This is a genomic window from Flavobacterium sp. N2550, assembly GCF_025947265.1.
Taxonomy (GTDB): domain Bacteria; phylum Bacteroidota; class Bacteroidia; order Flavobacteriales; family Flavobacteriaceae; genus Flavobacterium; species Flavobacterium endophyticum.
Genome location: NZ_CP110007.1, coordinates 2711628 through 2769298 on the forward strand (window position 1 = coordinate 2711628; position 57671 = coordinate 2769298).

Consider the following 57671-nt stretch of genomic DNA (forward strand, 5'->3'; position numbering starts at 1 on the left):
ACTTCAGTTGGTTCTATTGTAGCTTTGGGGCCAATCGCCATTAGTTTGGCCGACAAAAGCGGAGCTTCCATGCCTTTAATTGCTGGTTCCTTATTAGGAGGTTCTATGCTTGGCGATAATCTTTCTATAATTTCCGATACTACAATTGCCGCAACGCAATCGTTGGGATGTGAAATGCGAGACAAGTTTAAAGTCAATCTCTTTATTGCTTTACCCGCTTCAATCATCACTATTGCTTTGCTGTTTTATTTGGGATTGAATACTGAGGTAAATTCAGTTGCTATGCAAAAAGAAAACTACGAATTGATTGCCATTCTGCCTTACATTCTTGTGATTGTTCTTGCAGTCACAGGAGTAAACGTCTTTGTGACATTGTTGATTGGAATTTTAGTTGCTGGAGTTATAGGTTTTGAAGGAAACGATTTTACTCTTTTGGGCTTTACGCAAAAAATCTACGAAGGTTTTCTCAGTATGACAGACATTTTTCTCTTGTCAATGCTAACAGGAGGTCTTGCGGCTCTGGTCGAAAAAGCGGGCGGTATCGATTACGTATTACGAAAAATCAAATCTAAGATTAAAAGCAAGAAATCAGCCCAAATGGGAATCGGAGCTTTAGTTAGCATTACTAATTTAGCTATAGCAAACAACACCGTTTCTATAGTAATTACAGGAGCTGTTGCTAAAGAAATCAATGACGAATATGAATTAAGTCCAAAAAAAACCGCCGCAATCCTAGATATTTTCTGTTGTATTGTTCAAGGAATCCTTCCCTATGGAGCACAAGTCTTGCTTATTTTAAACTTTGCAAAAGGAAAATTAAATGTAATCGAACTAATTTCAAATGCATGGTACATTTACATTTTGCTGCTATTTACGATAATCGCAATTTATAGCACCGCTTGGGATAAAAGGATTAATAAATTCCTGAAAGTTTAAAGAGATACCTTACGTCATTGCAATTGAATTCTTATATTTGTCAACCTAACAAGAGCAAACTAAATTAAAATAGAATGAAATTATTAGAAGGAAAAACAGCGATTATTACAGGCGCTAGCCGAGGAATTGGTAGAGGAATTGCCGAAGTTTTTGCAAAACACGGAGCAAACGTAGCATTTACATACAGTTCATCTGCAGAAGCTGCAAAAGTTCTTGAAGACGAATTGATTGCACTTGGCGTGAAAGCAAAAGGCTACCAGTCAAATGCGGCTGATTTCAACGAAGCGCAAAAATTAGTTGACGATGTTATCGCAACTTTTGGAAACATCGATATCTTGATCAACAATGCCGGAATTACAAAAGACAACCTTTTGATGCGTATTTCTGAAGAAGATTTCGACAAAGTAATCGAAGTAAACCTGAAATCTGTTTTCAACATGACGAAAGCAGTTCAAAAAACAATGCTAAAAAACCGTGCTGGTTCCATCATAAACATGAGTTCTGTTGTTGGAGTAAAAGGAAATGCTGGACAAACTAACTATGCGGCATCAAAAGCTGGAGTTATCGGATTTACGAAATCAGTTGCTTTAGAGCTTGGTTCCAGAAATATCCGTTGCAATGCTATCGCACCAGGATTCATTGAAACAGAAATGACAGGAAAACTGAATGAAGATGTTGTTCAAGGATGGAGAGATGCTATTCCGTTGAAACGTGGCGGAACAACTGAAGACGTTGCAAATGCTTGCCTTTTCTTAGCTTCTGACATGAGTGCGTATGTGACAGGACAAGTGATGAACGTTGACGGAGGAATGCTGACATAGTCAATTATAAATTTTAAATTAGGAATTACGAATTTTGATATGCGTAATTCCTAATTTTTTTAAGGGATGTCTCCTCGTTAATTTCAAAATAGAGCATCTCAATTTTTCTAAACCTTGTAATCTAAAAAATGACAACAAACACAATCCTATTAATCTTACTTTCAGTACTAATAGCAGGAGGTCTGTCGTTTTTTCAATACTATTTCAGAGCCAAAAATAAATCAAGAACAAATATGTTGTTGGCTTTTTTGCGCTTCTTTTCCATCTTCGGAATTTTATTACTTCTGATAAATCCAAAAATTACAACCAATACTTTTGAGATAGCAAAAACACCTTTGCCAATTGTTGTCGATAATTCAAGTTCTATTGCAGAGCTAAAAGCCAACGAAACTGCCTTGGAAGTTTACAAAAAGCTAATTTCAAGTAAGGAGCTACAAGATAAATTCGAAGTCCAGTCGTATCAATTTTCTAACGAATTTGAGCTTTCAGATAATTTCAGTTTTAAAGGTACGCAGACCAATCTGGATGAAGTTGCAAAGAATCTCAAAAGCATCAACAAAAACACTGCTTTTCCAACCATAATCTTAACAGACGGAAACCAAACCACGGGTAACGATTATGTTTTCAGCTTCAATCCTAACAACAAAGTATTCCCAGTAGTTCTTGGAGATACGACTACTTTTTTAGATTTAAAAATCAATCAGCTGAATGTCAATAAATATGCGTTTCACAAAAATAAATTCCCAGTAGAAGTATTTCTTCAATATTCTGGAAACAAAAATATTGCTGCTGATTTTAGTATATCTCAAGGAAATTCTGTCCTGAGCAAGCAAAGCGTTTCTTTTTCTTCTTCTAAAAAAGCAACCGTGCTCAATCTTTTACTTCCGGCCGATAAAGTAGGGGTACAAGTTTTTAAAGCTTCTCTGACTTCTAAAGAAGCTGAAAAAAACACGTATAATAATATCAAGAATTTTGCAGTAGAAGTCATTGACCAAAAGTCAGAAGTTGCAATCGTTTCCACAATTAATCACCCAGATATTGGTGCGTTAAAAAGAGCCATAGAAACTAATCTTCAACGTAAGGTAACTATAGTCAATCCGAATAAAATCAATTCATTACAAGATTATAATGTTTTGATTTTATACCAGCCTACCGGAGAATTTAAATCTGTTTTTGAAGCTAATAAAACAGCCAATCTGAATACTTGGATTGTTACCGGAACCAATACCGATTTCAATTTTCTAAACCAGCAACAAGATATAATACAGTTCAAGATGAGTAATCAAAAAGAAGATTATTTATCAGATTTTAGTTCTCAGTTTAATCTATTTGCGATTGATAATATCGGTTTTGAAAATCTTCCTCCGCTGCAAAATGCTTTCGGTAATCTAACGGTAAAAGGAAATATAGATGTATTGCTTTCTTCGCGAATCCGAAATGTCAATACCAATATGCCTTTGCTGGCTTATTCTGAAAATCAAGGAAAGAGAAATGCTTTTCTTTTTGGAGAAAATATCTGGAAATGGAGACTGCAGAGTCATATCGACAACCAATCGTATGAAAAATTTGATGTGTTTATCGACAAGACAATTCAATTTTTAGCATCTAGCAATGCGAGAAAATCACTTGTTGTCAACCATGAAAGCTTTTATAATTCTGGCGAAGCAATTGAAATTACCGCACAATATTTCAACAAAAACTATGAGTTTGATGAAAACGCAAGACTGACAATTTCGCTTACGAATAAAAAAACAAAACAGACGAAGAATTACGACCTACTTAAAAGTAATAATTCCTATAAAGTCAATCTCGACGGGCTATCTGAAGGAGAGTATAGCTTTAAAGTTGTAGAGGCCAAGTCAAAAAATACTTATAATGGCTTCTTTGAAGTTCTTGATTTTGATATTGAGAAGCAATTCGTAAATCCCGACTTGAGCAAGCTGACACAATTAGCTTCGCAGACACAGGGCAAAGTGTTTCATCCCAATCAAGTTGATGAGCTCATAAAATCGCTAGTCCAAAACGAAGATTACAAAGCTGTGCAAAAGGCAATTGTCAAAAAAACACCTTTAGTGGATTGGATATGGCTACTGATTTTTATAGCAATTACTTTAGCTGCTGAATGGTTTATCAGGAAATACCACGGACTACTGTAATAATTTACTCTTTAATTATTACAAAATCTTCTCAATTTCATATGTTTTTTTGGCTGAAATGACTAAATTTATGCTTCAACCAAATAAAAACAAATTATGAAAACTAAGTTTTTAACTGTAATCTGTGCTATAATTTTAGTGGGATTACAATCTTGTAGCTGTAAAAAAGGAGCGGAAGCCGTTGCCGAACTTTCTACTGGTGGCTGGGAATTGGAACAAATGAACGGAGAATCACTTGATCCTGGGGAATTTGCTAAAATTCCGGCACTCAACTTTGATAAGGCAGAAAGCCGTATCTCAGGAAATTCAGGATGTAATTCTATGTCAGGAAGCTATACTATTAATGAAGATAAAATTACTTTTGGACCTATTGCACAGACAAAAATGGCTTGTCAAGGAGCTGGAGAAGGTAAGTTTATGACATTGTTCAATTCTGTACAAAAGTTTAAACTGCAAGGAGATAAGCTTAATTTATATGACGGGAACGGAAGCAAGGTACTTTGTTTCAAGAAAAAATAGTTAGATGAAAAAACAGTTTATAATCGCTTTAACGACTTTGTCTTTTCTATGTATCAACTGCAAGCCAAAATCAGCTGAAAAAGAGATTTCTAGTATAGATTCTCTTTCTATAGCAAAAGATACAGCGGTTTCTATTAAAAAGGCAGGCAGTATTTTTTTCAAAGCGACAGGAACGGAACCTTTCTGGGGAATCGAAATTTCAGATGATTCTATCCGTTTTACGACTCCGGAAACGGAAAAGAATTTTACGTTAGCTTACGGCAAGCCTAATAAGGCGATGGATTCTAATGTTATTTCTTATGAAGCAAAATCCGATAGTATTCATTTAAAATTCACGATCCAGCAGGGTGCTTGTTCTGATGGCATGTCTGATAATCAATATGCTTACAAAGTAAAAGCGTCTTTAAAAAGAGGAAGCGATAAAGATTTCAAGCTTTTAGAAGGCTGCGGCAATTATATCGTTGATCAAAAATTGCAGGGTACTTGGATTTTAGAAGAATTAGAGGGCAAAACAATTGATGCTAAAGATTTTGAGAAAGAGCTTCCAAATGTAGAAATAAATACAAGCGAGGCTAAATTTACAGGTTTTGCCGGCTGTAATAGGATGGGAGGGAAGTTGTTTTATGAAAGAGAAATATTACGCTTTTCTGATATTTTTACAACTGAAATGATGTGTCCCAACTATGATAAAGAAAAACTGCTTGTGAAAGCTTTGCAGGGCACGACACGTTACGAGATTAAAGACAACAAGCTTTATCTTTTCAATCCGGAAGGAACAAAGGCTATATTTCGAAAAAAAGAATAATATTCTATACAAAAAAAGAGGCAAATGCCTCTTTTTTTATTCTTGCATCTCAAAAAGCTGTACTTGATTTTTTAGCCTTTCAATCAGCATATTCATCATTCTTTTGTTGAGAGAAGAGGAGTTCTTTATGTATTCGTTGTATTCGGCAATTGTAAACAATCCTATGACGATTCCTTTTAGCGAATTCCTGAACTTGATATCTTTTTGGACCGAGTTTTCGATATAGGCTAATTTCTTTTCGACAGAATAGGCATAAAAATCATTTTTGTACTTTGATATGTAATTTCTAAAAACGTCGATGAAAAGATCATTCTGCAGTTTTAAGATGGGACGTAAGACCTGGTTTTGAAAAATTTCATCTGATGAAGACTGACTTGTGACTGTTCCTAAAGTTTCACCTCTGAATTCAGAAATGAAAGCGTCTCTATTTTCCATGGTTTTTCTTTTAAAGATAAAAAAAAACCGCCGTATTGCTACAGCGGTTTTAAAATATTTATGAAGAAATTATTTTACTCTAAAAGTAACTCTTCTTACGATTTGACGTGCTTCTTTAGAATTTTTATTCACAGAAGCATCTTCACCATTTCCGATAACGGTCAATCTTGAAGCATCAATTCCTGAGTTGGTAACAATTGCTTTTACAGCATCAGCTCTTCTTTGAGAAAGATCTTTGTTGTAGTCTGAATTACCAATTTCGTCAGCATATCCAACAATCTCAGCGTTAGCCGATGGATTTGCTTTCAAATATTTCACTAAGAAATCAACACCTGAAAGAGAAGAATTTGTTGGTTTTGCAGAATTAAAGTCAAAATACACGTTTACATAACCGCCATTGATTAGTTCTTCAATTGTGCTGTTAGATGCTGTTGCTTTACCATTTTGTCCGTAAGTCTTGTCTAAATAGCTTTCTAGCTCATCTGGAACACCATTTTGGTTTCTATCGATTGATTGGCCTTTTGTATTTACAGCAACACCAGCAATAGAATTAGGCTCAAGATCGTACATGTCTGGCACGCCATCTTTATCAGAATCAGCTAATCCAGTTTCGATCATTCCAACTCTGTCTTCAAGTGCTTTCAGCTCATCGCTTTTATCTTCAGAATACCAGTCAGCATGCTTCTCGTTTTTACCTAGATAGAAAGTGAAACCTACAGAAGCATTAAGCAGTGTGCCGTCAAAAGCTCCAGTAGTTGTATTTCCTTGGCCATCAAAATTATAGTTTTGCTTTCCATTAACGATTCCCGTAAGGTCACCTGTTAATACGATACTGTTACTTAATTTAATTTGTCCAGTAAGACCCAAGATACCATGTCCCATGTAGTCTTCGCCATCAAAACCATCTTTAGAAGTCAGCTGAGATGCACCAAATCCACCATGCGCCAATAAGCCGAAAGTATCTGTCCAGTCTTCAAAGTTTAGGACTCTTCCTAAGTTGACAACTCCTTGCAAGCTGGTTCTTAGGTAAGTGCTTTCAAATGGAGCGCTGTCATCATGCTCTTGGAATTTATCATACCCGAAATCCAGTTTCAAACCAAACTTTGGATTAAACATATACCTTACGCCTAAATCAGCATGGAAAAGGTTTAATGTTGATGTATAATAACCATCGGTCATTGTTCTAGTTGGCTTATTCACCCCTCCGTTCACCTCAATAGACCATTTGTTGTAGTCATCTGCTGGTGCTTTTTCCACAACGGCTGCAGATTCTTGTGCATTTGCCGAAGCAAAAGCCAGCAATAAAAACGATAGTAATGGTAAATTCTTTTTCATAATTCTTAATGGATTTTATTTAAGTTTTAATTTAAATTGTTCTTTACAACTTTAAAATTATGAGGCAAAGATAGACCATAAGATTTTAACATTTCCGGCTTTTTGTTATATAATTCCCATATTTATATTTTTTTTAATAATTCCATAACTTTTTTTTATGACGGTTATAAATCTCTTTTTTAATCGTTGATACTCTTGTATTTCCTAGAAAACACTATGTATTTCAGAGAGTTACAAATTAAATAAAATTAACAGTTAAGTTTGAGTTTTGGCTTTTTTATAGTAGGAACTATAAAATTGAGAAAGGACCATTAAGAGGGAATTTCTAAGAAAAAAATTAACACTTATTAAGAATTGGACGTGTTTCCAGCTTGTTTTTGCAAGATTAACTTAAGATTTTAGGCTAAATGATTGGCAAGAATTGTCTTCGGATGACAGAGAAATCGTTAATTTTGCCTTACAAATTAAGACTATGAGATTTCATACAAGAAAATGGGTCAAACCAGAAGATTTAAATCCTAACCAAACGCTATTTGGAGGAAAACTTTTATCGTGGATCGACGAAGAAGCCGCTTTATATTCCATAATTCAATTAGAAAACGAACGTGTTGTTACGAAACACATGTCCGAAATTAACTTTATAAGTTCGGCCAAGCAAGGAGATATTGTTGAAATTGGTATCGATGTGGTAAAGTTTGGAAAGACTTCTATAACGTTGAAATGCGAAGTGCGAAATATCATGACCAAAGAAACCATCATTACTGTTAACTCTATAACAATGGTAAACCTAGATAGCTTTGGACGTCCTTCTATGCATGGAAAAACTTCCATTGAATTTATCCGCGACCGGATGAAGAAATAGTTTTCTTATTCTGAAAAGACTCCTTTTTCTGAAGGAAGCTCATATATTTCCAAATCAAAATAAGGCACGGCTGCTATGATATGGTCAAAAATATCGGCCATAATATATTCGTAGTTAATCCATCTCTTGTCATTTGAGAAGGCATAAATCTCAATAGGAATACCCTTTTCTGTCGGCTGTAGGTGGCGGCACATCATGGTCATGTCTTTATTTATTCCAGGATGGTTTGACAGATATTGGTTGATATACTTTCTGAACAATCCTAAATTAGTCATGTTTCTGCCATTGATTGTCAGGCTTTTATCGATGTTGTTATTTGTATTGTACTTTTCGATATCCTGTTGCCTGTGTTCGATATAAGACGAAACAAGCTGTATTTTTTTCAAGCCTTCTAGCTCGTCATTATGTAAAAAGCGAACACTATTAGCTTTAATCAAAATGTATCTTTTTATGCGCCTTCCTCCTGAATTTTGCATTCCACGCCAGTTTCGGAAAGAATCGGAAATCAAGCTGTACGTCGGAATCGTAGTTGTAGTATTATCAAAATTTCGCACTTTTACTGTAGCCAGATTTATTTCGATTACATCACCGTCGGCACCAAATTTTTCAAAAGTGACCCAGTCGCCAATCCTCACCAAATCATTTACAGAGACTTGTATGCTGGCTACAAATCCTAGAATCGTATCCTTGAAAATCAAGATAACGATAGCGGAAATGGCTCCGAAAGTTGCAAATAATTTTATAAACGAAGTTTCGAAAAGAATCATGACAATAGTCGTAATTCCGAAAATCCAAAGCACAATCATGAATACCTGGATATAGCTGTCAATCGGCTTGTCGTTAAAATCAGGCAGTCTTTTTAGATAATCTTTTACGGCATTGAGGATGCTTCGTATAATCCAAAGGACTAAAAAGACGATATAAATTTCCAATCCTTTTCTGAAGAATCCTTCCCAATAGGCAAAATCCTTCAGAATGATCGGAACGGTTACGTTTACAAAAAGAAGCGGAATCAGATAGGCAATATATTTTGTGGTTTTATTAGTAACCAACAAATCATCAAACTGAGTTTTTGTCCTTTCTGCTACGCTGCTAAAGACCTCAATCAATATTTTCTTGAATATATAATGTATGATGTATACAGAAATGGCAAGCAATACAAAGTTAACGGCAACATTCACGTAAGAAGATACCGTTTCACTGTAGCCCCAGCCTTTCAGAAGCTTATATGTCCAATTAAATATTTTTTCGATCATGTCTTAATTTGTGCTTGTGCTTAAATATTTCTTTTCAACATAAAAAGTTCCGAAAGGAATTACAGAAGCAATGGCGATGATACCGAATTTTTTCCAGTTCCAGCTTAATTCGATCTTAAGCATAATAGATAAGATGATATAGCCGATAAATAAAAGTCCGTGTGCCATTCCAATAGGGAATAAAAGTGTTTTGTAAAGTTCAGGATTGCTATTTTTAACGAATAGCATATTTGCAAATAATACCAGATAGGACACTCCTTCTAGTATGGCGACGATTTTAAAAAGTTTAAGCATTGTAAAAGTTATAGAATTTATGAATTAGTAATTGAAATTTTCTTGACAAGAAGGACATAACCTAATATTCCACCAATCAAAGACGCCGCAAAGATGCCTAACTTGGCCTGTAGCTCATACTCAGGATTATGGAAGGCAAGATTGGTCACAAAAAGCGACATCGTAAACCCGATAGAAGCAAGAAATCCTACGCCAAATAGGCTTTTGCTCGTAAGGCCATCTGGAAGGCTTGCCAGTTTCATTTTTATCAGGAGCGCAGATACGCCATATACACCTATTACTTTTCCTGCTAGAAGTCCAAAGACAACACCTAATGTCACATTACTTGCTGCACTTTCAATAATTCCGCTAGAAAAAGTTACTCCTGCGTTAGCCAGTGCAAAAACAGGCATGATAATAAAACTTACAAAAGGATGCAGTCCGTGTTCCAGTCGGTGTAGTGGCGACATGGCATCTTTTGACAGTTTACGCATATCTTGCAGCACGTGCAACTGATCTTCTGATAAGACAGGAGAATTTGTAGGATCAAGTTCTTTGAATTGGTTCAGCCTAGTCTTGATTTTTGAAATAAATAAATTTTCGTCTATTCTTGAACCGGCCGGAATGACAAAGGCGACCAATACTGCTGCGATTGTGGCATGAACGCCAGAAAGGAGGAAAGGAAGCCAAACGCCAGCAATTCCGATAATAGCATAAAACAGAATATTTCTAATGCCAAATCTACTGCAGACAAATAAAAATAGAAGGACTCCCAGTCCGATACCTAATGCGATAAAATTAATAGAAGCAGTATAAAAAAAGGCGATGACCAAAACAGCGCCAAGATCATCGACGATAGCCAAGGCGGTCAAAAATATTTTAAGAGTTGCAGGGATCCTATCGCCCAAAAGATATAAAACGCCCAAAGCAAAGGCAATGTCTGTTGCCATTGGAATTCCCCAGCCATGTGCTGAATCAGTTCCAAAATTAAATAAAGTATAAATCAGGGCAGGGAAGACCATTCCTCCAATTGCTGCTACAATAGGCAGCATTGCTTTTTTAGGCTGCGACAATTCGCCTCCGATGATTTCTCTTTTTAATTCCAAGCCAACGACAAAAAAGAAAATAGCCATCAAGCCATCGTTTACCCAATGATGGATGGTATAATTTAGATACAATTCATCATTAATCGTCAAGCCAATTTTATGTTCCCAAATATGATGATACCAGTCTTTCCATGGAGAATTTGCCAAAAAGACAGCCACGACAGCGGCCAGAAAAAGAATAATCCCTCCTGTTGTAGATTTGCTTATAAAATTATTTAGAGGGTTGATAATCCATTTCTCTGCTGGGGTTGCTTTTAGCTGATCATCCATCGAGTCTTTTTTGAGATTTGTCAAATTTAAGCAATATTGACGAGGATTAAAAACTTGAACGTGACGATCTAATAAATTTAATATAGTCTCTTAAATTATCGCATAATACTATCTTTGTAAAAAGAGAATTCTAAAATGAGCAAGAGAGATCTAAAAAAATATCTTAAAGAATTAGATAAAGAACAGCTGGAAGAACAGCTGTTGGAGCTATATGAGAAATTCTCTGACGTAAAAGTATATTACGATTTTGTATTTAATCCTAAAGAAGAAAAACTACTTCAGGAAGCCAAGCTCAAGATTTCAAACGAATATTTCCCTTTAAAAGGCAAGCGCCCAAAATTGAGACGTTCTGTAGCCCAAAAATACATCAAGCATTTTTTGAGTTTGGGTGTAGATCCTTTTGTCGTGGCCGATCTGATGCTTTATAATATTGAAGTAGCACAAAAATATTCAGCGCGACGAGAAATGCGCTATACTTCTTTTTACAAAAGCATGCTGAATTCTTTCGAGCAGGTTGTAAAGTTTAGTATTGAAAATGGAATGATTTCTGAATATAAAAACAGAATTTTTGAGATAAAAGATGTTGCTTTTAAACAAAATTGGGAAAACAAAAAAGAATTTGAAAGACCGCTGGACCTGATAGATTAGGCTTTAAAATAAAGGAAGCTGGTTATTGAATTCATGAAAACCAGCTTGGCGCTGACCGGTCCTGAAAAGATTGACCATCAAATGAGCATGTCTCGTAGGCTCCGGAATCCGATATTTCTGTATCGTATTAGTCATGATTTCAAGGCTGTCATCAACAGACATATGGTGTCCAGGTGAAATAAAGACAGGCTTGACATTTGTTTTTGTACGCAGGGCGAATCCCAGTTTTTCTTGATTTTTAAAAATAGCACTGTAACTGAATTTTTCATCTTCCAAGACGCTGTATTCTCCATGAAGCATATTTTTCGCACAACCGATTGTTGGATGGTCAGCTAGGAGTCCGAAGTGAGACGCAATTCCCATTCTTCTAGGATGTGTGATTCCTTGTCCGTCTAAAATCAGCAGGTCTGGTTTTATCGGAATTTGTTCCCAGGCTTTGATTAACGTCGGAACTTCCCTAAAAGCCAAATATTCAGCCTTATATTCAAAATTAGAATTTCCTTCTGCTAAAGAATAGGATAGTGGTATCATGTCAGGATAACTTAAAATCACAATTCCCGCAAATAATCTAGAACTGCCGACATCATGCGAAATATCAGCACCGGCAACGGTTCTGATGTTTTTGTTACGCGTATTTAAAGAAATATCCTCCTTCATCTTATTTTGAAGAAGGGTTGCCATTTCAATAGTAAAATCGTCGTAACTCAGCATGGAAAATTGTATTATGGATGAGATGATGCGCTTGTTTCTCAAAATTAGAGTATTTAAAATCGAACAGCGTTATATCTTTTGCTAATATTTATATAAAGTTTTTCAAATTAAACCGCTAAAACCTCGATTTAACCCTTTTTAGTACGTACTTTTGCAAATTATTCAAAACCGCAATGTCCCAAAAGAACCTAGAATTAGAGATCGAAGAAAAAAAAGAACTTTATGCCTATCAGCAAGGGGATATTGATGCCATTTTTGAACGAATCAATAATGCTCCTTACAACCATCATCTGCTTTATCAGCTTCCGACAGGAGGAGGAAAGACCGTAATATTTTCTGAAATCGTAAGAAGATATCTTTCTTATAATGATAAAAAAGTATTGGTTCTGACGCATAGAATTGAGCTTTGCAAGCAAACTTCTAAGATGCTCAAAGGCTTTAATGTTAAGAATAAGATCATCAACAGCAAAATTAAGGAACTGCCTGATCAGGACGAATATTCTTGTTTTGTAGCTATGGTTGAAACGCTTAAAAACAGGCTAAATGACGAGAAGCTTCAGATTGAAAACATAGGACTTGTGATTATTGACGAAGCGCATTACAATTCTTTCAGAAAATTGCTTTCGTCTTTCAAAAATTCATTCATACTCGGCGTTACAGCTACACCTTTAAGTTCGAACATTAAGCTTCCGATGAATGAAAATTATGATGAATTGATAGTGGGCGACCCGATCAACAAATTAATAGAAAACGGTTTTTTAGCCAAAGCAATAACCTATAGCTATGATGTCGGACTGACTTCGCTTAAGGTGGGAATCAATGGCGATTATACCGTTAAATCTTCGGACGACTTGTATACAAATATGGCCATGCAGGAAAAACTTTTGCATGCTTATACTGAAAAATCACTCGGAAAAAAAACCTTGATTTTTAATAACGGAATCAATACATCCTTATACGTTTTCGAAACTTTTAAAGAAGCCGGATATCCTATAAAACATTTAGATAATACTACTTCTAACGAAGAACGAAAAGATATTTTGACTTGGTTCAAACATACGCCAGACGCCATTCTGACATCCGTAGGAATTTTAACTACAGGATTTGACGAACCAACGGTAGAAAGCATCATCTTGAATAGAGCAACCAAATCGCTTACGCTGTATTTTCAGATGATTGGGCGCGGCTCTAGAAAATTGCCTCACAAAGACAATTTTACAGTGATTGATTTAGGGAATAATGCCGCGCGATTCGGTTTATGGAGCGAGCCTATAGATTGGCAGCACATTTTCAAATCGCCTGAATTCTATCTCGAAAATCTCCGAAATGATGCCGAAATCGAGATGCATTTCAAATACCAGATGCCGCCAGATGTCCGAGCAAAATTCAGCAAAACGGCTGTTGTTGAATTCGATGTAGAAGAAGAGCACAGGCTTGCCATTTCGCAAAACCTTCGTTCTAAAGTAGTTTTAGACAAATCGTTAGACCAGCATGCTTCTATGTGCGTTGATAATACGGAAACTTTAAACGAAGCAAAAAATCTTTCTAAATTACTTCAGGAAGATGTTGAATGTCGTATCCGCTACTACACCAACTGCTTGAGCAAGAGCAGTAAAAACTACCGCGAATGGCTTGTAGAAGATTACAAGACCAAACTGCTTTTGTTGATCGGTAAAAAATACCGTGAAAAAATCATGAACGAAGACTAACAAATTATCTGCCTTTCAAAATATAAAATTATGGCTAGCACATTTTCAGACTTTGGCTTTTCAGCCGCTATTACCAAAGGAATACAAAAATTAGGATTTTCTATTCCGACGGAAATCCAGCAAAAAGCAATTCCAGTTTTACTAGATACAACAGAAGATTTTGTTGGTCTTGCCAAGACAGGAACAGGAAAAACAGCCGCTTTCGGATTGCCTTTGCTTCAATTGATTGATATAAAAACTCCAAGCATACAAGCTATAATTCTAGTGCCTACGAGAGAATTAGGGCATCAGATTTTTGATAATTTAACTGCTTTTGCCCAGTTTCTACCTGAAGTTTCAATTGCTTCAGTTTGTGGAGGAATCCCTATCAAACCTCAAATCGAACGTCTTTCTCAAGGGGCCCACATTGTTGTAGCTACGCCTGGAAGATTGATTGATTTGATAAAAAGACAAGCTGCGGATATTAGAAGCTGTAAATTTTTAATTTTAGACGAAGCTGACGAAATGATGGCTGCCCTAAAAGAAGGCTTGGATGAAATTGTGCACGAACTTCCAAAAAATAGAAGAACCTGGCTGTTTTCAGCTACGATGCCTGGTCCGATGAAACAATTGGTACAGCAATATATGTCCAAAAATATCGTCCAAGTGAGCGCCGATATGACCACTTCCGGAAATCAAGGAATCGACCATCATTACATTGTCGTGGAGCCTGAAGAAAAGTTAGACGTTCTTATGCACTTCTTGAATTCAAAAGAAGGACAGCGCGGTATTATTTTCTGCAAGACAAAAGCGGCAGTAAACAAACTGGCTAAAAATTTAGCAATCAATCGTTTTTCTTCTGGAGCGTTGCATGGAAGCCTGACGCAGCCGATACGCGATCGAATTATGGAACAGTTCCGAGAAGGGCATATTTCAATACTGGTCGCTACTGATTTAGCAGCAAGGGGAATTGATGTGAAAGAAATTGCTTATGTTGTAAACTACCATCTTCCTGATACATATGAAACCTATGTGCATAGAAGCGGAAGAACGGCAAGGGCAGGAGCCAAGGGACTTTCATTGACAGTTTTGCAACCCGAAGAAGTTGCCGAAATGGCTAATTTTGAAAAAGAATTAGGAATTACATTCAGTGAGTTCAAAAAACCCTCAGCCGAAAGTCTTGAAGAAAATACAGCTTTTTTATGGGCGAAACAGATTTTCAAGACCAAACCAAACCATGAGGTTTCAAAAGAATTTAAAGATAAGATCAAGACTGTTTTTCATCACTTAACCAAAGATGAGCTGATCGAAAAATTATTGGCCCATCAGCTTTTACAGACTAAAAACCCGACTGTTGCAAAAACAGATGAGCCAAAGAAAAAGTTCAAAAAGAAATAATCTAAGATAACAAGAAAGCTTTCAAATCTTCGTAGCTGCTGATTTTTAAGCTTTTTTTCTCTTTATCCAAAACATTTTTAATTTGCTCAGGAATTGGAATCGTAAGTGAAAGTATTTCTTCCACAGTATCTGAAAATTTTATAGGATGGGCTGTTTCTAAAAAGACTCCAATAGCATCCGGTTTATTCTCCAGCTCTTTTTTTAATCCCAAATAACCAATGGCTCCGTGCGGTTCAGTAATGTATTTTGAGGTCTTGTGAAGGCTTGCGATGGCTGTTTTAGTTTCTTCATCTGTAAAACTGTAGGAGGAGAAGTCCTTTTCAAAATTATCCAAATCATTTCCGTAAAGTTCTTGAATTCGTGTAAAATTACTTGGGTTTCCAACATCCATTGCATTTGAAATTGTCGCTTTTGAAGGTTTTGAAATGTATTTACCTGTTTTTAAAAATTCCGGAACCGTGTCGTTTGCGTTAGTTGAAGCCACAAAATGATGAATCGGCAATCCTAATTTCTTGGCTAGGATTCCGGCGCATATATTCCCGAAATTGCCACTCGGACACGAAATTACCAGCGGCTTATTGTATTTTTTTAATTCCTTGTAAGCAAAAAAGAAATAAAACATCTGCGGAAGCCATCTGGCGACATTAATAGAATTAGCCGAAGTCAGGTTTTTAGACTTTAAATCGACATCAAGGAAAGCTCTTTTGACCATGTCTTGGCAGTCGTCAAAAACGCCGTCAACTTCTAATGCTTTGATATTCTGACCTAAAGTTGTCAGTTGTTTTTCTTGAATATCACTCACTTTTCCACTTGGATAAAGTATTACCACTTCAACACTTTCTACACCTATAAAGCCACTCGCTACCGCTCCACCCGTATCACCTGAAGTGGCGACTAAAACTGTATTCTTTTGATTTTTACCACGATTAAAATAAGCCAAACATCTTGACATAAATCGGGCACCTACATCTTTAAAAGCCATCGTCGGACCGTGAAAAAGTTCTAACGAAAAGCTGTTTTCATCCACCTGAATTAAAGGAAAATCAAAAGACAATGTTTCCTCGATTATTCTCTTTAATTCATTTTCTGAAATGTCTTTTCCGACAAATTGCTTGATGGCTTCAAAGGCGATTTCTTGATTGGAAAGTTTTTCGATCGAATCAAAAAAATCTTGAGACAGCGGTATAATTTTTTCTGGAAAATACAATCCTTTATCGGGAGCTAGTCCTTGAATGACCGCTTCTCGAAAGCTTACTTTTGGAGCATTTTTATTGAGGCTGTAATAGTTCATTTCTTTTAATTTAGAGTGTTCTTATAATTTTTATCCCTCCAGCATTTATTTTAGAAACATGTATTTCATATTTCAAATTCATTTCGTCATACACTTTGCTCATCGCTGTGGCCACTTTTTCAGCGGTGTGCTTTCCTTTACTCAAAGCAAAAATCGACGGACCGGAACCTGAAATACCGCCGCCTAAAGCACCCGCTTCCAAAGCTTTTGTTTTTACGCTATCAAATCCAGGAATCAGCATGCTTCGTAAAGGCTCCACAATTTCATCTTGTAATGATCTTCCGATCAAATCATAATCTTCTGTGTAAAGTCCGCTGATTAGTCCTCCAAGATTGCCACACTGTATTACCGCTTGCTTTAAGGTCACATTTTGTTTTAAAATTGACCTTGCATCAGATGTTTTCAATTCAATCTGCGGATGGATTACGGTTGCATATAATTCATCAGGACTTTCAATTCGTATAATATCTAAAGGATTATAGCTTCGAATCAGGACAAAGCCGCCGAGAAGGGCGGGAGCGACATTATCTGCATGAGCACTTCCGCTTGCTAATTTTTCTCCTTCCATTGCAAAAGGAACTAAATCTTTCATACTAAAAGGCTTTCCCAATAATTCATTAATCCCAAAAACAACACCCGAGGCACTGGCGGCACTGCTTCCGATTCCGCTGCCGGCTTTTATATTTTTGTAAATTTCGATCTCAAATCCGAAATCTAAGTTCAATCCCGAAACCATTGTCATGGCAGCGACTCCGGCTACGTTTTTCTCTGTTTCTAAAGGCAGGTCAGCTCCAACAATTTTAGTAATTCTGATTCCTTTTTCAACGATTTTCCGAATAACCATCTCATCTCCGATAGTATCCAAGCACAGGCCCAATACATCAAAACCGCAAGAAAGATTAGCAATTGTAGCAGGGCAAAAGAGTCTAATTTCTTTCATACGATTAATTATTTCCGATTCTGATTACATCTGCAAAAATTCCCGAAGCCGTTACCGCAGCGCCAGCGCCAGCACCTTTTATGAGCAAAGGCTGGTCTACATAGCGGTCTGTGTAAAATAAGACGATATTGTCTTTTCCTTCCAGATTATAAAAAGGATGGTCTTTCGAAATAAATTGCAAGCTTACATTTGCTTTTCCATTTTCAAATTCAGCAACATATTTCAGTCGGCAATCTTTTACTTTTGCTTCCTGAAGAATATCTTCAAAGTGAGAACTGTATGTTTTCAATGACTCAAAAAAATCATCCACTGAAACTGTTTCTAGGCATTCTTTAGGCAAGAAAGACTTGTTTTCAATTGCATCAATTTCCATCTCGTAATTGCTTTCACGAATCAGTATCAAGATCTTGCGCATGACATCAACGCCGCTCAAATCAATTTTAGGATCGGGTTCAGTATAGCCTTCAGCTTGTGCTTGTTTTACAACATCATAGAACGAGTTTTCTTCGCTGAAATTATTAAAAATAAAGTTTAAGCTGCCTGATAAAACAGCTTGGATTTTATTGACTTTATCTCCTGACGCTACTAGATTTTTTAGCGTGTCAATAATTGGCAATCCCGCTCCAACATTGGTTTCAAATAAAAAAGGAGCGTTAAATTTTCGTGAGAGTTTTTTTAGATTTTTATAATTCTCAAACGCAGAAGAACAAGCTATTTTATTGCAGGTAACAACCGAAATATTTTGTTTTAAATATTGATCATACGTCTGCGATATTGCTTCATTCGCCGTAACATCAACAAAAACACTATTGCGTAAATTCAATGATTTGACTCTGGCAATGAAAGCTTCTTTGTCGGCAGTTTCTCCTGAGTCTAGAATCGTTTTCCAATCTTTTAGAGCAATTCCTTCTTCATCAAAATACATTTTCCTTGAATTAGAAAGTGCTACAACACGTGGATTTAGCTGCAAATTTTCTTTTAAATATTTTTGCTGCTGATGAATTTGATCAATGAACTTTTCTCCGACATTCCCAACTCCCATGACAAAGAGATTGAGCTGTTTTATATCGTCTTCAAAGAACTTTTCATGAAGAGAATTCAGCGCCTTCTTGACGTCTTTTTGAGCGATCACGGCAGAAATATTTCTTTCGGAAGCGCCTTGTGCTATAGCACGAATATTCACGTTGTTTTTCCCTAGGGTGCTGAACATTTTGCCACTCAAACCTTGATGGTTTTTCATATTTTCTCCAACAACAGCAATAATAGACAGATTGTTCTCAACAAGACAAGGATCAATTTTCTTTTGAGAAATTTCAAATTCAAAAGCTGTATCAATAGCAATTTTGGCATTTTCTGCATCAGCATCTTGGATTCCGAAACAGATGGAATGTTCAGAAGAAGCTTGCGTAATAAAAATTACGCTGATATTTTCTTTTGAAAGCACTTCAAATAAACGTTTGGAATAGCCCGCAACACCTATAATTCCAGAGCCTTCTACTGTCAAAAGCGAAATGTTATCAATATTACTGATTCCTTTAATAGGGTTTCCATTGCCAGCATTGGCTTCAGAAGAAATGTAAGTTCCGTCAAGCGCAGGCTCAAAAGTATTTTTGATACGTATGGGTATGTTTTTATTCAGCACGGGCTGGATGGTTGGCGGGTAGAGCACTTTTGCTCCAAAATGTGATAATTCCATGGCTTCCTGATAGCTTATCTTTTCGATAGATTGGGCTTGGCTCACAATGTGCGGATTAGCTGTAAACATTCCGTTTACGTCGGTCCATATTTCTAGAATTGAAGCATCAATAGCTCCAGCTATAATAGCGGCTGTATAATCGGAACCTCCGCGACCTAGCGTCGTTACATGTCCGTCATTAGAAGTAGCAATAAATCCTGGTAGAATTACAATTTCAGATTTAGTTTCTTTGAAGAAATCAGCTATTAGAGCATTCGTTAAGGAAAAATCGACAGTAGCTTTTCCAAAATGCTTATTCGTAATAATCAGTTCTCGACTGTCTTTGAATGCAGCATTTTTGTTTTTTTGCTTTACGGCTTCGGAAATAATGTAGGACGATAGCAATTCTCCAAAACTTAAGATAGCATCAGAAGAACGATTCGATACTTCTCCAAGCAAGAAACAACCGTCTAGCAAAGTTTCTAGGTGATTGAGCATTCGTTTGACTTGGCTTAAGATCGCACTTTGATCATTAATTAAAATCAGTTCTTTTATGGCTAGAATATGCCTGTCTTCGATCGTTTTTAAAATTTCTTTATATTGAATATCTTTTGAAGCGGCGAGAAGTGAGGTCTCTAATAACAAATCGGTTACTTTGCCAAAGGCAGAAACGACAACGGCCAAAGGTTCTTTTTCGTTTTCTAAAATAGTAATGACTTTTTGTATGTTTTCGGCATTATTTACGGATGAACCTCCGAATTTTAATACTTTCATCTTGATGTATGTTGAGAATGAATAAATAGTTGGAGTTTTTATTTTGAAAAAATAAAAACAGGTCGCGATGGTATGTAGATAGAAAACCCCTAAGGGGTTGTTGTAGTTGTAGCAACAGTCATTACTGCCGAAGAAGAGGCAGTAAATTGTGAAGTGATTGTGTTGCTGTTAACTAACATATAAGAATTTATTCAAAACAAATATAATACTTTGATTTATTACTTTTAAATTAACATATATTTTTAGTAATATATTTGTTTTTAGCTGTTTATTTTACGGTATTGTGATTTTAAATATTGAAATTAAATCATAATACTAAAATCTCCTCCCTAAATAACCATAATCTTATCCACAATAGTTGCTTTTTTGATAGTATTTGCGGAATTTTGAGGCATCAATAATCAAATAAAATGGACAATACACATTATATAAGCGCAGAGTTACTTTCTATAGAAAATTTAGACGAGATTATTAACCATAATAAGACATTGGCCTTGTCTGAAGAAGCAAAAGTCAATATCCAGAAATGCCGCGAATATCTTGACAAAAAGATGGAATCTCATGAAGAGCCGATTTATGGAATCAATACCGGTTTCGGTTCCTTATACAACATAAAAATTTCAAACGAAAATCTTACCAAACTACAGGAAAACCTAATGAAATCTCATGCCTGCGGGACAGGAGAGGAGGTTCCAAGAGAAATCGTAAAAATGATGCTCTTACTAAAAATCCAATCATTGAGTTACGGTTATTCTGGCGTACAATTGGAAACTGTGGAACGCTTGATTGATTTTTACAACAATAATGTTTTTCCTATTGTTTACGAATTAGGCTCGCTAGGAGCTTCGGGAGATTTAGCGCCTTTGGCTCATCTTTCTCTGCCTTTGATAGGGGAAGGGGAAGTGTATTTTAATGATAAAAAGCACAATGCTATCGATGTCTTGAATCATTTTGGATGGAGCCCGATTCAGTTGAAATCGAAAGAAGGTCTGGCATTGCTAAACGGAACACAGTTTATGAATGCGTATGGTGCGCATATTTTGATCAAAGCAGCAAAGTATTCCTATCTGGCAGATTTAATAGGAACCATTTCTCTAGAAGGTTTTGATGGAAGAATAGAGCCTTTTAATGAATTGATTCATTTTATTCGTCCGCACAAAGGACAAATTGTTACTGCCAAAAGAGTGGCTGATTTTCTAGAAGGAAGCGAAATCATTACCCAAAAGAAACAGCACGTACAAGACCCGTATTCTTTCCGTTGTATTCCGCAAGTACATGGTGCTTCGAAAGATGCGATTGATTATGTGAAGAAAGTATTTAAGACAGAAATCAATTCGGTTACTGATAATCCGAATGTTTTTATAGAAAGCGACCAGATTATTTCAGGAGGTAATTTCCACGGACAGCCTTTAGCTTTAGCTTTAGATTTCTTGTCTATTGCTTTGGCTGAATTAGGAAGCATTTCCGAAAGAAGAACCTATCAATTGATTTCTGGCTTGAGAGGTTTGCCAGCCTTTTTAGTTGATAACCCAGGCTTGAATTCAGGATTTATGATTCCGCAATATACTGCGGCCAGTATCGTAAGCCAAAACAAGCAGCTAGCGACTCCTGCAAGCATTGATAGTATTGTTTCTTCAAACGGGCAGGAAGATCATGTGAGCATGGGAGCCAACGGAGCAACAAAAGCATTACGAATCATGGACAATCTGGAGCGAATTTTAGCTATAGAATTGATGAATGCTTCGCAGGCAATCCACTTCAGAGAGCCTTTAAAATCAAGCGATTTTATCGAAATGTTCCTGAAAACCTACAGAGAGGAAGTGCCTTTGGTAAGTGAAGACCGTATCTTGCATTATGATATCGAAAAAACTATCGCATTTTTGAAAAGCTTCCAGATAGATGAAAGCGCTCAAAACTAAAAATATAGCATTATAAAAAAGTTGGCCTAAGCCAACTTTTTTATTTTTAATCTATTCCGTTTAAGGATTTATGGTTTCTTTTTCTCTTGTAATGCGTCTGTTTCAAATTCTCATTACCAGAGATAATACTGATGTTTCCGTTAATTTCTAAAATCGCCAGCTTTACATCTTTATAATATTCAACTCCGTGTTCGTGCATCGCTTCGGTCAATTCTTCAGAAGTAATATCTAATCGAGCTAAAGTTTTAAAATCAATCTTTCCGTTGTGGACTAATATTTCTGGTTTTTGTTGCAATAAATTATTTAATCCTTTGTAGCGGAACATCAACTTTTTCAGTATAAAATTTACTAGGAATAAAGCACCTGCGGCTATAAGTCCGCCCCAAAGTGAAGTATCGCTTCCGACCATTGCATTTTGAACGGAGTTGCTGATGAGCAAAATCAAAATGACATCAGCTGTATTTAACTGCGATAATTCTTTTTTCCCGAAAACCCTCAAGGCGATAACCATAAAAAAATATACGGCGATGCTTCTCAGGATTATGTCAAGATAGGGATTCATTATTTCCACTTGAAGTTTTTCTCAATCGCTTTGATCATTTCTCCGGCAATATCTTTATTGGTAGCTCCTTCAATACCTTCTAATCCTGGAGAGGAATTTACTTCCAACAAAAGCGGACCTTTTGAAGAACGAATAATATCGACGCCAGCAACTTTTAGGTTCATTGACTTAGCAGCTTTGATAGCGATTCTTTTCTCTTCTGAAGTTACTTTTATAATCGAAGCAGTACCTCCAAGGTGGATATTTGCTCTAAATTCTCCTGGCAAAGCTTCTCTTTGGATGGCAGCCACTACTTTTCCGTCAATTACGAAGCAACGAATGTCTTTACCGTTGGCTTCTTTGATGAATTCTTGAACTAATATATTTGCGTTTAAGCTTTTAAAAGCATTGATAACACTTTCTGCCGCTTTTTTTGTTTCTGCCAAAACGACACCTTTTCCTTGTGTTCCTTCCAATAATTTTACGATTAGGGGAGAACCGCCAACCATTTTAATCAAATCGTCGGTATCTAAAGGCGAATTAGCAAATCCTGTGGTCGGAATATCAACACCATGATTGAGTAATAATTGCAACGAATATAACTTGTCCCGCGATTGCGTAATTGCGGAAGCGGAATTTAAACAGAAGACTTTCATCGCTTCAAATTGGCGTGTCAGAGCACAACCATAGAAAGTAATGCTTGGACGAATCCTAGGAATTACGGCATCAAAATCGCTTAATATTTTTCCGCCGCGATAATGAATTTCAGGTTTTGTCGCATCTAATTTCATGTAACATTCCTTAATGTTTAAGAAATGCATTTCATGGCCTCTCATTTCTCCGGCTTCCATGATTCTTTTATTCGAATATAATTCTGGGTTGCTAGCGAGAAGCCCTATTTTAAGCCCTGTCTTTGCTTTTTCAGAATTGTGATAGAGCTCTTTTAATGTTTCGCTGGAAGGCTGTCCCAATAAATATTTTTGTTCCGGATCGACCAAAACTCGTCCGCTCATGGCCTCACGACCCAAAAGCATACGGAAACCCATGGAGTCTCTGTTGGTCAAAGTCATTTCAATAGGCCATTTATTCTCTCCAAAATCTAAGGTAGTGCGGATGACATAGCGCTGTTCGCGGAATCCGCTGGAGCTTTTTACAATTCGTTTGTCAACCAAAGGTGCCTCGCAATGGATAATCGTCTTCAGATTGTTCTGGATCGGGTTGATATCAAACTTTACCCAGTTTTCGCCATCTTTAACAAAAGGAGCGATGTTAACTGCATGAAGGGCAGAAGTTTTTGCGCCAGAATCAACGCGGGCTTTAATGGTAGGAATTCCTAGTTCTGGAAACGAGCACCATTCTTCGCTTCCAAGGATAACTTTATTTGCGGACATAGTAAATATTGATTGAAACAATAAACTAAAGTACTACTTATTTTAGAATGAAATAATAAATTTTCGTAATTATTATAAAAAGAAAAACCTACTTAATTAGTAGGTTTTTCAGCTTTTTTGACTTCAACTGTAAGTTCTTGAGAAGTGTCGTCCAAATCCATAAAGATCAGGTCGCCGCTGCTTATTTTAGAAGTGATAATTTCTTCTGCAAGCGCATCTTCAACATATTTCTGAATCGCTCTTTTCAAAGGTCTAGCTCCAAATTGTTTGTCGAAACCTTTCTCAGCAATAAACGCCTTGGCTTTGTCAGACAATTCTAGGTTATAGCCTAATTCAGCGATTCTTGCATATAGTTTTTTCAATTCGATTTCGATAATCAAATCGATGTGTTCCTTTTCAAGAGCATTGAATACGATAACGTCGTCAATTCTATTCAAGAATTCTGGAGCAAAAGCTTTTTTCAAAGCATTTTCAATAATACTCTTAGAATTCTCATCAGTTTGAGAAATTTTAGCGGCGGTTCCAAAACCAACGCCTTGTCCGAAATCCTTTAATTGACGCGCACCGACATTTGATGTCATGATGATGATCGTATTTTTAAAATCGATTTTGCGACCTAAGCTGTCCGTTAAGAATCCATCGTCTAAAACTTGAAGCATCATGTTGAAAACATCAGGATGTGCTTTTTCGATCTCATCTAAAAGTACAACACAATAAGGCTTTCTACGCACTTTTTCTGTCAATTGACCACCTTCTTCATAACCAACGTATCCCGGAGGCGCTCCAACTAATCTAGAGATAGCGAATTTCTCCATGTATTCACTCATGTCGATACGAACCAAAGCATCTTCAGAATCAAACAATTCTTTAGCCAAGACTTTAGCTAATTGTGTTTTACCGACACCTGTCTGTCCTAAGAAAATAAAAGAACCAATCGGACGGTTAGGGTCTTTCAACCCTGCACGATTTCTTTGGATAGAACGAGCTATTTTTAATACCGCTTCTTTTTGTCCAATTACTTTATTTTCAATAAGTTCTGGTAATTTAGCTAACTTATTACTTTCAGTCTGAGCAATTCGGTTTACAGGAATTCCAGACATCATAGAAACAACATCAGCAACATTATCTTCGGTTACTTGGATGCGGTTATTTTTAGAATCTTCCTCCCATTGTTCTTGTGCGATTGCCAAGTCTTTTTCGATACGCTTTTCATCATCGCGAAGCTTGGCAGCTTCTTCATATTTCTGCTTTTTGACAACAGTATTTTTCAATTCGCGCACTTCTTCCAACTGACGTTCTAAATCCAAAATTTGTTTTGGAACATCGATATTTGTAATGTGAACACGAGAGCCCGCTTCGTCCAACGCATCAATCGCTTTGTCCGGAAGAAAACGCTCTGACATATATCTGTCAGTCAACTTCACACAAGCTTCAATAGCTTCATCAGTATAAGTCACGTTGTGATGATCTTCGTATTTGTTTTTGATGTTGTTCAAAATCGTAATCGTTTCTGCAACCGAAGTCGGTTCTACGATAACTTTTTGAAAACGTCTTTCTAAAGCGCCATCTTTCTCGATATATTGACGGTACTCATCAAGCGTAGTCGCTCCAATACATTGGATTTCGCCTCTTGCCAAAGCCGGCTTGAACATGTTAGAGGCATCAAGCGATCCTGTAGCACCGCCAGCGCCAACAATAGTATGAATCTCATCAATAAAAAGAATAATATCGTCATTCTTTTCTAATTCATTCATCACGGCTTTCATACGTTCTTCAAACTGACCGCGGTATTTTGTTCCGGCAACTAAGCTTGCCAGGTCAAGTGTTACGACGCGTTTGTTGAATAATATACGAGATACTTTCTTTTGGATGATTCTCAAAGCAAGTCCTTCTGCAATTGCAGATTTACCAACTCCAGGCTCTCCAATCAAAAGAGGGTTGTTCTTTTTTCTACGGCTTAAAATCTGCGAAACACGCTCGATTTCTTTCTCACGTCCAACAACAGGATCTAGTTTTCCTTCTTCTGCCATTTCAGTCAAATCACGTCCAAAATTATCAAGAACCGGAGTTTTTGATTTTTTGTTGGATTTGCTCGCCGGCGTATTGAAAGCACCTTCTTTTAAGCTGTCATCTTGTCCTGAATCATCATTATAAGATTCGTTTTTTGGCAAGTCATTCAAAAATTCTTCTTCGCTGTTTGGTGTCATATTCAAGTATTGTTCTTTAGCTACATCATAGTCGATTTTCATCTTATTTAGTAGCTTGGTTGTGGGATCATTTTCGTTTCTCAAAATGCACAATAATAGGTGTGCGGTACTAATAGAAGGGCTCTGGAAAACTTTAGCTTCAAGATAAGTCGTCTTCAAGGCTCTTTCCGCCTGACGGGTCAAATGAAGGTTCTTTTTTTCATTACTGGCTTCAACATTAGGGTTTGCAGGGCTTAATATTTCGACTTTTCTGCGCAAATGCTCTAAATCTATTGATAAATTATTCAGTATATTTATTGCTTTACCGTTACCATCTCTTAATATCCCCAACATTAGATGTTCCGTTCCAATAAAGTCATGGCCCAAACGGAGCGCCTCTTCTTTACTGTAAGTGATTACATCTTTTACTCTTGGTGAAAAATTATCATCCATAATATAAAATATTGGTCTTGTAAATTTAGTGAATTTGTTGAGTAAATACAAAAATCATACCCTGACATAAGTACTGACAGCTAAGTGACAAAAAAATACTCAGAAATAAAAAAATATCTGAAAATTTATTTATCAACTACAAAGTGGCTTTTTTATGTTGATAAATCACTGAAATTAGTGTTAAAAAATGCGATGAAAAAGTTCTGAAATGCGTATATTGGCACGTTTTGAAACAAATTTAATTTTTTAATATAAATACTTATGTCTGAAGGAGAAAAGTTGATTCCTATTAACATTGAAGACGAAATGAAATCATCTTACATCGATTATTCGATGTCGGTAATTGTTTCCAGAGCGCTTCCTGATGTTAGAGATGGTTTGAAACCCGTACATAGAAGAGTACTTTATGGTATGTATGAATTAGGAGTTTTTTCTAATAGAGCACACAAAAAATCCGCAAGAATTGTTGGAGAAGTTTTAGGAAAATATCACCCACACGGCGATACATCGGTTTATGATGCGATGGTCCGTATGGCTCAAGAATGGAGTTTGCGCTACCTTTTAGTAGACGGCCAAGGTAACTTTGGTTCTGTAGATGGCGACAGTCCTGCAGCGATGCGTTATACGGAAGCTAGAATGCGCAAGATTGCAGAGGAAATAATGGCAGATATTGACAAAGAGACAGTTGATTTTCAATTGAACTTTGATGATACTTTGGAAGAACCAAAGGTCATGCCTACAAAAGTCCCTACTTTATTAATAAATGGTGCTTCTGGTATTGCTGTAGGTATGGCAACCAATATGGCACCGCACAACCTGACAGAAGTTGTTGATGGAACTTTAGCGTACATCGACAATAATGATATCGAGATTGACGAACTGATGAATCATATCAAAGCTCCGGATTTTCCAACTGGAGGGATTATTTATGGATATGAAGGCGTTCGTGAAGCATTCAAGACAGGAAGAGGAAGAATCGTGATGCGTGCTAAAGTCGGCTTCGAAGAAGTTGATGGAAGAGAATGTATCGTTGTGACTGAAATTCCGTACCAAGTCAATAAGGCAGACATGATCAAAAAGACAGCTGACTTGGTGAATGAAAAGAAAATTGAAGGTATTTCCAATATCCGTGACGAATCGGATAGAAACGGAATGCGTATCGTTTATATCTTAAAACGTGATGCAGTACCGAACGTGGTATTGAATACGCTTTATAAATTCACGCAATTGCAGTCTTCTTTCAGCGTAAATAATATTGCGCTAGTAAATGGAAGGCCGCAGATGCTGAACTTAAAAGATTTGATCCATCATTTCGTAGAGCACCGTCACGAAGTTGTAGTCCGCAGAGCTCAATATGAATTGCGTAAAGCAGAAGAAAGAGCGCACATTTTAGAAGGATTGATTATTGCTTCTGACAATATTGACGAAGTAATCCAATTGATTCGTTCTTCAAGCAATACTGACCAGGCTAAGGAAAAATTAATCGAAAGATTCAATCTTTCTGAAATCCAGGCGAAAGCAATTGTCGAAATGCGTTTGAGACAGCTTACCGGTCTTGAGCAAGACAAATTGCGTGCAGAATACGAAGAAATTATGAAGTTGATTACGCATTTGAAAGAATTATTAGCAAGCAAAGACTTGAGAATGGCTCTTATCAAAGAAGAATTAACTGAAATCAAAGAGAAATACGGCGATGCTCGTCGTTCTACAATTGAATACGCAGGAGGTGATGTTAGTATTGAAGATTTGATTGCTGATGAAAACGTAGTAATTACGATTTCTCATGCTGGTTATATCAAAAGAACCAATCTTTCTGAATACAAGACACAAAATAGAGGAGGAGTAGGCCAAAAAGGAGTGGCAACAAGAGATCAAGATTTCTTAGAGCATCTTTTCGTAGCTACTAACCACCAATATATGATGTTCTTTACTCAAAAAGGAAAATGTTTCTGGATGAGAGTCTATGAAATTCCTGAAGGAACAAAAACATCTAAAGGAAGAGCAATCCAAAACCTTATCAATATTGAGAATGATGATAAAGTAAAAGCTTTTATCTGTACACAAGATTTGAAAAACCAAGACTACATCAATTCACATTATGTAATCATGGCTACGAAACAAGGTCAGGTCAAGAAAACTTTATTAGAGCAATATTCTCGCCCGAGAGTAAACGGTATTGCCGCAATTACGATTAAAGAAGACGATGAGTTGCTAGAAGCAAAATTGACGAATGGTGAAAGCCAAATCTTGATTGCTGTGAAGTCTGGTAAGTTGGTCCGTTTCGAAGAAGGAAAAACACGTCCGATGGGAAGAAGTGCTTCTGGAGTTCGAGGAATTACATTAAGAGACGACAAAGATGAAGTTATTGGTATGGTTTCTGTAAATGATATGGAAAGCGAAATCTTGGTGGTTTCTGAAAACGGTTACGGAAAACGTTCTTCTTTAGATGACTATAGAATTACGAATAGAGGTGGTAAAGGTGTAAAAACACTAAGTATTACTGATAAGACGGGAGAACTGATTTCTATAAACAACGTTACTGATGCTGATGATTTGATGATCATTAATAAATCTGGATTAACTATTCGTATGGAGGTTTCTGACCTGCGTGTTATGGGTAGAGCGACTCAAGGTGTTAGATTAATCAATATTAAAGGGAATGACTCTATCGCTGCAGTAACAAAAGTTATTCGTGAAGAAGAAGCTATAGAAGAAATAGTAGACGATGTAGAAGGAGATAGTACTCTTGAAGCATCTGCTGACGGAGATGTAGCCGAAGAAACAGAAAACACTGAAGAATAAACCATAACCTAAAAATTGAAAAATATGAAAAGTAAATATCTATTGCTGGCATCAGCTTTTCTAATTTCGGGCATGTCCTTTGCTCAAAAAGACGAGATGAAGGCTGCAGAAAAAGCCTTGAAAAATGGAAATCCTGCTGAAGCAAAAACCTCATTAGAGAAAGCAGAAAGTCTTATTTCTAATGCTGACGAATCTCAAAAAGCGCAATTTTATTTCTTAAAAGGAAATGCTTATCTAGGCCTTGCTGAGAAAAGAGTCGATGAAGGCAATAATCTTGTACAAGCAGCAAAATCATACAATCAACTGATTGCTACAGAACAGGCTTCTAAAAAGTCAAAATATACAAAAGAAGCTGAAGCGTCACTTGCAAAAGTGAAAAATCAATTAATCAATATGGCAATTGACGATAATAAGCAAAAAAGATTTAAAGAAGGAGCTGAGAAGCTATATGAAACTTATTTGTTAGACAAAAAAGATACGCTTTATCTTTATTATGCTGCGTCAAGTGCCGTAAACGGTCAAGAGTATGACACTGCTCTTAAATACTATGACGAGCTAAAAAAAATAAACTACTCTGGAAAAGCAACAATCTATTCAGCTAAAAGTAAAGCTAATGGTGAATACCAAAACTTTAAGACTGCGGCTGAAAGAGACAAGATGGTAAAACTTGGAACGCATGAAGCGCCAAAAACAGAAAAAGAACCATCAAAAAGAGGAGAGATTTACAGAAATATCGCCTTGATCTACAACAACAAAGGTGATGTTGATGCAGCTAAAAAGGCTCTTACTGATGCAAGAGCAGCGAATCCTGATGATATTTCCCTTACAATGACTCAAGCGGATTTATATTTAAAAAGTAATGATGTTGCTAACTATAAAAAGTTAGTTGGAGAAATTATTGAAAAAAAACCAACCGATCCAGTTTTGTTTTACAATCTTGGTGTTCTTTCGGCTCAAGCTAAAGAAAATGCTGAAGCTGAAAAATATTACAAAAAAACCATTGAGTTAGATCCGAATTATGTCGATGCTTATTTAAATCTTTCTGTACTCAAATTAGAAAGCGACACTGCAATTGTTGAAGAAATAAACAAATTAGGCACTTCGCAAAAAGACAATAAAAGATATGAAGTATTAAAAGCAAAAAGAGAGGAAATTTTTAAAAGCACCTTGCCATACTTGGAAAAAGCAAATAAGCTAAATCCAAAGAATGAGGATGTTTATAAAACATTACTTAACGTATACAATTATCTTGAAATGACTTCAGAAGCTAAAGCACTGAAAGCAGCGAAAAATAATTAATTTGAGATAGCAACAAGAATAAAAAAACCGAAGTTTAATACTTCGGTTTTTTTTATATTATTTTTTTGATGACTCTCAGTTTGTGAGTATGTCTATTAGTTTCCGCATTATAAATTCCTAGATGATCCAGCCTGTCAATCCTGACTTTGCCGCTAGCGTGGATGATATAATTATCATCCATTATGATTCCTACATGAATAATTTTCCCTTCTTCATTATCAAAAAAGGCCAAATCTCCAGGTTCGCTTTCTTCAATAAAGCTTAGAGCTTCTCCTTGAGTTGCTTGTTGAGAGGCATCCCGCATGAGCTTATATCCGTTTAATTTATAAACCATCTGCGTTAGTCCAGAACAGTCAATTCCAAAAGGTGTCTTTCCGCCCCAAAGATAGGGAGCGTTGAGATACATGAATGCTGTATTGATCAGGTTGTTTTTCGGCTTGATACCGCTAATTTTCATTCCTTCAAAATCAAGATTGCCTTTGTTAATTCCTGCATTGCTGAGAAAGGAAAGTGATGCTCCAAGTGGAATCGGCATCAATAAATTATTAGGAGAATTTACATATTCAATCAGGTCAGCATTGAGTATTATGGCATCATTACATAACAGATTGTAGTCGGATTCAGAAATAGCCTGGAATTGTTTTTCGTCTACCCAGCCTTCATAATCATCATAATGTAGCTGAATTTTTGACCATTGCTTGTTTTTTTCCAAAATCCTAAAATGTTCGCCAAAAAGCACTTGGGATACAATTTCGCTTCTGTCGCTAGGTTCAAATCTTAAAGGTATAATGGCTAAATTACAAATTCCAAACATTAGGGTTTGCTTTAAATTAAATGATGAATTTCGGATTTTAAAGATACGAAATCATTTAAATCCAAAATCCATCATTATAGAATATAATTGTGCTTTTTTCTTAAGCTCTCTCAATCACTATTGCAGAAGCACCGCCGCCGCCATTGCAGATTGCAGCAGCACCAATCTTAGCATTATTTTGCTCTAATACATTTAGCAACGTAATGATAATTCTAACGCCAGAACATCCTAGAGGATGCCCAAGGGAAACAGCACCACCATTAACGTTTACTTTATCGTTCTCTAATCCAAGGATTTTAGCATTTGCCAGTCCTACAACAGAAAAAGCTTCATTAAATTCGAAAAAATCTACATCTTGGATCGTAATTCCTGCTTTGTCTAATGCTTTAGGCAATGCTTTTGCCGGTGCAGTTGTAAACCATTTTGGTTCTTGTGCCGCATCAGCATAACTTTTAATATAAGCCAATGGCGTTAATCCTAAAGATTTCGCTTTTTCTTCACTCATCAAGACAACAGCTCCAGCACCATCATTGATCGTAGAGGCATTGGCTGCAGTTACAGTTCCGTCTTTTGTGAAAACAGCATTTAGGGTTGGGATTTTATCTAGCTTAACATTAGTATATTCTTCATCTTTGGTAACCATGATCGGGTCACCTTTTCTTTGAGGCACAGGAACCGGAACAACTTCATTGTCAAATTTCCCTGCTTCCCAAGCTTTTGCAGAACGCTCATACGATTGGATTGCAAAATTATCTTGTTCTTCTCTTGAAATTTTATACTCAGTAGCACATAAATCGGCACAAACACCCATGGCATTATTGTCATAAGCATCTGTCAAACCGTCTTTCTGCATCCCATCAACCATTGAAGCTGGACCAAATTTGTATCCGTTTCTCAAGTGAACATAATGTGGAATCAAGCTCATGTTTTCCATTCCACCAGCTACAATAATTTCTGCATCACCGCTAATAATAGCTTGAGCGCCCATCATAACTGCTTTCATTCCTGAAGCACATACTTTATTTACAGTTGTAGCAATAACTGTATTAGGCAATCCCGCAAATAGTGCCGCCTGGCGCGCTGGAGCTTGTCCAACACCCGCTTGTACAACGTTACCCATATAAACTTCATCAACAAGTTTTGGGTCTAGATTTATTTTGTCTAAAGCGCCTTTGATTGCAACAGCTCCAAGTTGAGGAGCACTAACAGTTGAAAGAGCTCCCATAAAACTTCCAATCGGGGTTCTGGCAGCAGATACGATTACAACTTTTTTATTCATAATTGTTTAGTTCTTTGTTTATTTTGCGAATTTAATTATTTTTTGAATAATCAGAAATGCATTTTTGAATTAAATTCAAAATTAACTAAAGCAGGAAAGAAGAAAAGTGGATAAAAACAAAAAAGCCTTGCTAAATGAATAACAAGGCTTTTTGTGAACGCAGAAGGATTCGAACCTTCGACCGCCTGCTTAGAAGGCAGGTGCTCTATCCAGCTGAGCTATGCGTCCATTATTTCAATAACTTTCTGAGAAAGTTCTGTCGGGGTGGCAGGATTCGAACCTGCGGCCTCCTGCTCCCAAAGCAGGCGCGATAACCGGGCTACGCTACACCCCGAAAACAAAAAAAGCGGAGAGACAGGGACTCGAACCCTGGCGACGATTGCTCGTCGACAGATTAGCAATCTGCTCCATTACCACTCTGGCACCTCTCCTGAAATTACAAAGAACTTATCCTTTTTTGCGGTTGCAAATGTAACTTATCATTCTATAAATACCAACTATTTCGTCAGTTTTTTTATCTTTTTTTTGCATAAAAAATTAAAAACATTAACAGTCAGTCATATAGAAAAACGATTTTTGGATGGCTTTTGCTACTTATTGAAACTTTTCCAGTGTTATTTTCTTAAAATGTATCGCTTCAGTATTTGTATCTTTACTCTACAAAAGCTGGATTGCTATCAAAAAAATCTAATGGACACAATTTTTATAAATAAAAAAGAAATTCTTGAACGCTATAAGTCGGTTCAGGCAGAAGCTCATAAAGGAACACAAGGGCATGCTTTGATTATTGGCGGAAGTTACGGAAAAATAGGGGCTATAGTCTTGGCATCTAAATCATGCTTGAAATCAGGATGTGGCTTGGTCACAGCTTTTATTCCAAAATGCGGTTATGAAATTCTTCAGACTTCATTTCCTGAGGCAATGGTTATGACTGATAGTGCTGAAAAATATATAGCATCAGTTGAATTTGACCTAGAACCAGATGCTATTGCCATCGGTATGGGAATGGGGCAAGAAAAAGAAACTCAAAAGACTTTCCTTCAGTTTTTAAAAAGCAACAAGAAACCGCTGCTTATTGATGCTGACGGAATTAATATCATCTCAAAAAATCAAGAATGGTTTGATTATGTCCCAGAAAAAACAATCCTGACACCGCATTTAAAAGAACTTCAAAGATTACTTGGCAGCTGGAAATCCGAAGATGAGAAAATAGAAAAAGCCATAGAATTTTCTCTATCTAAAAAGATAATTATTGTAGTAAAAGGGGCTCAAACAATGATTGTTGCAGGCCATACCATTTATAAAAATGCAACAGGAAACCAAGCCTTGGCAACGGCAGGGAGTGGCGATGCACTTTCCGGAATCATCACGAGCTTTTTGGCTCAAGGCTATGAACCAGTTGACGCAGCAATTCTTGGCGTTTATATTCATGGATTGACGGCAGATATAGCTTCAAAAGTAATGGGCTATGAAGCTTTTATTGCTTCAGATATAATTGAAAATTTAGGAAAGGCTTTTCTATCTTTGAGGCCATAACTATTTATGGAAAATGGAAAAACTATCAATACATACTGAAAAGCTGCATATTCGGAATCTTACGCAAGCAGACTTAAATGACTTTCATACGTATCGATCAAATCCTGAAGTCACCAAATACCAAGGTTTTGACGTGATGACGCTTTCAGAAGCATCAGAATTTATAGCAAGACAAGAAGACAAACTATTTGGCAAACCTGGCGAATGGGTCCAATATGCTATCGAAAACAAAGAAACGGGCAAGCTAATCGGTGATTGCGCCATAAAACTAAACGGTTCTGACGAACGAATAGCCGAAGTAGGGATGACCATTTCTCACCTTCATCAGAAAAAAGGCTATGCAAAAGAAGCGTTTTCTGGGATAATGGATTTCCTTTTTGCAGGAAAGAACATCCATAGAATTGTAGAAACCGTCGATGCTGAAAATATAGCTTCAATAAGCTTGTTAGAAAGCCTCGGATTCCGTCAAGAAGGTCATTTTATTGAAAATATCTTCTTCAAAGGAAGTTGGGGAAGCGAATTCCAATACGCCCTTTTACGAAGAGAATGGCTTGCTAGATAAAAGCTATTCTTTTATGATAATGACGGTAGCTTTAAAGCCTGTTGCCAGATTCCAACGATTAGCGGCTACAAGTTTTCCTTTGTCATCAAAGACATGAAACTCTGCTGTATTTGGACCGGATGTTCCTTGGTTGAGGGCTTCAAAATCAATTTTATTAAAACCAGGCTTTAATGGCAAATCCAATACTTGAAATTGAGAATACAAGGTAACTGAAGAGACGACTACGACATCGTTTACAGAAATCTTTATCATATCGCCATCAGGATATTCGTGGTCACGGAATTTTATATTTACCAAATCTCCGTTATTTTTAAATTCTCCAAAAAACTGGTTCCCTTTCACAACCGATTGCGATTCACCGCCTTGCTTTTTATTAAGCTCTTTTTCATATTTCTCTCCTGGATTTCCAAACTCTTCGCCGCCTTGTCCAAAGTTGACACCTTTTGATTCTCCAACCTTATATTTATCAGATTTAGGTAATGATTTTGGAATTGTTACGCCATAATTAGGATCTACCGCAGGAACAGAAATAGTTGTATTGGTATTGGAAGACGGAATCGAAATCGACTTATTATAGTCAACCTGAGAATACATCTGGAAAGAAAAAAAGATTATAAATAGTAATGCAATAGATTTCATGGACTCTTTTTGATAGACAGTTTCTACAAAATTCATGCTAAAATTAAAAAACTTTTGAATTTTAATGACCTAATGGATAAAATAAAGGCGCAACTTATGAAATTTTAAAAGGTGAATCTAAATTTGCCTGCTGATTTTGGTTAATTTTAGCATTTGAGTTCCTTCGTATGTAGATTTAAAATCGTATTTTAGAGTGAAAAATTATTTTATCTTTTTTACTAATCAGATAAAATTCCAATAAAATTCATTCAAATCCTTTTAAATACTGCCTATGAGATTGTCCGTCGAACGTAAACCTATAAAAGTATATCCTGACTCTGGACGTGTCATCGCACGATATTTTTTCAATGGCGAAGAGCGCGCTGTAGAGCTGATTAAAAAGATATTACAGTTAGATAATGAAACGGTTTTTGGGCTCATATCGCCTTTATTACAAGACTTTTCAAAAAGACACAGAAATATTACCAAAAAATTGCTCAAGCATTGTGATAAGGTCAAAGCTTATATAGAAAAGGCTGGAGGAAATTATGAAAAGCTTGATGAATATACAAAACTACTGGTAGGGTCCTATTTTACTCATGAGTATTCTATTGAATCAGCCGCTTTCTTTAATCCGTCTATCGTTCCAGATCCTGACCAAAGCAATCTCGAAGAAGGACAGCTTCGGGTATTAATAAGCTTTAGGGCAGTGGGAGAGGGGCATGTTTCTTCTGTGGTATTTCGTCGCGCCATGATTGATAAATTCAGCAATATCTCTGTAATTCCAGCAGGTAATTATATTGATGAGGCCGAAAAAATCCACAATATGGTGTATAACAAAAAACTTTTCCTGAAAAAAGCACAAGAGGCCGATATTAATAATGATTTTTTGAAAGATGTAGACGAAAAGCTTGGAGAACGTTTTGATTATGAGAGCCTGAAAAAAGTCGTTATTGAAGCGAAAGAAAAAACAAAGGAAGAAAAGATAATCACGCAGTATAATATGATTCTGGCGTTATCTGACAGCTATCGAAAAATCAGCTTTTCAAAAGATACAGACATCAGCGACAGGGTTATTTTTCCAATTTCTGACTTTGAAAGTAACGGAATTGAAGATGCTCGTTTTGTAAAATTTGAAAAAGAGAACGGAACAGTTATCTATTACTGTACCTATACTGCTTACGATGGGCATCATATTATGCCAAAATTGCTACAGACATATGATTTTTATGATTTCAAGACCAGTCCGCTAAATGGATCGGGTGCAAAAAACAAAAATCTAGCGCTGTTTCCGAGGAAAATTAACGGTAAATATGCAATGCTTTCGCGCATTGACGGCTGGAATAATTATTTGATGTATTCTGACCATATTAATATCTGGGAAAATCCGATAAAAATACAAAGTCCTGAATATCCGTGGGAATTGGTACAAATAGGAAACTGCGGTTCTCCAATAGAGACCAAATACGGCTGGCTTATCATGACTCATGCTGTTGGACCAATGCGTCGTTATTGTATTGGCGCATCATTATTAGACATCAACAATCCAGAAAAAGAAATCGGACGATTAAAAGAGCCTTTGATTATGCCAAATCCCGATGAACGAGAAGGTTATGTGCCTAATGTAGTCTATTCTTGCGGTTCTATTATACATAATAATGACCTGATAATTCCTTATGGGTTATCAGACCATAGTTCTGGATTTGCCACTGTAAATTTGGACTTGTTGCTCGAAAGGCTTGTTAGTGGAGGCTGATACATATTTCTTATGAACACAAAAAGTTTCTATGTAAAATTGTTTTTATTGATTGTTCCCATTGTCATCCTTGCTAGTATTCCTTTTATTGAAGGAAATACTAACAGTATTGGCGGCGGCGGCGGATATGATTTAACAGATTTATTTTACGGCATATATATTTTAATTGCGATAATCGCCTGGATATTTTTTATGATTATTCATTCTTTAATTTTTAGAAAAAAGTCTGACGTTGTTACAGAAAATTCAAAACTAATAGTCACTGGTATTGTGGTATTTATCATAGCTTGCTTAATTCTTTTTAATACATGGATTAAATGATAATTTGGATATGGAAAATTATTTGATTGTTCGTACATCTGACAGCAAACGATGTTTGGTTTTTATCGATAAGATTAAGCACATATGTGAAGATGAAGATGGCAAAGCGATTATATACTTTGGAACAGAGAAAGTATATTGCTCAGAAAGTTATATCGAGATTATGCATAAAATCACTCTTTAAAAGTTGTATATAATTTGAACTATAATTTATATTATGTAAAATAATAAATTGCGTAAAATAGCCTACTACTTAGTTTCTAAATCAAGAATATATTGAGGCTAACTATAATCATCTATATTTGCACTGCTAAAAGCTTATTATGGAATACTTATTTATACTCTTGGTCATATTTCTTTTATTCTATGTTCCAAAATATTTTAGGAAGCGTAAATAATTATTCATGCAGTCGCAATCTGTTTTTTAAATCTTGAATTTGATTTTGAAGTTCTTGCTGTTTCTGCAGCAGATTTAAAATTGCGTCAATTCCTTCCGGATTTATATGCAACTCATAATACAATTGCCTGCAGCGATCTAAATCGTGCAACTTTTCAGTATCTAAGAATTTCTCATTATTTCTATTCTCAAATTGAATGATTCCCATTTCATCAAGAATGTCAATAAATGTGGTCTCGATCTTATAATGGTTACAATAGTCTGATATGGTGATTCTTTCTATTTTCATTTTCTTCAGCTTAAAGTTTCGACAATTCGGTAAAGGCTTCTTTTTGTTTTTCCGATAGATTTGTAGGTATTTTTATGTCATACGATATAATCAAATCTCCAAAAGAACCTTCTTTCTTATAAACCGCTATCCCTTTATTCTTTAATCGAACCTTGGTTCCGTTCTGCGTTTCAGGCGGTACCTTTAATTTTACTTTGCCATCCATCGTTTCTACTGTAATCTCGCCTCCCAAAATTGCTGTAAAAATATCTAAGCTGATTGTTTTATAAAGATCATTATTAAGCCGCTTGAATTCTGCATCTTCCTCGATTCGAAACGTAATATACAAATCTCCAGCGGGACCATTGTTTGCTCCTGGTCCTCCATGCCCTTTCAATTTGATAACTTGGCCGTCGGCTATACCAGCAGGAACCGTGATCCTTAGATTTTTTCCGTTTACGGTAATGGTCTGTTTGTGCGTTTGGGTTATATCTCTCAGTTTTAAATGTAATTCTGCATTATAATCCTGACCTTTAAATCCCATCTGTTGCCTGCTACCACCTCGTTTTCCACCAAACATAGATTCAAAAAAATCAGAAAAATCAGCGCCTCCAAACGAAGCATCACCATAATCAGAGAACGAGCTTCCGCCATCTTGATATTGCGATTGCGACTGCCTTGCTTTTTCATATTCTTCAGCATGCTGCCAGTTTTCGCCATAAGCGTCATATTTTTTTCTCTTTTCAGGATCGCTTAAAACTTCGTTGGCTTCATTAATCTGCTGGAACTTTTTATTGGCATCTGCATCATTCGGATTTAAATCAGGATGGTATTTTCGCGCTAATTTTCGATACGCTTTTTTGATTTCGTCAATGCTTGCCTTTTTATCAATTTCCAATACGCTGTAATAGTCTATAAATGCCATAGTTATCAATTATTATGCTTCATAAATTTAAGAAATAATAAGCACTATCGCAACATCGTTACATAAAAAAACACTGCCCTTTCGAACAGTGTTTCAAGTTAAATTAAGTATTGAAAAATCTATTTTACTTTTACAGGAATATCCCAGTTTTCCCAGCTTAGGGTGACATTGTCCTTGTTGATTTTATAAGTAAGTTTTTCTGTCAGCGAAGCCGATTTTTTAGGAGTCACTTTTACTCTCAACTGCTCTTGCTTCGCATCCATTTTATAAGCGCCCCATTGTTTCCATTCTTTATTGAAAATGATTGTCGCCGCGTCTTTTTCAGGAATTACGAAAAAAGCATATTTTCCTGCTGGCAATTTTTTTCCTTCTATAGTGATTTCCTTATCTGTTTCAAATGTAGTAGCTTCATTCGCTCCGGCACGCCATACTTCGCCATAAGGAACAAGTTCTCCCCAGATAGCTCTTCCTTTTACTGACGGGCTTCCGTAAGTAATTGTAATCGTAGCGCCGTTAATTTTTCCTGTCACTGTTTCAGCAGGACTCGCCTTTTTTTCTTGAGCATGTGCAAAAGCAGTCATGAATACTGCTACTAAAAATACTCCGATTTTTCTTTGTAATTTCATGGTCATTTTGTGTTGATTGTTAATTTGTTATGATTTTTGGTAAGTAAAGATACTTAAAGTAGTGTTTGTCTAATTTTCTATTATAATTCTTTTAAGAATTTTAACACAGAAAATAATATGTTTTTGGACATAATAAAAACCTTCTCTCTATTTTTGCAAATAAAAAGGTAAGGAAATGTTCTATATTGTCTTAAGCATCATTTGTAGTGTTTCTGTCGGCGCCCTGCTTAAATTTTCAAAAAGATATTCTTTTGATATCGTACAGGTCATAGCCGTAAATTATCTTTTTGCGCTTTTCTTGTGTTATTTTACATTTAATCCAGATGTTTCAGCTATTGGCAGTAGCTCCCCTTGGAAGATATACATTGGATTGGCTATTTTACTGCCTACAGTATTTTTGCTCCTGGCTACTTCTATAAAGCATATCGGAATTGTCAAGACCGATATTGCACAGAGAATGTCCTTATTCATACCCATCCTGGCGGCCTATTTCATTTTTAGAGAAGACTTTAGCAATCTGAAATTGATCGGTCTTGTCATCGGTTTTCCTGCCATATTTTTGACATTATCTAAAAAAAACAATACGGATTCTCAAGAAAACAAATGGATTTTCCCTGTATTAGTCTTGCTCGGTTTCGGGATTATTGACATCTTGTTCAAGCAAATTGCCTTGCAAAAAAATATTCCGTACACCACTTCCCTATTTGTAGTCTTTTGCGGTGCCTTAGTCTTGGCCTTATGCTTTTCGGTTTATTCCATTGTAATCAAAAAGAATAAAATACGTATACAAAATTTAATTATCGGAGCATTTTTAGGAATACTAAATTTTGGCAATATTTTGTTTTATCTCAAGGCGCATAAGGAATTTGCTGAAAATCCTTCCACTGTTTTCGCAGCCATGAATTTAGGCGTAATCGTTTTGGGAAGCTTAGTCGGAATCATAGCTTTTAAAGAAAAAGTCTCCCTGAAAAACTACATCGGTATCATCCTAGCTTTGGCGTCAATAGTCTTCATAACTCTGTCGCAATTACAGGCATCGTGATTTGCGAATAATTGCAGTATTTTTAAACTTCTTTTATTGCAAAGAATCGGAATAAAGTTTATTTTTACTATCATCTAGCTAACAAGATTTTATGAAAAACCCGATTGCGGAAAGGATTGTCGACTTTCTCAAGAATTATCCGCCTTTCAACAGCTTAAATTATCAAGAACTATTGCATATCGCTACAGAGGTACGCGTGCTTTATCTGGAAAAAAACAAGATTCTTTTTCAGATAGGCGATGTTTGCCATGATAGTTTTTATATTGTCGCCTCAGGCGCTATCGGACTTTCTGTCACTTCCGATGCAGAAGAAACTTTGATCGATAAATGTGACGAAGGTGATATTTTGGGCTTGCGTCCGTTTTTTGCAAAGAATAACTATCTCATGACGGCTAAAGCCCGTGAAGAAAGTATTGTTTATGCAATTCCGATTCATATTTTCCAGCCTTATGTGACGGCAAATCCTGATGTGCTGAGCTTTTTGCTAGAGAGCTTCGCATCCAATACGAGAAATCCTTACGACAAGGAACACCGTGGTAAATTGATTTCTGAAAATATTATTTATAAGGAACAGCAGGCCGACATACAATATTTCCAATCCATTCATTATTCTAAAGAACCAATTACTGCTGCTCCAGAAGCAATTGTAAGAGATATTGCCCAAATGATGACTGATAAGATGATTGGCAGCGTCATTATCACAAGCGACGGTTTTCCAATAGGCATTGTGACGGACAAAGACTTGCGTTCTAAAATCGCTACAGGACATTTTCAGATCACGACGACAGCTTCTAAGATCATGACTTCGCCTGTAATTACAGTTCCAGAAGACCTTTCTTTAGCAGAAGCGCAATTATACATGCTCAAGTATAATGTGGATTACCTATGCGTGACAGAAGATGGTTCGGATCGATCTTCGGTTCGAGGAATCATCTCAGAAAATGATTTGGTCGTGGCCCAAGCGAACAACCCAGGCGTATTGATCAAAGAAGTCAAGCGTGCTCAATCCGCTAAAGATTTGAAGCGTATCCGCGAAAAATTATCAGAACTGATACAGACTTCGATTACCAAAGACATTCCGCTTTCTCATATCATGAATATTTCCGGAGAGATTAACACGGCTATTACAAGACGCGCAATTGATCTTGCCATTTTGGAAATGGGCTCCCCTCCTGCCCGATTTGCGTGGCTGAGTATCGGAAGCCAAGGAAGAAAAGAACAGCTTTTATTGACCGACCAAGACAGCTTTCTAGTTTTTGAAGACGTTGCTCAAGATAAATACAGAGATGTAAAAGATTACTTTTTACGTCTGGCTAGAAGGACTACTTCTACTTTAGAAAAAGTAGGTTATTTCTTAAGCCCAGATGGTTCTGTAGCGAGTAATATGATGTGGTGTAAATCATTGACAGACTGGATAAAACAATACAACAATTGGATTAATACTCCAGGTGAAAATAGCGAAGCTATAAATAGTATTTTCTTTGATTATGAAATAGCTTTCGGAGAAACTTCTATCGAAGAAGCTATTACAGAAATTATCTTTAAAAATGTAAAAGGAAACAAACTTTTCTTTGACTATTTAGGAAATGATGCCTTGAAAAAACCGCCACCGCTAGGATTCTTCCGTCAGTTTTTAGTTGAAGAAGGGGGCGAAAATAAAGACACTTTTGATATCAAAACCAGAGCCTTAATGCCGCTGATTGATGCGGGCCGTCTGCTTATCTTACATCAGAATATAAAAGGCATCAATAACACCTATATGCGCTTCAAGCAATTGGCAATTGCCGATCCTAGAAACTCCGAGCTGTTTCTTAATTGTGCCGAGGCCTTTCTGACACTTTCCGAGTTCAGGACAGTAGAAGGCTTGAAAAATGACAGTTCAGGACAGTTTATAAATCTGGAAGAGCTTTCAAAAACTGATAAGGTAAAGCTGAAGAATTGTTTTATCCCTATAAAAGAAGTTCAAGAATTGATAAAGAGCCGATTCAAGCTCACCTATTTCTCATAATTATGCTGGATTGGTTAAAAATAAATAAAGATTACCCGCAATTCTGGAAAGACTATCTCGGAAAATTTGAGAATAAGTCCAGAAGATTTGTGGCTTTCAGTACAGAAACTACGGGCTTGGATGTAGAAAAAGACGTTATCCTTTCTATCGGAGCTGTGGGAATTGAGAATAATTCTATAGTGGTCAAAGACAGTTTTGAGGCACTAATCTTTCAAGAAAAGTTCAATCCCGAAGTAGCCATAAAAAACGGAATCTTAAAAGGTAGTCCTGAAGAAAAACATTCAGAAGCAGAAGCCATTGAAGCCTTTGTCAATTATTTAGGCAATGCTGTTTTGGTCGGACATCGCATTCATTTCGATATTGCGATGATCAACCAAGCTTTAGAAAAGCTGCATTGCGGAAAGCTTAAAAATGAAGCATTAGATGTAGAAGTCATGTTCCACAAATGGAAGCAATTGCCAGACGACAAGCAGTTTAGCTTAGATGAACTGAGTGCGTCGTTTAAGATTTCTAAAAGCGATAGGCATACTGCTTCTGGCGATGCTTTTATTATTTCGCTATTATTCCAAAGATTAAAACAACGCTTAGGGCTATAATTTTTTTTAAATTTCTTCTATTTCATGAACTATATTTTGTGCCTTGCTTTTGGCCAAATAGGTTATGTTTGTAAGATTCAAATTGCTTCTTCCCTAATTTTAAAATACGCAAATATTTTCCTGCTTCTGCTTTAATAAGTAACTTTGGCTTTTTCACGAGCTTAAAATTCCTCTAAAAACCAGAACTTATGCTTGAAATATCCACCGAAGAAAAACTCAAGGAACGCATCAAGGAGCTCAGCTGTCTTTATGATATCTCAAAGACGATAAGCGGTAACGTGACCTGTTCAGAAGCAATTTTAAAAGAAATTTGTAGCATCGTAAAGGTAGCTTGGAGGTTCAGCGAAGCCAGTATTGTTGAATTAAAACTCAATGATTTTTATTTCTGCACGTCAGATTTGCCAAAAGATTCTAATTTTCAAGCGAGTCCGGTTTTTATATTTGAAAAAGAATCGGGTTTTATAAAAGTGCATTATCCTTCAGATAGCACAACTTATTTTTTAGACGAAGAACAAAAGCTATTAGACAAAGTAGCGCTAGAAATAAGCGGTTTTGTTGAAAAAAATAGTATCAAAGAAAAAGAAAAACAACTTCAAAGAAGTGTGGAACGTATTGACCGTCTCTCCATTTTAGGAGAAATAACTGCAGGAATTGCTCACGAATTAAATACGCCTTTAGGAAATATTCTTGGATTTGCAGAATTGATCAATGAGCAAAATATAAACCGTCAGGTTTCGCAAGACGTTTCAAAAATCATCAATGCAGCAATTTATTCTAGAGAAATTGTCAAAAAACTAATGTTCTTTGCCTGCGAAATGCCCCAAAATATGGAAGTCGTTTCGATAAAACCAATCATTGTGGAAGCCTTGTCGCTGCTCGGTCCAAATTTCAGAAAAGCACATGCTTCCTATGAACTGATTTTTGACAATCCCGATTTAAAAGCACAGATTGATAATATCCAACTGACTCAAGTGCTGTTTAATATCTTAATCAATTCGATTTATGTAGCTCCAAATAATAGCCTCATAACCGTAAAAGTAACTTCAGATTCTGAAAATTTCTTTATTGAAATTGCCGACCAAGGTAGCGGTATTCCTGAAGAAATCAAATCCAAGATATTTGAGCCATTCTTTACCACAAAACCAATCGGTGAAGGTTCAGGCCTCGGATTAAGTGTTGTCCACGGAATTATCAAAAGCCACAAGGGCGATATCATTGCCATAGACAACCAGCCCACAGGCACTATTTTTCAAATAAGATTACCTTTAAATTCATAAAAATGCTGAAAAAAGAAAACATATTGATCGTTGATGATAATTATGATATGCTGGAATTATTGCAGCGTAATTTAAAGGCACAAAACTTTCATACGTATAAAGCTTCTTCCGTTTTGGAAGCTATTGATATTCTCAAAGTGGTTCCTATTGATTTGCTGATTACAGACCTCCAAATGCCGGGTTTAAACGGAATCGAACTGATTAAATTTGCTCAAGAACATTTTCCTAAAATTCCCAAACTGGTTATAACAGGATTTCCATCTGTTGATACTGCTGTAAACTCAGTAAAAGCGGGCGCTCTGGATTATTTGGTAAAACCATTTACGAGTGAAGAACTAAAAAAAGCAGTGCAAAATTCTTTTCAAGGAAAAATAAATACTAAAGCTAATTTTATTACTTCTGATTCAGACAAAAAAGTGACAAATTATGCAGGAATCGTCGGTGATTCTGAGCAATTTGAAAACTTAGTCGACGTCATTGAACGTGTAAAAAACAACAAAGCGACCGTTCTCATCCAAGGAGAAAGCGGTACGGGAAAAGAACTGATTGCAAGAGCGATTCATTTCAAAGGTGCTTTTGCTTCTAATCCTTTTGTTGCCGTAAACTGTGGCGGTATTCCAGAAAACCTGATGGAATCGGAATTATTTGGCTATGAAAAAGGAGCTTTTACAGGCGCCAACGAAACCAAAATAGGTCTGTTTCAAGCTGCAAATGGAGGAACTATTTTCTTAGACGAAATCGGAACTGCACCATTGGCAGTACAGACAAGGCTTTTAAGGGTCTTGCAGGAAAAAGAAGTCACAATGATTGGGTCTCAAAAAGCCCAAAAAATCGATCTAAGGATTATTTCTGCCACAAATAATGACCTTTACGGTATGGTTCAAAAAAGAAGTTTTCGTGAAGATTTATACTATCGATTAAATGTCGTTAGCATCGAGACAAAACCGCTACGGGAAAGAAAAAACGATATTTATCCCTTGATTACGATGTTCCTGAAAAAGTATGGCGCCGAATATGGAAAACCAAGCTGTACGATTTCAGATAAGGCCATCGAGATTTTGATTCGCCATTCTTGGCCAGGAAATGTACGTGAATTGGAAAATATCGTCCAAAGAATGATTATTATGAGCGATTCAGAAATTGATGTATCTGACATTCCTGACTATCTGAAATACCAGCATCCTACCGAAGACGATCTCCTAAAAACATTAAAAGATATTGAAAAAGAGCATATCTTAAAAGTACTTCATGCTGTCGGCGATAACAAGACAAAAGCGGCAGAAATCCTCCAGATCGACAGAAAAACGTTACGTCAAAAACTGCTTTAAAATCGAGTAATTCTTACCCGATTGATTCTTTTCTCTCCAGCATTTTTTTCTTTTGATTACTAATACATCATATAATCAATTGATTATCAATAAATATATAAATTCATTTTTACAATGGCATGCAGTTTGTCAATAGCATGGCACAATAAAAACTGAATACAATTATCATGTCAAAAAAACTACAGGATTCTTCTTTAAGACATCCTCCTAATGTTGCGCTTCCTATTATCACTTGTACAGAGAATATTTTCAACGGCATCAAATCATGCGGTCTAGAATTTTTACAGCATCAGGTAAAAATTGGGCTGTGCATCAACTGCGACAGAAATAATTACTGCATCTGGCAAGAAAACAAAAAAATATCCTGCGAACACTATCAATAAAATTATGATCACTATAAAAGAACCTGCGAAAAAAAGCATGTATGAAAATGTAATGGAACAGTTCAATAAGACGGCTGACGTTATCAATCTGAATCCTGATATCAGGAAGATTTTATCCATAACAAATAATGAAATTATTATCCACTTTCCTGTAAAAATGGACAATGGGAAAGTTGAAGTTTTTACCGGATACAGAGTACAGCATAATAATGCCCTCGGTCCATATAAAGGCGGCTTGAGATTCCACCCCACTATGGATGTGGATGATGCCAAAGCGCTGGCAATGTGGATGACTTGGAAAACTTCGTTGGCCGGATTGCCTTACGGAGGTGCCAAAGGCGGTATCCAGATCGATCCTAGAAATTATTCTCTTTCAGAATTAGAACGCATCACGCGCAGATTTACATACGCTTTAGGAGAAAATATCGGGCCAGAACTAGACATTCCTGCCCCAGATGTAAATACCAATGAGCAGACAATGGCTTGGATTGCAGATACCTATATGTCCACGAAATCGCCGTCCGAAAGATCCAACAACAAACACGTCGTAACCGGAAAACCTGTGGGTTCTGGAGGCTTAGAAGGCCGCGACCGTGCTACAGGATTCGGTGTTTACCTGACTTTAAAGCTTTTCTTTGAAAACAAAAAGGAATCTTTGTCTGAAAAAAAATTCATCGTGCAAGGATTTGGAAATGTAGGCTACTGGGTTTCTTACTTTTTAGAACAAGAAGGAGCTTTGCTTTTGGCTGTTCAAGATGCACATGCTACAATTATTAATGACGAAGGAATTTCTGTCCATGATTTATACGAACACTCTAAGCCCAGAAAAGGTTCCATTCAAGGCTTTTCAGGGGCAAAACAAATGGATCCTAAAGATTTCTTCGGTTTGGATTGCGATTTCATAATTCCTGCCGCTTTAGGAAATCAAATTACAGGTGCCAATGCGTATGATATCAAGGCAAAAGTAATTGCTGAAGGCGCCAACGGACCAACAGATAACGAAGGAGAAAGAATCTTATTAGAAAATGGTGTCACAATCATTCCAGATATATTATGCAACTCTGGAGGCGTTATCGGAAGTTATTTCGAATGGCTTCAAAACCGTAACGGCGAATTGTGGCCTTTGGATGAAGTAATGGCCAAGATTGAAAAAAAGCTGACGGAAAGTTATAAAAAAGTACAAAATACCGTCAATACAAGCCATGTAGATTGGAGAACCGCAGCTTATATCTTGGCTATTTCTAGAATTGAAACCGCTTATGTGCAACGTGGCATTTTCCCTTAATAGCAGAAAATAATTATGAAATACGAAGAAATAATCATTGAAAAAAGAGAATATGAATTGCTAAGACAGATTATCTCTAATGCAGATCATAATAAAGACAAAACCTATAAAGCTTCGATCGAAAAATTAACAGATGAACTCAAATCGGCAACGATTATCAATAATGAAAACATGCCGATAGAAGTTGTTCGATTTAATTCGATTGTAACGGTACAGATGCCTTTTGGCGAACCTAAAAGTTTCCAAATCGTGACGCCAGATAAAAGCGACATCTCAAAAAATAAGTTATCCATCCTAGCGCCTATGGGACTTGCTTTATTCGGATATGCTGTTTCTGATGAAATCATGTGGCAGTTTCCGTCTGGTATCAATGCTATCAAAATCTTGAACGTCGAACAGCCGGATGTTTTGCAAAAAGAATAGTTTTATGAAAAAAGAGGTAATCAAAGTACATCAGGACCAAGACGATCTACAGAAGTTTTTTATCAACAGAGATGTAGATCGATGGAACGATGAAGTGGCTATTATAGAAGAAGAAATTGTTTTATTTTCTAATTTGTTGGGCATCAAAAATGACAAATTATATTCCAATATTATGGAGAGAATGAACGAGTTTAAGCTCTATAATCTAGCTTTTCAAGAAGAATTAATCGCCTATGACCGAAAATTAGAAGTATTGAAAGAATGTGAAGACCTTCAATGTGAAACTTTTTTCCTGAACTCACATAATGAATTCAAAGAAAAAATTGAAGCTCATTTTTATCAATACAGAAATTTCAAAAAGACAGTCTTTTCTGTAATCAATAATAAATAGTTTTTAATTGAATTAAAGTAATTGAGAATATACATGATTATTAAGTAAATTCGTTTGAGACAATTACTTTTTTAAAACACCGGTTGGGTAAACCGGTGTTTTTATTTTATTGAATTTCTCCCAAAAGAATGCTCCAAACTTCCTTTCTTTTGCTTCCGAAAGATTTTTCTTCTGGATAAAAATATATCTTTTGCTGTACGTTTTTTTGCAATATTTCTTTATCTCGGGAAATTATCAACGCATACGAAGCTGTCCAAAAATTACTTGATGTTGCTTCTTTTTGAATATTTTGTAGTTGAAATTTTAGTCCTTTTGAAGCTATCTTTTCTAACAATTTCTCTATTGTAATTTTATCAGAAGTAAAGAAATCAGAAACCAAGACGTTTTCTTTAAATAAGGAAAAAATATTTTGTTTTACTTGTTTTTGTAAAGCTTCTGAAGAATTTTTAGCAGAATAGATTTCTAACAATTGATAAAAATCTTTCACTTTCAAAAAAGAATTTTCTTCATACGCTTCTAGAACTTTCACTGAAAAATTAGCTTTTATATCGTTTTTAATCATAGTGTTATTTGCCTCTTGCGCAACAAGGCAATTGCAAAAAAAGAAGGCTATAACGACAAAATATCTCATTGTTTGATTCTTATAAATTCTATTTTTCCTGCTTCATTGTTTTTTATTTCCAAAATCTGCATTTTTTTCAATGATTCGGTCGGAACAATTAGCTTTTCTGAAAATTCTTTTTTGTTGAAATACTCGATTCCCAAATCATTTTTGAGCATTACAATTACTTCTAAGTCTACGGATAAAATTTTATCTAATTGAATTTTTCTCGTTTCCCAATTTTTGATGTCTGATTTCATAAAAGCTTTGAGCATCATCGCATAATCATCCGGCTGTAATAAAATTTCGTTTTTTCCAGAAACCTTAGCGATTTCTACTTCTTGCTTTTTATAATAGGGGCTTTGAATAACAACTTTTGTTTTTTCATCTTTAAGCTCGACTTCTATTTCGGCATTTTGGATGGGAACTTCGATTTCTTTGTTATTTTCGATCGTATAGGCTTTTACTTCTTTTGTCGAAATAGTTTCATTTGTAAATTGATTCTTTAATTGGAACTTTTGAGTCGTTTTTTTCTTGGAATATAAAAGAAGTCCGGCAATAGTTAAAGCAACTACAATTCCAACGATGATAAAAGAATTTTTCTTGCTTTTTTTAGGCAGCTTTATTTTTTCTTTGAAAGCCACTTCCCTATTCTTGAAAACAAATTCATCCCAGCCAGAAAATCCAGAAAATTGGCTCAAGATATCTAACATATCTTTTCTAGGCAATTTTGAATTTAGCTCTGGTTTCAAATGAGTATAAATCCATTTTTCGCTGATGCTTTGCTTTGTTTTCTCGCTTATAGAATCAATCAGGTTCTGAATATCTTGTGAAGAAAAGCTTTTCCAATTTCCTTGAAAATAAGGGTACTGCTTCTGATAGGTCAAAAGCACTTCTTGTTTTAAAAATTGGAATAGTTCTAATTCGGACATCAATAAAAATAGGTTCAATGTAGTTTGAAAGATATAAAAATCTACTGTAAAACTACTGTAAAAGATTGTAAAAAGGTTACAGCCAAAGGAAAGTGGTTTTGCCAAACTTGATTTTAGATGTCGTTGTAATCTTGCGGCATAAACTTTAAATAACAATCAAGATGAAATTAAAAATCACTGCTGCTAGCCTTTTATTTTTTGGCATGGTCTATTCTCAACATGCAGCCAATCAGTTGTATGAGAATCAAAATTCCTATAATTATAAAAACGTAGGCATTGTTCAACAAAATGCAGGAAAGGTCGTCTACAATTCAGAAGGAGTTACGTATCAAATCAATATTTTGAATAATGTTGTGCCTGATTCTTATGTGGTTACTCTTGGACTTAACGAAGAATCCTTATCCGTAAAAGATTGCAATGCAAAGATTAATAAACGGTTGGATGGTTTTAAAAACGCCCTGAAAAAGATGGGAATTAAGGAAGATGAAATTTTTATAGATTTTATCTCTCAAACAAAAATTTACGACTACAAATCAACTTCAACATCGAATCAAGTTAATGTAAGTCAGGTCGATAAAGGATTTGAAATTAAAAAGAATATCATCATTAAGCTGAAAGAAATAAGCTTCTTTGACAAGGTGATTGATCTGGCTTCGGAACACGAAATTTATAATATCATAAAAGTAGATTATAAAAAAAACGATACCGAAAAAATCTATGATGAAATGCTTGTGCAGGCTAATGAGCTTTTAAAATCCAGAAGCAAAATTTATGATACATTCGCGAAAAGAGACTTTGAAGATGAACCGCAACTTTCGATCAATTTTTATAGCATCCAGCCTGGAAAACAGTACAAAAATTATACTGCCTTTGAAAGTTCCGATGTAAGCTATTATAACGACTATTACAATTCCAACAAAGTATTAGTGAGGCAAGAACAGCGAAAAAGCAAGACTTTTTATTATGATGGCATTGATCCTGACTCTTTTGACAAAGTCATGAATTCTGAGTCTCCGATTGTCAGTATCCAATATGTAATGGAATTTAGTATTACTTATAAAACGAAGAAAAAGGAGGAGAAAAAGGACAAAGACAAAAAAATATACCATATTATTACGCCTAATGGAGATATAAAAACATTAGATTTAAAAAACTAAATAAAAAAACAGCTTCAACCAATTTTGATTGAAGCTGTTCCAACAATTAAATATTTAAATCAAAATTATAATCTTCCGTTCTTGATTTCTTCAACGATTTCAGGATTCAGCAATGTTGATGTGTCGCCAAAATTAGAGAAGTCACCTTCGGCAATTTTTCGAAGAATTCTTCTCATGATTTTTCCAGAACGCGTTTTTGGCAGTCCAGAAACAAATTGAATTTTATCTAATTTTGCAATCGGTCCGATATGCCCCGAAATGTGCTGATTGATTTCATTTGCCAAATTGGCTCGGTCTCTCGACTCTCCGTATTCTTTCAAGATGATGAAGCCATACAAAGCATTTCCTTTGATATCATGCGGAAATCCTACAATAGCAGATTCAGCAACTGCCGGATGTTCGTTGATAGCATCTTCGATCGGTGCTGTTCCAAGGTTATGTCCGGAAACGATAACTACATCGTCTACACGACCCGTAATCCTGTAATAACCTACTTCGTCTCTTAAAGCACCATCGCCCGTGAAGTATTTCCCAGGGAAAGCGGTAAAATAAGTTTCTTTAAATCGCTGGTGATCACCCCAGATTGTTCGTGCCATTCCCGGCCATGGAAATTTGATACAAAGGCTTCCTACGACTTGGTTGTCTTCAATTTCATTACGCTTTTCATCCATCAGTACGGCTTGAACGCCAGGTAAAGGAAAAGTAGCATAGGTTGGTTTTGTTGGCGTTACAAAAGGCAATGGCGAAATCATGATACCTCCCGTTTCCGTCTGCCACCACGTATCAACAATCGGGCATCTTTTCTTTCCTACATGATTATTATACCAGTGCCAAGCTTCTTCATTGATAGGCTCCCCTACTGAACCGATAACTTTCAATGTAGACAAATCGTGTTTTTCCACCCATTCGCTATTTTCTTTAGCCAAAGAACGGATTGCCGTTGGTGCTGTATAAAATTGCGTAACTTTATGTTTGTCAATTACATCCCAGAATCGTCCGAAATCTGGATAAGAAGGAATTCCTTCAAAAATTACAGTAGTCGCACCATTTAATAACGGACCGTATAAAATATAAGAATGCCCTGTAATCCAGCCAATATCAGCGGTACACCAGTAGACATCATTCTCTTCATAATTGAAAATATTTTTGAATGTATAGGCCGTAAAAACCATATATCCGGCAGTAGTGTGCAGCATTCCTTTTGGCTTTCCTGTAGAACCTGAAGTATAAAGGATAAACAAAGGATCTTCTGCATCCATGATTTCAGCTACGTTGTTAGGAATAGCTTCTTCTAATAAAGGCTGCAGCCACAAATCGCGCCCTGTTTTCATGTTAATTTCAGCATGTGTTCTTTTTACGACAAGCACCTTTTCTACTGATGGGCATTTTTCAAGGGCTTCATCGATAATTCCTTTAAGATCAATTGATTTGTTTCCTCTATAACCGCCATCGGAAGTGATGACCATCTTACATTGCGAATCGTTAATTCTTGATGTAACCGCTGAAGCGGAAAATCCTGCAAAAACAACAGAATGTATTGCTCCTATTCGAGCACAAGCCAAAACAGAAACAGCCAATTCGGGAATCATAGGAAGGTAAATACAAACCCTGTCGCCTTTTTTGATGCCTTGCTCGCGAAGAACATTGGCCATCTTTGCAACTCTGTCGTATAATTCATTATAGCTAATGTGCTGTGCTTCTTCTTTCGGGTCATTTGGCTCGAAAATAATAGCTGTCTTATTGCCTCTTTTCGCCAAATGCCTGTCAATACAGTTTTTAGTAATATTAACTTTCGCGTTCAGAAACCATTTCACATCGGCCTCCTGCATGTCAAATTCCACCACCTTGTCCCATTTTTGGTACCAAGTGAAATTTTCATCCGCAATTTTATCCCAAAATTTTCTAGGTTCGCGGATGGATTTATTATAGTGCTTGAAATATTGTTCAAGATTTTTGACTTGATAATAGCTCATAATCGTAAGGGAATTATAATGTGTATTGAATAAATGTAAATATACTAAACATTGTCCTAACTGTATATGTATTTATGCAAAATAGATATACATGATTTTACTCTTTTTCAAGGAGCAAATTGACCTGCTCTACTAGTTTTTTGACAGAAAAAGGCTTGGTCATATAGAGATCGGCGCCAAGGGAAAGGCCTTTTTCAATGTCCTTTTCTTTATTTTTGGCAGAAAGAAAAATGACTTTGGTGTCTTTTAGTTTTTCTTCTCTTTTAATCTGTTCTAAAGTATTGTAGCCGTCAACATTCGGCATCATGATATCAAGGATGATAATATTAGGCTGGGCTGTCTGCAGGATGTCGAGAGCTTCTTGTCCGTCTCGGGCGATGAATACTTCAAAATTATTTTTCTTAAACGTATATTCTAGAGACATGACAATATTAGGCTCGTCATCTACAATCAATATTTTTTTCATGGCAATGGTTTTATTCTTTCGTGTATTTTGGAATCGTAAACAGTATTTTGGCTCCTGAATCTAATGCATTTTCAGCCCAAATCTTTCCTTGATGATGTTCGATTATTTTTTTGCAAATTGCTAGTCCTAAACCACTTCCGATAGGTTTCTTAATGTTTTGGTTTTGCGACTGATAGAACTTATCAAAGATGGCTTCGAAATCATTTTTGTCAATTCCTTTACCGTTGTCTGCTACAGCAACCTCAATATACTTTTCGTTTTCCTTGATAAAGATAGTAATTATTCCGTCTTGGTTCGGACAGAATTTGATGGCATTTGAAAGCAAATTATGTAGTACTTGTATAATCCGATCCTCGTCATAATACGCCTTGACGATATTTTTCTCCGAAACAATATCTACTTTGATATTCTTGTTCTCGATAAGCTGGTTCAACTGCTTTACCGTTTCAGAAATGGTATGGTAGATGTTATTACGCGTGACATAGATTTTCTGTTTTCCTGAATCAAATTTCTCCAAATCTAATATTTTGGAAATCAGTCTATTTAATCTGTCTGATTCCGAAATGATATTTTGAAGAAATTGCTTTCTCATTTCTTGCGGAATCTCGTCATCATCATGGAGAATCTCAGTTGCAGCTCGGATTGCGGTTATCGGCGTTCGCAATTCGTGCGAAATCGTATCCAAGAATTCATCTTTTTGCTTGTCTTTTATTACCAAGTTTTCATTGGCCATCTTTAACTGCGCGGTAATCGCTTTTAATTCACGTGATGTTTCGGTAAGTTTCTTGTTGATGATAATGTTTTCCTTCGATTCTTCTAAAATTTTTAGAACTTCGGGCAACGTAATTTTTTCCTCCTTGACCACGCTCGCAATCAATATTTTGGCAGAAGCTGTTCCGATATGTCCCGTCAATAGGTTTTCTGCAAACTTGATAAGCCTGGCATCTGCAAGTTCTTGATTTTTGTCGATGTTATATTTAAGGCTAAAAAGATTCAAAGCTCTCTTGGTACGTTCTTCGCCCAAAAAACGTTTTAATACTTTTTGAATATCGCTGATGTAAGCCGTTCCTTTCCAGATAAATGCATTCTCGTGCATCGTAATGTATTTGTCGATATCTACGAACATTTCGGCATAATTGCGTTCCCTATAATTGCCTTTAAAACTTACAGAAACTGCCAAATAAATCAAGCAGTTGAATAGTATGCTCCAGAACAAGGCTTGTGGTACTGGATCCAGATAGTCAATTCCGAATAATTGGAAGGGTTTTAATAACTCGATTCCGAAAAGACCATTGGTAATAAAACTGTTATCAAAATTGGTAATGCCTATGGCATACGGAACTAATAATGTGTAACCGCAGATAAAAAAACCAGCAATCATTCCGGCAATTGCTCCGTTTCTGGATCCTCTTCTCCACAAAATAGCGCCAAAAAATGCAGGTGCTAGCTGTGCAATGATTACAAAAGAAACCATTCCTATCGAAAACAGATTGTATTCCAGCACAAAAATCCTGTAAATAAAATAAGAAAGAATAATCAGCAGAAAAATACCGACTTTTCGAATCTGCACGATTTTTTTGGTATTTGTTTCTTGGGAACCGCTTTGCAATCGTCCTAAAAATCCATAGGGAATTAAAAGGTTGTTACTGAGCATCGTAGATAATCCTATGGAAGAAACTACAATCATGGAAATAGCAGCTGAAAATCCTCCAAGAAATACCAATATAGTTACGACTTGGTTATTAAAAAACTGCGGAATCAATAACGAATAAGTATCCGGATTGACTGTTTTTCCTTCAAAAAGAATATTGCCACCCCATGCCACAGGATAGACAAAAATATTGAACAGCAGCAAATACAGCGGGAAAAGCCATACGGCTGTTTTGATATGATTTTCACGATTATTTTCGACGACTGACATCTGAAACTGTCTCGGCAACAAGAAAATAGCAAAAAGCGAAAGCACACAAAGGAAAAACCAGTTAATGGCTTGCGGAATCCCTCCTATGGTGTTTTTTTCTTTAAAATTTTCCAAAACACTAGCTTGAGCATAAATATCTTCAAAACCATCAAACACGAAAAAAGTGACATAAATTCCCAGGAGAATAAAGAAGAAAAGTTTTAAGATAGATTCCATCGCAACAGCGGTCACGATACCTTTTCTTTTTTCAGAGGCATCAACATAGCGTGTCCCATAATAAGAAGCAAACAAAGCCAATGCTATTGCTACATAAGTAGTCGTATCGCTAAAAATATTTGACTGCGAAGAAGTCTTGCTTACGATATGAAAGGTCTCTGCAATGGCTTTTAATTGCAAAGCGATATAAGGCAGGATTCCAAAAATACTGATCAATGTTACCAATGCACCTAAAAAACGGCTGTTCCCGTAGCGTAGCGAAATAAAATCGGCAATGCTTGAAATCTTATTGACTTTTGAAATGCGGATGATTTTCCGAAGAATGATAATCCACGCAGGAATAATAATTATCGGTCCTACATAAATTGGAAGGTAATTCAATCCGGATGTAGCAGCAACTCCAATACTTCCGTAATATGTCCAGGCACTGCAATACACAGCGAGTGATAACGTGTAGACATATGGATTGTTAGTCCATTTTGTATTGCCTTTTTTCTCTGCCCAATGTGCAATCAAAAAGAGCAAGCCCAGATAGACCGAAAGAATTAGTAAAAGTCCGAAGCTACTCATAATATCTTTTGATTACGAGAAGAGAAATTAAAATCGAAAAAAGCCACAGAGAAAAAAAATAAATATAAATCAGAGGAATCCCTCCTATCGATGATGCGCTGTCAAACAACAGCATCAATGGCATGTTGAAGCCTAGCAACAGGATTAGCGAAACAATGATTAATTTTTGTTCGTGTCGTTTTTTCATACACAGGTAATGATAAAAAGCAATAGCCCTTGAGGAATCCCAAGAGCTATCGTCTTATTAAAAACTATTATTATTTTCTTTCGTCATATTCGCCAGTAAGGGCATAATACCCAAAAGTTCCCAGTCCCAATACAATCAATGGAGTCAGTACAAAAAGGATAATGATCCCGAATACCAAGTCTTCCTGCTTGCCAGAAACGAATTTAGGGTAGCCAAACTCAAAAATACAAAAATAAGCTGCGGCTGCGGCCAAGGCCAGCCATATTATTCCGAGAAATCTTTTTAATGCGTTCATATTTTTAGTTTTTTATTCGTTTTCGATATTATTTTTTCTTTTCAAGTAGACCATTCCGATACAGAAACTGATAGCAGCGATTACAATCGGATACCATAATCCTTCGAGATAAAATTGAGGATCGCCATTTTCTTTAGCATTGGTTACAAAGTAAGTCGATATGGCGGGAAGCAGTCCTCCAAAAATTCCGTTACCGATATGATACGGCAGCGACATCGACGTATATCGAATCTTCACAGGGAACATTTCTACCAAGAAAGCGGCAATCGGGCCATATACCATCGTCACAAAAATGACTTGTATAAAAATAAGGAAAATAAGCGTCCATTTGTCGGTATCATTAATGTTTACCGTGGTTTTTGTATCTGATTTCACAGCTCCCTTATCATCAAGAACAGGTTGTCCGTCATGAAGATGGATCGTTTTCACCTGAGTCCATTTGGTTCCGTCTGCAAATTCTTTGGTAGCGGTATAGATCGAATCCAATTGCTGATGGCTATTTTCTTTAGTTATGGCTACCAGCTTTGCTTTGTCGACAATTTCCGTCTTTAGGCTTACATCTGTCGTTTCATACATCATTTTGTAAATCGGTCTGTAAAGCAATATTGCACAGAGCATTCCCAACATCATGATGGCTTTTCGTCCTACTTTATCACTCAGCCAACCAAAGAACAAGAAGAAAGGCGTTCCGAATAATAAAGCCAGCCCCAGTAAACCATCGGCTTGCGAAGAATCAACAAACATTACCGTTTTCAAGAAACTCATGGCATAAAACTGTCCAGTATACCATACGACACCTTGTCCCATTGCTGCACCAAATAAGGCCAGTAAGACAAATTTCAGGTTGTATTTATTCCCAAAACTTTCTTTCAACGGATTGGTACTTGTTTTTCCTTCGGCTTTCGCTTTGGCAAAAACAGGCGACTCGTCCATTTTCTTTCTGATAATGTAAGAAACAAATACCATCAAGATAGATACCCAGAAAGGCACTCTCCAGCCCCATTCGTCAAATTGCTCCGGAGTCAATA

At 36.3% G+C, this 57671-nt stretch carries 51 protein-coding genes and 3 tRNA genes (2 of these 54 cut by a window edge); 26 read left to right on the forward strand and 28 right to left on the reverse strand.

Going from position 1 to position 57671, the window contains the following annotated elements:
* From OLM56_RS11975 to OLM56_RS11995, 5 genes are all read left to right on the forward strand, one after another.
* Nucleotides 1-936: the 3' portion of a Na+/H+ antiporter NhaC family protein gene (locus OLM56_RS11975; protein WP_319800563.1), read on the forward strand. Its footprint begins 384 nt before the window's first position; 936 of the gene's 1320 nt are visible here — the last part of the coding sequence; its start codon lies beyond the left edge, outside the window; its stop codon occupies nt 934-936.
* Nucleotides 937-1010: 74 nt separating this feature from the next.
* Complete coding sequence (gene fabG / locus OLM56_RS11980; RefSeq protein ID WP_121377002.1) at nt 1011-1757, forward strand: 3-oxoacyl-[acyl-carrier-protein] reductase; 747 nt, start codon at nt 1011-1013, stop codon at nt 1755-1757.
* A 128-nt stretch (nt 1758-1885) separates the two neighbouring features.
* Complete coding sequence (locus tag OLM56_RS11985; RefSeq protein ID WP_264527120.1) at nt 1886-3913, forward strand: hypothetical protein; 2028 nt, start codon at nt 1886-1888, stop codon at nt 3911-3913.
* Between the two features lie 96 nt (nt 3914-4009).
* Nucleotides 4010-4432: an META domain-containing protein gene (locus OLM56_RS11990; RefSeq protein ID WP_264527121.1), complete on the forward strand. Its 423-nt coding sequence runs from the start codon at nt 4010-4012 to the stop codon at nt 4430-4432.
* A gap of 4 nt (nt 4433-4436) precedes the next feature.
* Complete coding sequence (locus tag OLM56_RS11995; protein WP_264527122.1) at nt 4437-5237, forward strand: META domain-containing protein; 801 nt, start codon at nt 4437-4439, stop codon at nt 5235-5237.
* A 36-nt stretch (nt 5238-5273) separates the two neighbouring features.
* Here the strand turns inward: OLM56_RS11995 and OLM56_RS12000 are convergent, their stop codons facing one another.
* Together OLM56_RS12000 and OLM56_RS12005 are read right to left on the reverse strand one after the other, a co-directional pair.
* Complete coding sequence (locus OLM56_RS12000) at nt 5274-5672, reverse strand: glyoxalase (RefSeq protein ID WP_264527123.1); 399 nt, start codon at nt 5670-5672, stop codon at nt 5274-5276.
* Nucleotides 5673-5741: 69 nt separating this feature from the next.
* Nucleotides 5742-7007 (reverse strand): OmpA family protein, encoded by a 1266-nt coding sequence (locus tag OLM56_RS12005; RefSeq protein WP_264527124.1) that lies wholly within the window; start codon nt 7005-7007, stop codon nt 5742-5744.
* Nucleotides 7008-7479: 472 nt separating this feature from the next.
* On the opposite strand from OLM56_RS12005, the gene OLM56_RS12010 reads away from it, so the two are divergent.
* Nucleotides 7480-7869: an acyl-CoA thioesterase gene (locus tag OLM56_RS12010; protein WP_121377008.1), complete on the forward strand. Its 390-nt coding sequence runs from the start codon at nt 7480-7482 to the stop codon at nt 7867-7869.
* A gap of 5 nt (nt 7870-7874) precedes the next feature.
* Here OLM56_RS12010 and OLM56_RS12015 read toward each other — a convergent pair whose 3' ends face one another.
* The 3 genes from OLM56_RS12015 to nhaA are packed head-to-tail and all read right to left on the reverse strand — an operon-like array spanning nt 7875 to nt 10774.
* Nucleotides 7875-9125 carry a mechanosensitive ion channel family protein gene (locus tag OLM56_RS12015; protein WP_264527125.1) on the reverse strand — a complete coding sequence of 417 codons (1251 nt, stop codon included), beginning with the start codon at nt 9123-9125 and terminating at the stop codon, nt 7875-7877.
* A gap of 3 nt (nt 9126-9128) precedes the next feature.
* On the reverse strand, nt 9129-9419 hold the full coding sequence (locus OLM56_RS12020; protein WP_121377010.1) for a DUF3817 domain-containing protein: 291 nt from the start codon (nt 9417-9419) through the stop codon (nt 9129-9131).
* Between the two features lie 17 nt (nt 9420-9436).
* Nucleotides 9437-10774, reverse strand: a complete 1338-nt coding sequence (nhaA, locus tag OLM56_RS12025) for a Na+/H+ antiporter NhaA (RefSeq protein ID WP_264527126.1) — start codon at nt 10772-10774, stop codon at nt 9437-9439.
* 135 nt (nt 10775-10909) lie between these two features.
* Between nhaA and OLM56_RS12030 the strand changes: the two genes are divergently transcribed.
* Nucleotides 10910-11422 carry a DUF6155 family protein gene (locus OLM56_RS12030; protein WP_264527127.1) on the forward strand — a complete coding sequence of 171 codons (513 nt, stop codon included), beginning with the start codon at nt 10910-10912 and terminating at the stop codon, nt 11420-11422.
* Nucleotides 11423-11425: 3 nt separating this feature from the next.
* On the opposite strand, the gene OLM56_RS12035 is transcribed toward OLM56_RS12030, so the two are convergent.
* The gene (locus tag OLM56_RS12035) at nt 11426-12175 is read right to left on the reverse strand and encodes an endonuclease V (RefSeq protein WP_264527128.1); all 750 of its coding nucleotides are present in this window, start codon (nt 12173-12175) and stop codon (nt 11426-11428) included.
* A gap of 131 nt (nt 12176-12306) precedes the next feature.
* Here OLM56_RS12035 and OLM56_RS12040 point away from each other — a divergent pair, with 131 nt between their 5' ends.
* The gene (locus OLM56_RS12040) at nt 12307-13842 is read left to right on the forward strand and encodes a DEAD/DEAH box helicase (RefSeq protein WP_264527129.1); all 1536 of its coding nucleotides are present in this window, start codon (nt 12307-12309) and stop codon (nt 13840-13842) included.
* 30 nt (nt 13843-13872) lie between these two features.
* Nucleotides 13873-15219, forward strand: a complete 1347-nt coding sequence (locus OLM56_RS12045; RefSeq protein ID WP_264527130.1) for a DEAD/DEAH box helicase — start codon at nt 13873-13875, stop codon at nt 15217-15219.
* 1 nt (nt 15220) lies between these two features.
* Here OLM56_RS12045 and thrC read toward each other — a convergent pair whose 3' ends face one another.
* The 3 genes from thrC to thrA are packed head-to-tail and all read right to left on the reverse strand — an operon-like array spanning nt 15221 to nt 19899.
* Nucleotides 15221-16510, reverse strand: coding sequence for a threonine synthase (thrC, locus tag OLM56_RS12050; protein WP_264527131.1), 1290 nt, complete (start codon nt 16508-16510; stop codon nt 15221-15223).
* 10 nt (nt 16511-16520) lie between these two features.
* The gene (locus OLM56_RS12055) at nt 16521-17450 is read right to left on the reverse strand and encodes a homoserine kinase (protein WP_264527132.1); all 930 of its coding nucleotides are present in this window, start codon (nt 17448-17450) and stop codon (nt 16521-16523) included.
* Nucleotides 17451-17454: 4 nt separating this feature from the next.
* On the reverse strand, nt 17455-19899 hold the full coding sequence (gene thrA / locus OLM56_RS12060) for a bifunctional aspartate kinase/homoserine dehydrogenase I (RefSeq protein WP_264527133.1): 2445 nt from the start codon (nt 19897-19899) through the stop codon (nt 17455-17457).
* A gap of 410 nt (nt 19900-20309) precedes the next feature.
* Between thrA and hutH the strand changes: the two genes are divergently transcribed.
* Complete coding sequence (hutH, locus tag OLM56_RS12065; protein WP_264527134.1) at nt 20310-21818, forward strand: histidine ammonia-lyase; 1509 nt, start codon at nt 20310-20312, stop codon at nt 21816-21818.
* 46 nt (nt 21819-21864) lie between these two features.
* Here the strand turns inward: hutH and OLM56_RS12070 are convergent, their stop codons facing one another.
* The 3 genes from OLM56_RS12070 to OLM56_RS12080 all read right to left on the reverse strand — a co-directional run bounded on the left by OLM56_RS12070 (nt 21865) and on the right by OLM56_RS12080 (nt 26389).
* Entirely contained in the window at nt 21865-22380 is a 516-nt protein-coding gene (locus OLM56_RS12070; protein ID WP_264527135.1) for a DUF421 domain-containing protein, read from the reverse strand.
* Nucleotides 22380-23750: a 30S ribosomal protein S6--L-glutamate ligase gene (gene rimK, locus OLM56_RS12075; RefSeq protein ID WP_264527136.1), complete on the reverse strand. Its 1371-nt coding sequence runs from the start codon at nt 23748-23750 to the stop codon at nt 22380-22382. Before rimK ends, OLM56_RS12070 begins: the two co-directional genes overlap by 1 nt.
* Before the next feature lie 92 nt (nt 23751-23842).
* The gene (locus OLM56_RS12080) at nt 23843-26389 is read right to left on the reverse strand and encodes an ATP-dependent Clp protease ATP-binding subunit (protein WP_121377022.1); all 2547 of its coding nucleotides are present in this window, start codon (nt 26387-26389) and stop codon (nt 23843-23845) included.
* A 261-nt stretch (nt 26390-26650) separates the two neighbouring features.
* Here OLM56_RS12080 and gyrA point away from each other — a divergent pair, with 261 nt between their 5' ends.
* Both gyrA and OLM56_RS12090 read left to right on the forward strand, forming a co-directional pair.
* A complete protein-coding gene (gene gyrA / locus OLM56_RS12085; RefSeq protein WP_264527137.1) occupies nt 26651-29191 on the forward strand; it encodes a DNA gyrase subunit A in 2541 nt (846 codons plus the stop codon).
* A 24-nt stretch (nt 29192-29215) separates the two neighbouring features.
* On the forward strand, nt 29216-30490 hold the full coding sequence (locus tag OLM56_RS12090) for a tetratricopeptide repeat protein (protein WP_264527138.1): 1275 nt from the start codon (nt 29216-29218) through the stop codon (nt 30488-30490).
* Between the two features lie 52 nt (nt 30491-30542).
* Here OLM56_RS12090 and OLM56_RS12095 read toward each other — a convergent pair whose 3' ends face one another.
* The 5 genes from OLM56_RS12095 to OLM56_RS12115 form a co-directional block, all read right to left on the reverse strand.
* A complete protein-coding gene (locus tag OLM56_RS12095; RefSeq protein WP_121377025.1) occupies nt 30543-31304 on the reverse strand; it encodes a C40 family peptidase in 762 nt (253 codons plus the stop codon).
* 100 nt (nt 31305-31404) lie between these two features.
* Nucleotides 31405-32583 (reverse strand): acetyl-CoA C-acyltransferase, encoded by a 1179-nt coding sequence (locus OLM56_RS12100; protein ID WP_182494453.1) that lies wholly within the window; start codon nt 32581-32583, stop codon nt 31405-31407.
* Nucleotides 32584-32737: 154 nt separating this feature from the next.
* A tRNA-Arg gene (locus tag OLM56_RS12105) sits at nt 32738-32811 on the reverse strand.
* A 31-nt stretch (nt 32812-32842) separates the two neighbouring features.
* Nucleotides 32843-32917 (reverse strand) — tRNA-Pro (locus OLM56_RS12110).
* Between the two features lie 13 nt (nt 32918-32930).
* Nucleotides 32931-33014: transfer RNA gene (locus tag OLM56_RS12115), tRNA-Ser, on the reverse strand.
* Between the two features lie 259 nt (nt 33015-33273).
* On the opposite strand from OLM56_RS12115, the gene OLM56_RS12120 reads away from it, so the two are divergent.
* Both OLM56_RS12120 and OLM56_RS12125 read left to right on the forward strand, forming a co-directional pair.
* Complete coding sequence (locus OLM56_RS12120; protein WP_264527139.1) at nt 33274-34119, forward strand: NAD(P)H-hydrate dehydratase; 846 nt, start codon at nt 33274-33276, stop codon at nt 34117-34119.
* Between the two features lie 13 nt (nt 34120-34132).
* The gene (locus tag OLM56_RS12125) at nt 34133-34681 is read left to right on the forward strand and encodes a GNAT family N-acetyltransferase (protein ID WP_264527140.1); all 549 of its coding nucleotides are present in this window, start codon (nt 34133-34135) and stop codon (nt 34679-34681) included.
* 3 nt (nt 34682-34684) lie between these two features.
* Here the strand turns inward: OLM56_RS12125 and OLM56_RS12130 are convergent, their stop codons facing one another.
* Entirely contained in the window at nt 34685-35320 is a 636-nt protein-coding gene (locus OLM56_RS12130; RefSeq protein WP_182494450.1) for a hypothetical protein, read from the reverse strand.
* A 271-nt stretch (nt 35321-35591) separates the two neighbouring features.
* Between OLM56_RS12130 and OLM56_RS12135 the strand changes: the two genes are divergently transcribed.
* Nucleotides 35592-37055 (forward strand): glycoside hydrolase family 130 protein, encoded by a 1464-nt coding sequence (locus tag OLM56_RS12135; protein WP_121377030.1) that lies wholly within the window; start codon nt 35592-35594, stop codon nt 37053-37055.
* A 12-nt stretch (nt 37056-37067) separates the two neighbouring features.
* Nucleotides 37068-37376 carry a hypothetical protein gene (locus OLM56_RS12140; protein WP_264527141.1) on the forward strand — a complete coding sequence of 103 codons (309 nt, stop codon included), beginning with the start codon at nt 37068-37070 and terminating at the stop codon, nt 37374-37376.
* Between the two features lie 398 nt (nt 37377-37774).
* Here OLM56_RS12140 and OLM56_RS12145 read toward each other — a convergent pair whose 3' ends face one another.
* The 3 genes from OLM56_RS12145 to OLM56_RS12155 all read right to left on the reverse strand — a co-directional run bounded on the left by OLM56_RS12145 (nt 37775) and on the right by OLM56_RS12155 (nt 39592).
* On the reverse strand, nt 37775-38062 hold the full coding sequence (locus tag OLM56_RS12145) for a chaperone modulator CbpM (RefSeq protein ID WP_264527142.1): 288 nt from the start codon (nt 38060-38062) through the stop codon (nt 37775-37777).
* 10 nt (nt 38063-38072) lie between these two features.
* Complete coding sequence (locus OLM56_RS12150; RefSeq protein WP_264527143.1) at nt 38073-38966, reverse strand: J domain-containing protein; 894 nt, start codon at nt 38964-38966, stop codon at nt 38073-38075.
* A gap of 119 nt (nt 38967-39085) precedes the next feature.
* On the reverse strand, nt 39086-39592 hold the full coding sequence (locus tag OLM56_RS12155; RefSeq protein ID WP_121377230.1) for a DUF2911 domain-containing protein: 507 nt from the start codon (nt 39590-39592) through the stop codon (nt 39086-39088).
* A 175-nt stretch (nt 39593-39767) separates the two neighbouring features.
* Here OLM56_RS12155 and OLM56_RS12160 point away from each other — a divergent pair, with 175 nt between their 5' ends.
* The 9 genes from OLM56_RS12160 to OLM56_RS12200 all read left to right on the forward strand — a co-directional run bounded on the left by OLM56_RS12160 (nt 39768) and on the right by OLM56_RS12200 (nt 48325).
* Complete coding sequence (locus tag OLM56_RS12160; RefSeq protein WP_264527144.1) at nt 39768-40634, forward strand: EamA/RhaT family transporter; 867 nt, start codon at nt 39768-39770, stop codon at nt 40632-40634.
* 91 nt (nt 40635-40725) lie between these two features.
* Nucleotides 40726-42642, forward strand: coding sequence for a DUF294 nucleotidyltransferase-like domain-containing protein (locus tag OLM56_RS12165; RefSeq protein ID WP_182494444.1), 1917 nt, complete (start codon nt 40726-40728; stop codon nt 42640-42642).
* A 2-nt stretch (nt 42643-42644) separates the two neighbouring features.
* Nucleotides 42645-43238: a PolC-type DNA polymerase III gene (locus tag OLM56_RS12170; protein WP_182494443.1), complete on the forward strand. Its 594-nt coding sequence runs from the start codon at nt 42645-42647 to the stop codon at nt 43236-43238.
* Nucleotides 43239-43426: 188 nt separating this feature from the next.
* The gene (locus tag OLM56_RS12175) at nt 43427-44515 is read left to right on the forward strand and encodes a sensor histidine kinase (protein WP_264527145.1); all 1089 of its coding nucleotides are present in this window, start codon (nt 43427-43429) and stop codon (nt 44513-44515) included.
* A gap of 2 nt (nt 44516-44517) precedes the next feature.
* Nucleotides 44518-45843: a sigma-54-dependent transcriptional regulator gene (locus OLM56_RS12180; RefSeq protein WP_264527146.1), complete on the forward strand. Its 1326-nt coding sequence runs from the start codon at nt 44518-44520 to the stop codon at nt 45841-45843.
* Between the two features lie 167 nt (nt 45844-46010).
* Entirely contained in the window at nt 46011-46226 is a 216-nt protein-coding gene (locus OLM56_RS12185) for a hypothetical protein (protein WP_147406632.1), read from the forward strand.
* 4 nt (nt 46227-46230) lie between these two features.
* Nucleotides 46231-47511, forward strand: a complete 1281-nt coding sequence (locus tag OLM56_RS12190) for a Glu/Leu/Phe/Val family dehydrogenase (RefSeq protein WP_264527147.1) — start codon at nt 46231-46233, stop codon at nt 47509-47511.
* 15 nt (nt 47512-47526) lie between these two features.
* Nucleotides 47527-47934, forward strand: a complete 408-nt coding sequence (locus tag OLM56_RS12195; protein ID WP_264527148.1) for a GreA/GreB family elongation factor — start codon at nt 47527-47529, stop codon at nt 47932-47934.
* A 4-nt stretch (nt 47935-47938) separates the two neighbouring features.
* On the forward strand, nt 47939-48325 hold the full coding sequence (locus tag OLM56_RS12200; protein WP_121377040.1) for a hypothetical protein: 387 nt from the start codon (nt 47939-47941) through the stop codon (nt 48323-48325).
* A 106-nt stretch (nt 48326-48431) separates the two neighbouring features.
* Here OLM56_RS12200 and OLM56_RS12205 read toward each other — a convergent pair whose 3' ends face one another.
* Nucleotides 48432-48887, reverse strand: a complete 456-nt coding sequence (locus tag OLM56_RS12205) for a hypothetical protein (protein ID WP_264527149.1) — start codon at nt 48885-48887, stop codon at nt 48432-48434.
* A 65-nt stretch (nt 48888-48952) separates the two neighbouring features.
* A complete protein-coding gene (locus OLM56_RS12210; protein ID WP_264527150.1) occupies nt 48953-49858 on the reverse strand; it encodes a hypothetical protein in 906 nt (301 codons plus the stop codon).
* 161 nt (nt 49859-50019) lie between these two features.
* Here OLM56_RS12210 and OLM56_RS12215 point away from each other — a divergent pair, with 161 nt between their 5' ends.
* Nucleotides 50020-51015, forward strand: coding sequence for an SIMPL domain-containing protein (locus OLM56_RS12215; protein WP_264527151.1), 996 nt, complete (start codon nt 50020-50022; stop codon nt 51013-51015).
* Between the two features lie 65 nt (nt 51016-51080).
* Here the strand turns inward: OLM56_RS12215 and acs are convergent, their stop codons facing one another.
* The 5 genes from acs to OLM56_RS12245 all read right to left on the reverse strand — a co-directional run.
* Nucleotides 51081-52988, reverse strand: a complete 1908-nt coding sequence (acs, locus tag OLM56_RS12220) for an acetate--CoA ligase (protein ID WP_121377044.1) — start codon at nt 52986-52988, stop codon at nt 51081-51083.
* Between the two features lie 97 nt (nt 52989-53085).
* Nucleotides 53086-53454: a response regulator transcription factor gene (locus OLM56_RS12225; protein ID WP_264527152.1), complete on the reverse strand. Its 369-nt coding sequence runs from the start codon at nt 53452-53454 to the stop codon at nt 53086-53088.
* 10 nt (nt 53455-53464) lie between these two features.
* Nucleotides 53465-56161 (reverse strand): ATP-binding protein, encoded by a 2697-nt coding sequence (locus tag OLM56_RS12230; protein ID WP_121377046.1) that lies wholly within the window; start codon nt 56159-56161, stop codon nt 53465-53467.
* Nucleotides 56162-56418: 257 nt separating this feature from the next.
* A complete protein-coding gene (locus OLM56_RS12240; RefSeq protein WP_182494434.1) occupies nt 56419-56643 on the reverse strand; it encodes a DUF6814 family protein in 225 nt (74 codons plus the stop codon).
* A 12-nt stretch (nt 56644-56655) separates the two neighbouring features.
* On the reverse strand, nt 56656-57671 hold the 3' portion of the coding sequence (locus OLM56_RS12245; RefSeq protein WP_182494433.1) for an MFS transporter. The gene runs 523 nt beyond the window's last position; only the last 1016 of its 1539 coding nucleotides appear in the window; its start codon lies beyond the right edge, outside the window; its stop codon occupies nt 56656-56658.

Bases quoted from the DNA above. Each gene is read 5' to 3' on its own strand.
- fabG (WP_121377002.1), top strand. From the start codon at position 1,011: ATGAAATTATTAGAAGGAAAAACAGCGATTATTACAGGCGCTAGCCGA.
- OLM56_RS11985 (WP_264527120.1), top strand. From the start codon at position 1,886: ATGACAACAAACACAATCCTATTAATCTTACTTTCAGTACTAATAGCA.
- OLM56_RS11990 (WP_264527121.1), top strand. From the start codon at position 4,010: ATGAAAACTAAGTTTTTAACTGTAATCTGTGCTATAATTTTAGTGGGA.
- OLM56_RS11995 (WP_264527122.1), top strand. From the start codon at position 4,437: ATGAAAAAACAGTTTATAATCGCTTTAACGACTTTGTCTTTTCTATGT.
- OLM56_RS12000 (WP_264527123.1), bottom strand. From the start codon at position 5,672: ATGGAAAATAGAGACGCTTTCATTTCTGAATTCAGAGGTGAAACTTTA.
- OLM56_RS12005 (WP_264527124.1), bottom strand. From the start codon at position 7,007: ATGAAAAAGAATTTACCATTACTATCGTTTTTATTGCTGGCTTTTGCT.
- OLM56_RS12010 (WP_121377008.1), top strand. From the start codon at position 7,480: ATGAGATTTCATACAAGAAAATGGGTCAAACCAGAAGATTTAAATCCT.
- OLM56_RS12015 (WP_264527125.1), bottom strand. From the start codon at position 9,125: ATGATCGAAAAAATATTTAATTGGACATATAAGCTTCTGAAAGGCTGG.
- OLM56_RS12020 (WP_121377010.1), bottom strand. From the start codon at position 9,419: ATGCTTAAACTTTTTAAAATCGTCGCCATACTAGAAGGAGTGTCCTAT.
- nhaA (WP_264527126.1), bottom strand. From the start codon at position 10,774: ATGGATGATCAGCTAAAAGCAACCCCAGCAGAGAAATGGATTATCAAC.
- OLM56_RS12030 (WP_264527127.1), top strand. From the start codon at position 10,910: ATGAGCAAGAGAGATCTAAAAAAATATCTTAAAGAATTAGATAAAGAA.
- OLM56_RS12040 (WP_264527129.1), top strand. From the start codon at position 12,307: ATGTCCCAAAAGAACCTAGAATTAGAGATCGAAGAAAAAAAAGAACTT.
- OLM56_RS12045 (WP_264527130.1), top strand. From the start codon at position 13,873: ATGGCTAGCACATTTTCAGACTTTGGCTTTTCAGCCGCTATTACCAAA.
- thrC (WP_264527131.1), bottom strand. From the start codon at position 16,510: ATGAACTATTACAGCCTCAATAAAAATGCTCCAAAAGTAAGCTTTCGA.
- OLM56_RS12055 (WP_264527132.1), bottom strand. From the start codon at position 17,450: ATGAAAGAAATTAGACTCTTTTGCCCTGCTACAATTGCTAATCTTTCT.
- thrA (WP_264527133.1), bottom strand. From the start codon at position 19,899: ATGAAAGTATTAAAATTCGGAGGTTCATCCGTAAATAATGCCGAAAAC.
- hutH (WP_264527134.1), top strand. From the start codon at position 20,310: ATGGACAATACACATTATATAAGCGCAGAGTTACTTTCTATAGAAAAT.
- OLM56_RS12070 (WP_264527135.1), bottom strand. From the start codon at position 22,380: ATGAATCCCTATCTTGACATAATCCTGAGAAGCATCGCCGTATATTTT.
- rimK (WP_264527136.1), bottom strand. From the start codon at position 23,750: ATGTCCGCAAATAAAGTTATCCTTGGAAGCGAAGAATGGTGCTCGTTT.
- OLM56_RS12080 (WP_121377022.1), bottom strand. From the start codon at position 26,389: ATGGATGATAATTTTTCACCAAGAGTAAAAGATGTAATCACTTACAGT.
- gyrA (WP_264527137.1), top strand. From the start codon at position 26,651: ATGTCTGAAGGAGAAAAGTTGATTCCTATTAACATTGAAGACGAAATG.
- OLM56_RS12090 (WP_264527138.1), top strand. From the start codon at position 29,216: ATGAAAAGTAAATATCTATTGCTGGCATCAGCTTTTCTAATTTCGGGC.
- OLM56_RS12095 (WP_121377025.1), bottom strand. From the start codon at position 31,304: ATGTTTGGAATTTGTAATTTAGCCATTATACCTTTAAGATTTGAACCT.
- OLM56_RS12100 (WP_182494453.1), bottom strand. From the start codon at position 32,583: ATGAATAAAAAAGTTGTAATCGTATCTGCTGCCAGAACCCCGATTGGA.
- OLM56_RS12120 (WP_264527139.1), top strand. From the start codon at position 33,274: ATGGACACAATTTTTATAAATAAAAAAGAAATTCTTGAACGCTATAAG.
- OLM56_RS12125 (WP_264527140.1), top strand. From the start codon at position 34,133: ATGGAAAAACTATCAATACATACTGAAAAGCTGCATATTCGGAATCTT.
- OLM56_RS12130 (WP_182494450.1), bottom strand. From the start codon at position 35,320: ATGAAATCTATTGCATTACTATTTATAATCTTTTTTTCTTTCCAGATG.
- OLM56_RS12135 (WP_121377030.1), top strand. From the start codon at position 35,592: ATGAGATTGTCCGTCGAACGTAAACCTATAAAAGTATATCCTGACTCT.
- OLM56_RS12140 (WP_264527141.1), top strand. From the start codon at position 37,068: ATGAACACAAAAAGTTTCTATGTAAAATTGTTTTTATTGATTGTTCCC.
- OLM56_RS12145 (WP_264527142.1), bottom strand. From the start codon at position 38,062: ATGAAAATAGAAAGAATCACCATATCAGACTATTGTAACCATTATAAG.
- OLM56_RS12150 (WP_264527143.1), bottom strand. From the start codon at position 38,966: ATGGCATTTATAGACTATTACAGCGTATTGGAAATTGATAAAAAGGCA.
- OLM56_RS12155 (WP_121377230.1), bottom strand. From the start codon at position 39,592: ATGAAATTACAAAGAAAAATCGGAGTATTTTTAGTAGCAGTATTCATG.
- OLM56_RS12160 (WP_264527144.1), top strand. From the start codon at position 39,768: ATGTTCTATATTGTCTTAAGCATCATTTGTAGTGTTTCTGTCGGCGCC.
- OLM56_RS12165 (WP_182494444.1), top strand. From the start codon at position 40,726: ATGAAAAACCCGATTGCGGAAAGGATTGTCGACTTTCTCAAGAATTAT.
- OLM56_RS12170 (WP_182494443.1), top strand. From the start codon at position 42,645: ATGCTGGATTGGTTAAAAATAAATAAAGATTACCCGCAATTCTGGAAA.
- OLM56_RS12175 (WP_264527145.1), top strand. From the start codon at position 43,427: ATGCTTGAAATATCCACCGAAGAAAAACTCAAGGAACGCATCAAGGAG.
- OLM56_RS12180 (WP_264527146.1), top strand. From the start codon at position 44,518: ATGCTGAAAAAAGAAAACATATTGATCGTTGATGATAATTATGATATG.
- OLM56_RS12185 (WP_147406632.1), top strand. From the start codon at position 46,011: ATGTCAAAAAAACTACAGGATTCTTCTTTAAGACATCCTCCTAATGTT.
- OLM56_RS12190 (WP_264527147.1), top strand. From the start codon at position 46,231: ATGATCACTATAAAAGAACCTGCGAAAAAAAGCATGTATGAAAATGTA.
- OLM56_RS12195 (WP_264527148.1), top strand. From the start codon at position 47,527: ATGAAATACGAAGAAATAATCATTGAAAAAAGAGAATATGAATTGCTA.
- OLM56_RS12200 (WP_121377040.1), top strand. From the start codon at position 47,939: ATGAAAAAAGAGGTAATCAAAGTACATCAGGACCAAGACGATCTACAG.
- OLM56_RS12205 (WP_264527149.1), bottom strand. From the start codon at position 48,887: ATGATTAAAAACGATATAAAAGCTAATTTTTCAGTGAAAGTTCTAGAA.
- OLM56_RS12210 (WP_264527150.1), bottom strand. From the start codon at position 49,858: ATGTCCGAATTAGAACTATTCCAATTTTTAAAACAAGAAGTGCTTTTG.
- OLM56_RS12215 (WP_264527151.1), top strand. From the start codon at position 50,020: ATGAAATTAAAAATCACTGCTGCTAGCCTTTTATTTTTTGGCATGGTC.
- acs (WP_121377044.1), bottom strand. From the start codon at position 52,988: ATGAGCTATTATCAAGTCAAAAATCTTGAACAATATTTCAAGCACTAT.
- OLM56_RS12225 (WP_264527152.1), bottom strand. From the start codon at position 53,454: ATGAAAAAAATATTGATTGTAGATGACGAGCCTAATATTGTCATGTCT.
- OLM56_RS12230 (WP_121377046.1), bottom strand. From the start codon at position 56,161: ATGAGTAGCTTCGGACTTTTACTAATTCTTTCGGTCTATCTGGGCTTG.
- OLM56_RS12240 (WP_182494434.1), bottom strand. From the start codon at position 56,643: ATGAACGCATTAAAAAGATTTCTCGGAATAATATGGCTGGCCTTGGCC.